This window comes from Actinocorallia populi, from assembly GCF_002995495.1.
GTDB lineage: Bacteria > Actinomycetota > Actinomycetes > Streptosporangiales > Streptosporangiaceae > Actinocorallia > Actinocorallia populi.
This window is the reverse complement of record NZ_PVZV01000006.1, coordinates 1-57,079: the sequence shown is the minus strand read 5'-3', so window position 1 is coordinate 57,079 and position 57,079 is coordinate 1. Positions and strand designations below refer to the sequence as shown.

Here is a 57,079-nt window from a genome sequence, read left to right as displayed (position 1 = left end):
GTCGCCGGCGTGGTCGTGGTCCCCCAAGGGCTCGGTCGTCGGCGAGGGCGCGGGCCTGGACCCGAAGGGCGTGTGGGACGCGGAGGCCGACCCGGTGGTCGCCGCCGTGATCGACCGGGGCGAGACGTCCAAGGTCAACGAGCTTCTGAAGACGTGGACCAAGAACGGCCAGGCGCTGCCGGCCGGGCTGCCCGCGGACCTGAAGGCCTTCATGGAGAAGGCCCGGCAGCTGCCGTCGTGGACGGACCAGGGCAAGCTCGCCGCGGCGGTGAACTTCAACGAGAAGCGCGGCCTGTACCTGGGCGTCACCTACGGGTTCGTCAGCGGGATGATGAGCACCGTCATCCCCAGGGAGGCGCGGGCGGTCTACTACTCCAAGGGCGGCGCGGACATGCGCGACCGCATCACCAAGACCGCGAAGCTGGGCTACGACGTCGGCACGAAGAACGCCTTCGCCCCCGACGGCGAGATGATCGTGACGTGCGTCAAGACGCGCCTGGCCCACGCGGGCGTGCGGCACCTGCTGCCCAAGTCGCCGCACTGGGACAAGGTCGCCGACGAGGCGATCCCGATCAGCCAGGCGGACATGATGGTCACCTGGCACAGCCTGCCCACGACGGTGATGCAGCAGCTGAACCAGTGGAAGGTCCCCATCGCCGCGGCGGAGTCCGACGGGTTCCTGCACTCCTGGCAGCTCACCGCGCACATGCTCGGCATCAAGGACGAGTACATCCCCGCCTCGTGGGACGAGGCGAACGCCCAGGCCGCGCAGGTCCTCACGCCGATCCTGGGACCCACCCCCGAGGGCGTCAAGCTCGCCGACACCCTGCTGAACCTGGCCGAGTTCGTCGACGGCGGCCACGTGAGCGCGCCGGTGCTGTCGGCGCTGACGCGCTACACCCTGGGCGACGAGGTCGCCGGCTGGCTGAAGATCCGCGAGACGCCGTTCTGGTCCGGCATCCTGGAGACCGCGTGGGAGCCGTTCATCGCCGTGCGCGAGGGGCTGCTCTCCCTGGAGAAGGCGCCGGGGCCGGTGCAGAAGTTCTACTGGCTCTTCGACGAGATCCTCCGCCTGGGCGTCCTGCTCGTGCTGTCCGGGGCGAAGTTCCCGATCAGCATCGAGATCCCCGAGATGAACAACCCGAACTACCCGAACTGACCTTCGTCCCGGCGAGCGGGACGGCGGCCGAAACCCCTCCCCGGGTTCGGCCGCCGTCCCGTCTGACGCCGGTCCGGGGCGGGAACCACCGATCCCCGTCGCATGGCACGATCCGGCAGGACCCTTTCCGTTAGATTCTCGGGCGAGTCGCCCATCCGGAAACGCCCTTACGGATCATGATGAGTGTCGTGCGGATATGGGAGCTTCGGTCTGCGTACGGGGCTGAAGGCAAGAAGGTGTTGTCCGGGCGCCGCCCCGCCGGGCGGGTGCCCGAGGCCGTCACGGCCGGCGGGGCGGCCCCGTTCGTCCTGCGCGACGGCATGCCCGGCCGGACCGGGACGGCCGCCCGGGTCCGGCCGTGACGCGGCCGCCCGGCCGGCGCGGCGCCCCGAGCGCCGAGCCGGCCCGCCGCCGGGCGGGCGGGGCCCCGCCGCGCAGGCCGGGCCCGGGCGGCTCGCCGCGAAGCTCCGGCAGGCCGCCTCGGCCGAGCGTCCCCCGCCGGCCGCCGCCCCGCCGCCGCCGTCCGCCGATGCGGTTGACGGACCCGATGAAGCGGCTCAACGTGAGCCTGCTGATCGTCGCGTTCGTCCTGTCGCTGTTCACCGGGCGTCTCGTGCAGATCCAGGGCGTCAAGTCCGAGGAGTACGCCGCGCGGGCGCTCGCCCAGCGCATGGACGAGATCGGCCTGCTCGCCGAGCGCGGGACCATCACCGACGTCAACGGCGCACCGCTGGCCATGACCCAGGACGCCTTCGGCATCTTCGCCGACCCCACCCAGATCAAGCCGTCCCGCCGCGAGGAGATCGCCGGCCGGCTCGCCGACGCCCTCGGCCTCGACCCCGGCAAGGTCCTCGCCGGCCTGTCCGCGCCGGACACGCAGTACGTCGAACTGGCCCACCGGGTGCCCGCGCAGCGGGCGGAGCTGGTCGCCTCCCTGGGCTTCCGCGGCATCGGCGCCGTCCCCCAGTCCCGCCGTGTCTATCCCGCCGACGCGGTCGCCTCCAACCTCATCGGGTTCGTCAACGCCGACGGCGTGGGCGGCGAAGGCCTGGAGTTCCAGTACGACAAGCTGCTCAGGGGCACCGACGGCTGGCAGCGGGTCGAGCGCGGCGGGGGCGGCCAGCGCATCCCGATGGGCGGCGGCCGGATCAAGAAACCTGTCGCCGGCCAGGGCCTCAGGCTCACGATCGACCAGGACGTCCAGTGGAAGGCCGAGGACCTGATCGCCGCGGCGGTCGAGGACCACGCGGCCGACTGGGGCACCGCCGTGGTCATGACCCCCGGCCAGCGGCTGCTGGCCATGGCCTCCGCCCCGACCTACGACCCCAACCACTACGCCGAGGCCGACCCGGCCGCGCTGGCCAACCCGGTCGTGCAGGCGCCGTTCGAACCCGGCTCGACCGGAAAGATCGTCACGGCGGCGGCGCTGCTGGACAAGGGCCTGGTCACGCCCGAGCAGCCGTTCACCGTGCCCTACCGGATCCGCCGCGCGGACCGGGAGTTCCACGACTCGGAGTTCCACGGGACCGAACGGCTGACCTTCGCGGGCATCATCGCCAGGTCCAGCAACGTCGGCACGATCCTCGCCGGCGAGCCGCTGTCCGACAAGGACCTCCACGGCTACCTGCGGGCGTTCGGGTTCGCCGAGCCGACCGGGGTGAACCTGCCCGGCGAGACCGCGGGCCGGCTCAAGGAACCCCAGGACTGGAACGGCACCGACCGCTACCCGATCTCCTTCGGGCAGGCCATCTCGGTCAGCTCGCTCCAGATGGCCGGCGTCTACGCGACGATCGCCAACGGCGGCGTACGGGTGACGCCCTCGGTGATCGCGGGCACCTACGACAGCCGGGGTGGGTTCGTCCCCGCCGCGGCGCCGGCGAGCCGTCGGGTGGTCGCCCCGGACACCGCCCGCCGGCTCACCACGATGATGGAGGCGGTCGTCAACCAGGGCACCGCCAAGGCCGCCCGGCTCGGCGGGTACCGGGTGGCGGGCAAGACCGGCACCGCCAACCGCTACGACCCCGAGAAGAAGAACAAGGACGGCACCCGCGGCGGCTATGCCGGCTACACCGGCATGTTCGCCGGATTCGCCCCCGCCGACGACCCGAAGGTCGTCGTCCAGATCGTGCTGCAGAACCCCCGAAAGGGCTACTACGGCGGCACCGTGGCCGCACCGGTGTTCAGGGAACTCCTGAACTTCTCCCTCAGGACCCTGAAGGTCCCCCCGACGGGAACCCCCGCTCCCATCATGAAACTGACGGCCGACTGAACCCGGAGGCCCGCGGACGATCGCGTGGCCAAGGCCGTGACCCGGGACACGGCGTGATTTTCAGGGACCTGGAAAGGGACACCCGGCTCAGGCGGCAGGGACACGGTCCGGCCGACCATGGCGAAGCCGCCCGGAACCGCGATACGGCCCGCCGGGCCGTTCGAGGCGGCTGAGAAGGAGACCGACCATGCGCTTTCGCGTCAAGGCCGCCGTGATGCTCGCGGCCGCAGCCCTCGCCCTCCCGGTCACCGTGATCGGGGCCGCCTCCCCCGCCTTCGCCCTCCCCGCCGACTGCACCGCGCAGGTGGAACGCAGCCGCACCCCCAACGGCACGCTGCGGACCGTCGTGACGAGGAACTGCGCCTCGGGGACCGGCCAGTACCGGGGCATGATGAAATGCCTGAACAGCAGCCACGGCTTCCCGGTCCTCAGCACGAAGTACAGCCAGTGGGTCGACGCGGGCCCGCACACCTCCGTGACCCTCACCTGCATCGGCGTCACCATGGGCGGCGACGTCGAGCTCCGCGAGACGCCCTGACACCCCACCCCGTGAACGCACCGCGCCACCGGCGACCGACCCGGCGGCGCGGTGCGCCCGTGACGTCACTCGGCCGCAGCCATCATGCGCCCGGGGCCGGACACCGGTACGACCGGGGAGCACCGCCTCGGCTTGCGCTCAAGCCCTGCGAAGAGGCCAGTCGACGTGAGGCAACCCGGCCAGCCGCCAGCACACCACCCCTGAGAACGCGATGTTCCAGAACGGGATCAGGAAGAAGAAGGCGTCGCGGCGCCGGTAGGCGATCGACGGGAGGACGACGGCCAGCGCCACGACGGGCAGCAGGTAGGGCAGCCCCGTGATCGAGTCGCTGATCAGGTAGCTGTCCGGGAAGAGGCGGGCAGGCTCGATCGTCCTCTTGACGACCGTGCTCAAAACGCCGGCGGGAATCCAGAGGAGCGCCCAGAACACCGTGGCCAGACCCAGCCGGGCAAGGCGGTTCCGCGGACGCGTCCCGGAAGGAGCAGTGGCGACCATACGATCCTTGACCGGCGAGCAGGGATGGCCAGTCTCGCGCCCGCCACCAGCAGAAAGCAAGGTCGCTCACCCCGAAACACACCGCCGTGAGAGCCACGGTCACCGCGAGGAGGACGACCACCGCCCTGCCGATCGCGGAGCGTCCCAGGGGCGAGAGAAGGCATGGGACGCCGACCGCCCGGAACATGAGGAGGTGAGGGCGGGACCGATGAACGTAGGACAGGGCGGCCTGCGGCCGGGTCGAGTGTTCTCCGGCCTCTTCGGTGGCGCGGGTGGGGCGGGTGGGGCGGGCGTCTGACGGTGTGAAGTCCGCTATGACTGAGACATGGAGTTCTTCTGCTATCACCGGGATCGGTCGGGGTCGCTGGAATTGCGCAGGCGATTGGGAGAGCGGCACTGGGCGTACATGGACGGGTTCGCGGAGACGATGATCGCCCGGGGGCCCACCTACACCGAGGAGGGGCCGACCGGGAGCGTGCACGTTCTCGGGCTGCCGGACGCGGTGGCGGCGCGGGCGTTCGCGTTCGACGAGCCGGGTCACCAGGCCGGTGTCTACCGGGACGTGCTGTTGCGGCGCTGGCGGAACACGCTGGGACGGACGATGTGGGAGCACCCGATGAGGCGGGACGCGGAAGGCTACCTGGAGGTCGAGGACGGCTACCTGGTCATCGGCCTGGGTTCCGGCGAGCCCGCCGACCTCGGCCTTCCCCGCGACCCGTCCCCGCTGATCGCCTACGGCCCGCTGCTGTCCGACGACGGCGCCGCCTGGCTCGGCACGGCCGTCCTCCTGCGCGCCTCCTCCCCCGATGCCGCCCGCTCGATCCTGACGGACGGCCGCTACGGCTCGATCGACGTCCACCGCTGGGCGCCCGGCGGCCGCCCGGCGCCCTGATGGACGGCACCGCTCACCACCGCGATGGGGAGGCGGTTTCGGGAGCTCGCGGTGTCCCGGAGACCGGGTCCGGTTCAGAGAGCTCGAGAGGCGGGTTGATCTTCAGATGCGTGTCGAGCGCCGCCGGCAGCGGAAGGGACAGCCCGGGAGCATGCCGGTCGGTCCACTCGCGGACGAGCCGGAGGAAGCCCCGGAGCTGGTGCTGCGCCGAGGCGAGGAGTCCGGGAAGGTCGCCGTCGCCGAACTCGATCACCGCTGAGGAGTCGGGGAGGCCTCCCGGTGGCCGGGAGGCCTCCGACGTCAGGCGCGGATCGGCGCCTCGAGGTCGACGTCGCCGACGACCCGGCCGGCGGCGAGGTTCTCCTCGACCTCCTTCTGCCAGAACTCCCGGGCCTGCGCGGTGTCGATCTCGAACTCGAACCGGTTGGTCATCTCGGGAGTGACGTCCTCGACGTCGACGTAGAACTGCTCGTACCAGCGGCGCAGCTGGTAGACCGGGCCGTCCTCCTCGCACAGCAGCGGATTGTCGATCTTGGCCTTGTTCTTCCAGATCTCCACGTCCTGCAGGAAACCCGTCTCCACACCCGAGGCGAAGGCGAGCGCGAACTGCTCGGCGTCCTGCTCGCCCATGCCGTCGATCTTCTTGACCATCACGCCCCACTGGAGCACGAAGCTGGTCGGCGACACCGGGTAGTGGCAGTTGATGAGGACCGTCTCGATCGTGAGCCCGCCCCCGATCGTCTTCATCGGGTTGATCATGTAGGACGGGCCATAGTAGGCGGCCTCGGACACGTTGCGCGTCGCCTCGCCGGTGTAGTTGGTGCCCAGGTCCACGTCGGGCCGGGACTGGCCGTTCATGTACTGCCAGGCGACATGACCCTCGAAGACGTTCCTGAAGAACGTCGGGAACGAGTAGTGGATGTAGAAGAAGTGCGCCATGTCCACGACGTTGTCGACGATCTCCCGGCAGTGCGACCCCTCGATCAGCATCCGGTTCCACGTGAACGACGTCCATTCCGGTGAGCCGTACTCCTCGATCACCGGGATCGTCACCTCCGGCGGAGGCGGGTTGCCTTGTGGATCGTGCCAGACGTAGAGCTGGCCGTTGCGCTCCAGCACCGGCCACGACTTCGTCCGCGCCCGCAGCGGCACACGCCGCGCATAAGGGATGCCGGCGCACCGGCCGTCACCGCCCCAGCGCCAGTCATGGAACGGGCACGCGACCGCGTCGCCCTTCACCCGACCCTGGGTGAGATCCCCGCCCATGTGCCGACAGTAGGCGTCGAGGATGTTCAGCCTGCCGTTGCTGTCGGCGAACACCACCAGCTTGGTGCCGAACGCCTCCACCGCATGCGGCTCGCCGTCGTTGAAATGCTCGATCAGGCCGAGGCAGTGCCACCCCCGCGCGTAACGCGCGGGAGGCGCCGCCGCCTCGATCACGCGGACCTCGGTCTCTCCTTCGGCGTGGGTTGCGCTCATCCGGGTCCCTCCGGTCGGAGTGGAAAATCGTGTCAGTCCCCTCATACACGGAAGATCGCCGGGTGACCTGTCCGAGATCGGCCACATCCCTATGTTTGTGACTCTCCGGCGGCGACCGCCTCTACGCCTACGGCCGCAACCAGTGGAACGGCACCGACCACATCACCACCAACGCGCCGGCCTCCTGACCCCCATGCACCCGCTCGGCCCGAACTGCGCGCCCGGGCCGAGCGGGGAGGGCGGCGGCGGGTGGGCGATCCGGTTCGCGTAAATTTCCTGAGCCGGAAGAAATCGCCCAGTCGGGGAAGTGCAGCTTGTCAGATTCGCGTTCCCTCTCCCCCGCCGACCTCGCCACGACGGTCGTCTTCGCCGCGTTCATCGCGGTGCTGGGCCTCTTCCCCGGCATCAACGCCGGCAGCTCCGGCGTCCCCATCGTCCTGCAGAACGTCGGGCCGATCCTGGCGGCGTGCCTGCTGGGCGCGCGCCGGGGAACCGCGGCCACCGCCCTGTTCCTGGCACTGACCGCCATCGGGCTGCCCCTGCTGTCGGGGGGACGCGGCGGGATCGCCCCGTTCTTCGGGCCCGGCGGCGGCTTCCTCCTGGGCTGGCTGCTGTCCGCGCTGGTCGCCGGGCTCGTCGTCGCGCGCCTGAAGCGCAGGACCCTGCCGGTGCTGCTGCTGGCCGGCGTGGCCGGAGCGGCCGCCGACTACCTGGTCGGCGTGCCCTTCCTCGGCCTGTACACCGAGGACCTGTGGTCGGCGGCCGTGCAGTCCCTGGTCTACGTGCCGGGCGACGCGATCAAGGTAGCGGGCGCCGCCGTCGTCGCCGCCACGGTGCACCGCGCGCTGCCGAACCGGATGGCGGGCGCCGCCACATGATCGAGTTCGAGGGCGTCGGGCACCGGTACGGGGACCGGGTCGTGCTCGACCGGGTCGACCTCCGCGTCACGGAGCGGCGCGTGGCCTTCGTGGGCTCCAACGGCTCCGGCAAGTCCACCCTGGCCCGCACGATCAACGGGCTGATCCGGCCGACGGCGGGCCGGGTGCTCGTCGACGGGCTCGACCCGGCCCGCGACGGCCGTGCCGTACGGCGGCGGGTCGGCTTCGTGTTCGCCAATCCGGACAGCCAGATCGTCATGCCGACGGCGGGTGAGGACGTCGCGTTCTCCCTCCGCCGCAGCGGCATGTCCAAGAGGGAGCGAGCGGAACGCTCCATCGAGGTCCTGGCCGAGTACGGGCTGGGCGGATACGCCGACCATCCCGCCCACCTTCTCTCCGACGGCCAGAAGCAGCTCCTCGCCCTCTGCTCGACGCTCGTCCTGGAGCCCGCCGTCCTGGTCTGCGACGAGCCGACCACGCTGCTCGACCTGCGCAACAAGCGCCGGTTCGTGGAACTTCTGCACACCCTGGACCAGCAGATCGTCATGGTCACCCACGACCTCGACCTCCTCGCCGGCTTCGACCGCGTCATCGTCCTCGACGCCGGGCGCGTCGTCGCCGACGACGCGCCCGGACCCGCGCTCCACCACTACCGGGACCTGGCCGGATGACCGGCGGCTGGTACGAGCCCGGCACCAGCCCGCTGCACCGCGCGCCCGCGGGCGTGAAGCTGCTCGTCCTGCTGGCCCTCGCCGCGACGGTCCTGGTCCTGCACTCCCCCTTCCTCCTCGGCGGGGTCTGCGCGGTGATCGCCCTCGGCTACGCGTCGGCGCGGGTCACGCCCCGCCGCTGCCTCCGCCTGGCCGTCACCCTCACGCTGCTCGTCGCCTTCGTCTTCACGATCCAGGGGCTCCTCCTCGGGCCCGCAGCCGCCCTCACCATCTGCCTTCGCCTGGTCGCCGCGTTCTCCGCCGCCGAGCTCTTCACGGTCACCACGCGGGTCGACGCCGTCGTCGACACCGTCGAGAACGCCCTGAGGCCGCTGCGGCGCTTCGGCGTCCGGCCGGACCGCGTGGGCCTCACGGTCGGCCTCACCCTCCAGGCGATCGCCGCCCTCACCACGATCGCCGCCGAAGTCCGCCAGGCGGCCATCGCCCGGAACGCGGCCTTCTCCGTGAAGGCGCTCGTGGTCCCGTTCCTGATCCGCACCCTGCGCCACTCCGACGAACTGGGCCAGGCCCTGGCCGTCAGGGGCGACGACGACCGGCCGTGACCAGATCGACCGGGCGGACAACGAGGCGTCCGTACGGGGCAGGGATGCCGCCCTGGCGGTTGGTGGACATCTTCCTTACTCGCCTGCCCATTCGGCGGATTCTGTCGGTACGGCGTGTTTTCATCCTGGTCACGGTCCCGTCGCGGAGCGTTGTGCGGATCAGGAGGTGTCCATGGGTGGCGGTCGGTTCGAGGACGGGGACGGCCGGCGTCCGTGGTGGGTGCCGTGGTGGTTCCGGCCGCCGCCCCGGCCGCGCGGCGCCGAGGGGTGGGCCGCCTGGGCGATCGGCCTGCTGGCCCTGGTCTGGCTGCTGCGCCTCTGCTGGAGGCTGTCGGTCGAGCACTGGCACGTGTCGCTGCCCGTGCTGGCGGTGGCCGCGTTCGCCGCCGACCGGTACTGGCGCGCGTTGTGGGCGGCCGAGCAGGAGCGCCGCGAGCGGATCGCCTCCTACAGCCTGACGTTCGCCGAGATGGAAGGGATGCACTGGCGGGACTTCGAACTCGCCGTCATGCACCTCCTCCGCCGCGACGGCATCGAGGCCGAGCACACCGGCCGCGCGGGCGACTTCTCCGGCGACGTCGTCGGCCGCGACCCAGCCCTGGACGAACGGTGGATGGTCCAGGTCAAACACTACGGACCGAACAAACGGGTGAACTCCCACGACGTCCAGAAGGTCGCCGGAGCGGCCTGGCCCATCTACCAGGCCCGTCTCAAACTCGTCGTCACGACCAGCGACTACACCCGCGACGCCCGCACCTTCTCCGGCAAGGCCGGTATCCACCTCATCGACAAACCCGCCCTCATCCGCTGGGCCACCGACGGCGTCCACCTGCACGACGTCCTGGACATCGAACCCGGCGCCCGCTACGAAACCGCCGGCTGACGGGGAAAACCGGTACCGCGGGCTTCCCGGGCCCTGCGACGATCCCGATATGGGAACCGATATCAGCGGCTTCGTCGAGTATCGAGAACCGGTGGTGCCGCCGACCGAAAGGCATGTCTGGCAGGCAGCCGTCGAACTCGATCAGCTCTACGACGTCCGGGACTACGACGCGTTCGGGTGCCTGTTCGGAGTACGGAACCATGCGGGCTTCCGGCCGCTGGCGGCCGGGCGAGGGCTGCCCGAGGACCTGTCCCCGACAGCGCGGGAGGCGGCCGAAGCGTGGCCGCATCACGATGCGACCTGGATCAGCTGGGCCGAAGTGGCGGCGGTGGACTGGGACGAACCCGCGGAGACCCCCGACCTGCGGCTCCATGAGTACCAGCGGCAGGCCGACGGTGCTCTGGCCTACGTGGGGAAGTGCACCTGGGCGCCGAAGCTCACCGAGGCGACCGGTATCCCGCGCGAGGACTTCCTGGACGGCCGGGTCCGCTGGGAGGCCGGTCAGGAATTCGCCATCGACGACCTCGTCTTCCGCGCGGAGGTACTGCGGCGCCGTGACGCGGTACCCGCCGACGGAAACTGGCAGCCCGTCTGGCGGAAGATGCAGTCGCTGGCCGAACGAGCCGGACCTGACGGCGTGCGCCTCGTGGTCTGGTTCGACAGCTGAACCCCGCCTTTCACCAGAGCGGCGTGACGGTCGGGTGTTACGGTCCGTGTCGTTCGTCCAGCGGATGTTCGTGCGGGTGCGGATCGCGGACGTGCGGGAGGTCGCGCATCCGTTTGGCGCCGAAGGCGGCGAAGTTGAGCCGGGCCCGGGCGAGGCTAAGGTTCCCGTTGGGGCCGCCTCGGACCACGTGGGCGTCATGGACGTCCTGCCCGTCGTCCTCCCAGGAACAGACGGGACAGATCTCGTACATGCCTCTGGCGTGCAAAGTCAGATAGCCGCAGCAGGGACACGGGTACGGCCGGTCCCGTTCCGGCGACCGCACATTGACGTTGATCGTGTGGTCGTCGTGCCGCTCGGACCGGCGGACACGCGGGGCAGGCTCCTCCGGATCATCCACGCGCCGACCATACAACCCGGACCTTCTGCAGATCCCCGACCGATCGCCACCGCGCCCGGCCGTGGTCCGGGGCTCGCGCGTTCGGTGTCTCACTCCTCCAGGCGGCTCAGTGCCCGCATGGCTTCGCGTTCCAGGCGGGAGAGGTCGCCGAGGAGCGTGCCTGCCTGGTCGAGGGGCCGGGTGTCGAGTGATTCGCCTGCTTTATTGATCAGTGTCGCCGTCTCCGTCCACAGGGTGGCGGCTTCGGCGTACAGCGTGTGGGCGGTGCGCAGGTGGACGCTGTCGACGGACTCGGTGCATTCGGCGAGGAAGTCCCGGTAGAGGTTGCGGAACAGGGCGCCGCCGGTGCCGGCCTTCTCCATCAGGAGGGCGGCCTGCGGCAGGTCGTGCTGCGGGTCGTCGGTGCGTTGGAGCCAGGTGCGCACCAGCCTGGCCGCCTTCTCGATGCCCCGGTGGCCGAGGTTGGCGATGGGCGGGTCGAGGAAGGCGGCGGCGCAGGCGGTGAGGGCGGGGATGATCCGGCTCTGCGGGGAGGGCGCGTTCTCCGGAACGGTGAGGGTGAAGGAGCGGTGCCTGGCGGTCATCGGGCCGCGTTCGGCCCTGGCCCGTGCGAGGCCGGGCAGGCCGGTGGTCACCGCTCCGCCCTGCTGGTCGGTGTCCACCAGGTAGGCGGTGTGTTCGTCGTAGCCGTACATGGCCACGACGTGGCCGCCGAAGTGCGCCTTCGAGGTGAAGTAGTCCAGGTGGTGGCTGTCGAGCTGCAGGCCGACCGGGCGGCCGGCGTCGATGGGGGCCGTCACGTTCTCCCAGGCCCTGCGGGGCGAGGAGGTCTCCCGGACCAGCAGCTCCAGGCCGAGCCGGGCGGCCAGGTTCCTGGTGAGCTCGAAAGGCTTGACCCGTCCGCCGAGGAAGGGGAAGTCCATGTTCTTGGCGTCCCAGTAGATGAAGGACAGGCCGGATCCGAGGCCGAAGAGCATGGGCTCGGACAGGTCGAGGCCTTCGTGCCGCAGAAGCACCCCCAGCGCCGTGGTCTCGCAGTGCCGCGCTCCACGGGCGTCGATGCCTTCCACCATGGTCATGCCGTGTTCTCCTCGACGGGGATGGGGGTTCGTCCTGCACCGCCATCGTGGACCCTCCCACCGTGGGAGAGTCCACCGCGGGGACGGCGAGGACGCGTCACGTACTTCTCCGGTCGATCACGCGACCCACGGCACTCCGGCGGCCAGGCCGTCATCCGGAGCGGCGCAGGGGCAGGCTCAGGATGAGGCGGGCGCCGGGTCTGTGGTCGGTGCGGTCGGCTGCGCGCAGGGTGCCGCCGTGAAGCTGGGCGATCTGGCGGGCGATGGCCAGGCCGAGGCCGGTCCCGCCGGGATCGCTGCGGCGGGCGTCGGCGCGGCGGTAGAAGCGGCGGAAGACCGCTTCCTTGTCGGCGTCGGGGATGCCGGGGCCGTCGTCGATGACTTCCAGGACCGCCTGGCCGGCGGAGGTGCTGACCTTCGTCTCCAGGCGGGAGCGGGCATGGCGCTCGGCGTTGGCCAGCAGGTTGGTCACCAACCGGGCCAGCCGCAGCGGGGAGCCCTCCACGATGACGCCCGGGTCCAGGTGGGTGGTGACGGCGGCTTTGGGGGAACGGCGGAGCAGTTCGCCCGCCACCAGGCGTGAGAGGTTGACCGACTCGGTCTCGGTGGGCGCACCGGCCTCCAGGCGGGCCAGTTCCAGCAGGTCACCGACGATGTCACCGAGCCGCTCGGCATCCTGCAGAGCGGCTTGCAGGACTTCGCGGGGGTCCGCCTCCGGATCGTCCAGGGCGTCCTGCAGACGCATCAGCAAACCGGTGAGCGGTCCGCGCAGGTCGTGGGAGGCGTCGGCGAGCGCCTCGCGCTGCTGCTGCACCGCTTTGCGCAGCGCCTCGGTGGCCTGCCGTTCCTGGATGTGAGCTTGGCGCAACTGCTGGTTGATCTCGCACAGCTGGTCGGTCTGGGCGAGCAGGTGGGCCTCGATGGCCTCCACGTACGGCAAGGACAGAGCGGCGCGGACGGGCGGAGCTTCCTGCTGCCGGTGCTGAACGAAGGCCGTCACCTCCTGGGGTTGGAGGAAGGCCCCGATGACCGCGCCCGTCTCATCCAGCAGCGGAGCGGTCGTGACGTTCCAGTACCGCTCCTCGAACTCGCCCGGCCTTCCGGGGAGTTCCACGTCGTAGCGGTGCACCGGCAGGAGGTCGCTCTCGCCTTCGGACAGCACCCGCTCCAGCGAGTACCGCAACATCTGGGCCTCCTTGCCGGTGGGACCGCCGGGGAGCACCTCGAACACACCGCGGCCGATGATCTCCCGGCGCGAACGGTCCAGCAGCTTCTCATAGGCCTGGTTGACCGCGACGAAGACCAGGTCCGGCGAGACCAGCGCCAAGGGCGCCGGTGCGGCGTCGAACAGCACCGCCGGGTCTATTTCCGTCATCTCAGCCTCCCCTGCCACATCCCTACCCGTCGATCCCCGCGGCACCACCATGACGATCTCGCGGAGCATCGGGACGTCCCGCCGGGGTTCCTCCCGGGCTCGATATGGCCGTGGAGCTCCTCACCCAGGCCGTGCTCACGGCGCCGCCGGACCTATCGACCGTTCCGTGCCCCGTCCGCTTCACCTCGCCCGGCCGGGTGGAGCCGGAAGAGCCGGGACAGGTGGCCTTCGGGGTCGGCGGCGAGGTCCTCGAAGGCGCCCTGTTCGGCGACGCGGCCGTCGTGGAGGACGACGACGTGGTCGGCGCGGCGGATGGTGGACAGGCGGTGGGCGATCACCAGGGTGGCGCGGTCGCGGGCGGCGGCCTGGAGGGTGTCGGCGAGCCGTGCCTCGTTCTCGGGGTCCAGGTTCGCGATGGCCTCGTCGAGGATGAGGACGGGGGCGTCGACGGCCAGGGCGCGGGCGATGGCGACGCGGGCGCGCTGGCCGCCGGAGAGCATGGCGCCGCGTTCCCCGGCCGCGGTGTCCGGGTCGAGGGCCAGCTGCGCGCGGGCCAGGGCGGGGGCGGGATCGGCGGACGGGGCGCCGAGGCGGACGTTGTCGCCGATCGTCCCGGCGAAGAGGTGGACGTCCTGGGGGACGACGGTGATGCGGGAGGGCAGGTCGGCGACCTGGTCGAGGGGCGTGCCGCCGAGGAGGACGCGGCCGCGGTCGGGATCCCAGAAGCGCAGCATCAGGGAGACGCAGGTGGTCTTGCCCGCGCCCGAGTGGCCGACGAGGGCGACGGTCCTGCCGTGCGGGACCGTGAACGACACGCCGCGCAGGACCTCCGGCCCGTCGGCGGAGTACCGGAAGTGCACGTCGTCGAAGACCAGGTCCGGGGCGGGCGCGGGTGCGGGGCCGTCGGAGGGCGGGGGCGTCTCGGCCGGCGCGGTGACGAGGCCGTGGACGCGGCCCGCCGCCGCGCGGAGCGTGCCGTACTCCTTGAGCAGCAGGGCGACCTGGACGGCGGGTCCCAGGGAGCCCGCGGCGAGGACCATCGCGACGGGACCGTGCGCGAGCGGGAGGTCGCCGGAGCGGACGAGCGCGGCGACGACCAGGAGCGTCCCGGCCGCGGCGGCGGCGACGAGCAGGTCCAGGAGGGCTGCTTCCAGGCCGCCGCGTCCGGCGTTGGCCGCCTGGACGCGGGCCAGGCGCCGGGTGCGTTCGGTGAGCATCTCCCGGCGCCGTCCCAGGGCGCCGAACGCGGTGAGCTCCCGCATCCCCTGCACGGTGTCGATGACGTCGGCGGTCAGTTCCGCGGTGGCCTCGCGCAGCTCCTCACCGTGCCGCCGCGAGGTCCGCCGCGACCACAGCGGGAGGGTCAGGACGCACGCGGTGACGGCCAGCGGCACGATCAGGAGCCGGGGGTCGAGGAGCGCGGCGAGCACGCTGCCGAGGGTGAGGACGGCCCCTGCGGTGAGGGACTGGGCCAGGGTGTGCGCGAAGAGCCACTCGAGGGTCTCGACGTCGGAGAGCACGGTCGCGGACAGGTCCCCGCTGCGCCTGCCGAGCCGGCGGGACGGGCTGGTGCGGGTGATGGCGTCGTAGACCTTGCCGCGGAGCCCGGCGAGCAGGAGGTAGGCGAGGTCGTGGGCGACGTACGTCTCCCACCAGGACGCCAGGGTGGCGACGAGGACGAGCCCGGCGAGGATCCCGGCGAACGCGCCCAGGGGCGTCGGCCGCCCCGCGACGGTGTGGCCGACGAGCCAGGCCGCGGTGACGGCGATGCCGAGGGCGGCGAGCTGGCCGAGCAGGTGCGAGACGAGGGTGGAGGCGAAGGCGCGGCGGTGCTCGCCGACCGTGCGGGCCAGCCACCGCATGGGGGACGCGGTCATGCGCGGGTCTCCTGAAGCGCGAGGAGCCGGTGGTAGGAGCCGCCGGCGGCGGTGAGGGCGGCATGGTCGCCGGTCTCGGTGATCCGTCCCCGTTCGAGGACGACGATGCGGTCGGCGTCCCGGACGGTCGAGAGCCGGTGGGCGATCAGCAGGCAGGTGCGGCCCTTCTTGAGGCGGGCCAGTGCCCGTTCGCCGTGGACGTCGACGTGCGAGGTCGCCTCGTCCAGGAGGAGGACCGGCGCGTCGGCGAGCAGGGCCCGGGCGACGGCGACGCGCTGGCGCTGCCCGCCCGAGAGGGTCGTGCCGCGTTCGCCGAGGACCGTGGCGTACCCGTCGGGGAGGCCGGTGATGAAGGCGTGCGCGTCGGCGTCCCGCGCGGCCCGCTCGAGGTCGGCGTCGGACGCGTCGGGGCGGGCCAGCCGCAGGTTGTCCGCGATCGTTCCGTGGAAGAGGTAGGTGTCCTGGGCGACCACGGCGATCCCGGCGCGCAGGGTGCTCAGGGTGAAGTCGGCGAGCGGGGAGCCGTCGACCGTGATGCTCCCGGAGCCGGGGTCGTGGTGCCGTTGGAGGAGCGCGGCGACGGTGCTCTTGCCGGCTCCCGAAGGTCCGATGAGCGCGACGGTCTCCCCCGCCTGGATGGTGAACGTCACTTCGTGCAGGGCTTCGGCGGACGCGCCCGGGTAGGTGAACGTGACGCGGTCGAACACGATCTCGGGACGGTCCGGGAACGCGGTCCTCGTGCCGGTGTCGGCGACGGCGGGCTCGGCCGACAGCAGGTCCTCGAGCCCGTCGACGGCGGTGATGCCGAGGTAGCCGGCGTGCCAGTACTCCGACAGCTGCCGGACCGGGCGGAAGCACTCGGTGGTGGTCATGAGGACGGCGAACACCGACCAGGCGTCGGGGGAGGTGGCCGAGACGGCGACGAGGACGGCGGCGACGGTGCCCGCCTGGACGAGGAAGGCGCTGACCCCGGTCTCGATCAGCGACACCCTGAGCTGCCGCATCGTGGTGGTGTACAGGTCGTGGGCGCGGGCGGCGAGCCGGGCCCCGAGACGGCCGGAGGCGCCGAACGCGCGCAGGGTCGCGACGCCCTGCACGGCCTCGAGGTAGTCGGAGGCCAGGTCGGCGAAGGCCGTCCAGCGGGTCCGGCCGCGGCGCAGCAGCGTCACGTCCCACAGCCGCGGGATCACGAGCACGCCGATGACGGCCGCGGCGAGGACCGTCGCGGCCGCCGCGTTCACCGTGAACAGCCAGCCGACGAGCGCCACGGGAACGCAGAACGTGACGACGACCTGGGGCAGGTAGCGGCTGAAGTAGGCGTCCAGGCCCTCGACGCCGTCCACGACGGTGGTCTGCACCGAGCCGGTGCGGGCCTCGGTGAGATGGGCGGGGCCGAGCAGCCCGAGCCGTTCGATGAGGCGGTCGCGCAGCCGCGCCCGGATGAGGGCGCCCGCCCGGACGGTGGCGGTCTCGCGCACCCACAGGAGCACGGCCCGGCCCGCGATCACGGCGAACGCCCAGGCCAGAAGCGTGACGGCGGTGTCGTGGTCGCCGCGGGCCAGCGCGGTCAGCGCGCCCGCGAGCAGGAGCGCCTGCCCGACGTGGGCGGCCGAGACCGCGAGGCCCAGTCCTGCGCACACGGCCATGGGGGCCCTGACGGCTCCGGAGAGCTGCAGCAGGCGCCTGTGGACGATCAATGTGGCTCCTCGGCCTCGGGGGCGTGGCGAACGCGGCGAAGTTGAACACTCTTCGCAACCCCGCCTTGGTACGCAGATAATGATAATGATAGTCATTATCGCGTCCATGAACCGACATGATCACTTTTCTGGAGGCCTGATGCGCTTCACGGCGCTTTATCGCGGCACGGCCGCCCGCACCGGCAAGGCGGGCCGCTGATGAGAAGGCTGCTCGCCGCGACCGCGCTCCTCGCGCTCGCCGTCAGCGGGTGCGGCGGCTCGGAGGCCAGGACGCCGGCCGCCTCCGCACCGGCGGCCCCGGCGGCCTCCGCCACTGCGGTGGCCGCGTCCCTGACCGTCACCGACCCCACCGGTGCGACCCTCACACTGAAGAAGGCGCCGGAGCGGATCGTCTGCCTGACCGGGATCTGCGACGACATACTCGTCGAACTCGGCCTGGTCCCCGTCGGCACGACCACCCCCGAACTGCTGACCCGGCCCGACTACCTCGGCTCCGCCGGGGCGGACGTGCCCGTCATCCCCGGCAGCTTCGGCGGTGAGGACGTCGCCGCCATCGCCAAGGCGAAGCCCGACCTCGTGATCGGCCTGGCCGACGTGCACGAGGGCCTGGCCCCCGCGGTGGAGAAGTTCGCACCGCTGTGGAACGTCCGGGTGAAGTCCTATGAGGACTCCATCGGCTACCTCCGCAACGTCGCCGCCCTGACCGGCCGCGGCGAGCAGCAGGCGAAGGCCGAGAACGTCTTCCGTGCCAAGCTCTCCGACGGGGCCGTCAAGTCCAAGGCCGCCGGGCTGAAGGACAGGACCGTCCTGGCCATGTACGGCGGCGGGTCCATCGGCGTCAACACCACCGAGGACGTGCTCGGGAACTTCCTGTCGCAGTACTTCGACTACCCGTGGCCCGGCAAGGGCGGCGGGTTCGAGACCGCGCAGGCCTACAGCCTCGAGGAGATCCTGGCCAAGGCGCCGCAGGTGCTCTTCGTGCAGTCGTTCTCGTTCGGCGACTCCAAGCCCGTCACCGAGACCTACCGCGACAACCCCGTCTGGAAGCGCATCCCGGCGGTCGCCGCGGGCAGGGTCTACGAGGTTCAGCCCGCGTTGTGGGCGTCCGGCCGCGGTACCCGCGCGTTCGGCATCATCCTCGAAGAAGCCCTGGCCAAGGCCGCCGGGTGACCTCCTCGCTCGTCAGGGGGCACGGCCGGGCCGTGCCCCCGCTCCGTCTCGCCCTTCCGGCCGCCGCACTGGTGCTGCTGGTCCTGTCCGGCCTGTGCCTGGGCACCCCGGTGATCGCGCCGCAGCGGATCCCGGCCGTCCTGAACGACCACGCCTCCCTGGAGTACGTGGTGCTCTGGGAGCTGCGCCTGCCCCGGCTCCTGCTCGGGCTGCTGGGCGGCGCCGCCGTCGCCGTGGCCGGGCTGCTGCTCCAGGAGGCGCTGCGCAACCCGCTCGCCGTCCCCGAACTCCTCGGCGTCTCCTCCGGCGCGGCCGTCGCCGTCGCCGCCTGCGTCGTCTGGGCGCTGCCCGTCTCCCCCGCGCTCCACCCGCTCGTCGGGCTCGCGGGCGCCGCCGCAGGCGGGGCGCTCACCCTGGCCGCCGCCCGCGCGGCCCGCACCGCGGGCGGGGTCCTGCTCATCGGATCCGCCGTCACCGCGGCCGTCCAGGCGCTCCTCTTCGCGATCATGGCGACGGCCGACCGGCTCCAGTACGACCTGCTCTTCCGCTACCTCGTCGGCAGCCTCAACGGCATCCTGTGGGACCAGGTCTCCCGGACGCTGCCGTGGTTCGCCCTGGCCGTCCCCCTCGTCCTGCTGACGCTCCCCGCGCTCGGGCTGCTCCGCCTCGGGGACGAGGCGGCGACCTCCCTCGGCGTCGGCGTCGGCGCCGCGCGCACCGGGGTCCTGGCCGTCGCGGCGCTCCTGGTCGGCGCGGTCACCGGGCCCTGCGGCCCGATCGCCTGGGTCGGGTTCGTCGCGCCGCTCCTGGCCCGCCGGGTGCGGCCGGACGGCGACGCCCGCACCTGGATGCTCTGGACCGCCGTCCTCGGCGCGGTGATCACCACGGCCGCCGACCAGGTGGCCCGGCTGGCCCTCGCCCCCGTCGAGACGCCGCTCGGCGCCTGGACCGTGCTCGTCGGCGTCCTCGCCGGAGCCGCCCTCCTGCGCGGAGGCGCCCGGTGACCAGAGTGCTCGTCCTCCTCCTCGTGGTGCTGACCGCCCTCCTGCATCTGGGCGCCGGGGGCGCCGGGCCCGGCGACCTCCTCGCGGTCGCCGACGGCCGCCCGGCGACGCTGGACGAGCGGATCCTGTGGGAGCTCGGCCTGCCCCGGCTCGTCACCGCGGCGCTCGCGGGCGCGGCGCTCGGCGTCGCCGGGCACCTCCTCCAGACCTCGCTGCGCAACCAGCTGGCCGCCCCCGAGCTCACCGCCGTCAACCCCGGAGCGGTCCTGGGCGTGCTCGCCGCCACCACCTTCGGACTGGTCTCCCCGGACTCCGCGCTCGGCGGGCTGGGCGCCGCGCTCCTCGGCGGCGTCCTGGGCGGGGCGGTGACCTGGCTGCTCTCCGCGGGCGGCGGACCGGGCCGCGCGGTCATCGCGGGCCTGCTCGGATCGGCGCTCATGGGCGGGCTCGTCACGCTGCTGCTCGCCTACCAGCCCGGCCGGTTCGGCAACGTCCTGCGCTGGCTCGTCGGATCCGTCGAGGGCCGGGTCTGGGACCACCTGGTCATCGCCGTCTGGTGGATCCCCCTGTGGCTCTGCGTCGCGTGGGCGGCGACCGCCGTCACCACCCTCCTGCAGGGCGGCGACCAGCACGCCGCCTCCCTCGGGCTGGCGCCGCGGCGCGCCCGCCTGGCGGTCCTCGGCATCGCCGTCGCCCTCATCGCGTGCGCGGCGAGCCTCGCCGGAGCCATCGCCTTCGTCGGGCTGGTCGTCCCGCACGCCGCACGGCGCCTCACCGGTGGTCCCGGCGGCCACGTTCCCGCGGCCGCGCTGCTCGGAGCCGTGGCCCTCGTCGGAGCGGACGCCGCCGCCCAGGTCCTCACCCGCCTCATCGCCGGGACCGAGCTCGGCCACCGCCTCGGCCTGCCGGCCGGCGTCATCACCGCGCTGGCCGGAGCCGCGGTCCTCGTCGCCATCGTCTACAGGGAGAAGAACCCGTGAGCCTGAGAACCCTCGGCCTGAGCTTCGGACACGGCGGCCGCCCCCTCCTCGCCGGGATCGACCTGACCGTCGAGAAAGGCGAGTCGGTCGCGCTGGTCGGGGTCAACGGCAGCGGCAAGAGCACGCTCCTCAGGCTGCTCTCCGGCGTCCTGCCCCCCGGCTCCGGCACCGTCGAGCTCGACGGGCGCCCCCTGGCCCGGATGTCCCGCAGGCAGATCGCCCGCCGTATCGCCGTCATGCACCAGGCGCTGCCCCCGGTGCCCGGCCTCACCGTCCGGCAGCTCGTCCACCAGGGCCGCTACCCCGGCCAGGGCCCCCTCGGCATGCTCCGCGCCCCCGGACACGACCCGGCCACCGAGGAGGCCCTCGCCCTCACCGGCCTCACCGGTCTCGCCGATCGCGTCCTCGACACCCTGTCCGGCGGCGAGAGGCAGCGCGCCCGCCTCGCCCTCGCGCTCGCCCAGGAGGCCGACATCCTCTTCCTCGACGAGCCCACCGCGCACCTCGACATCCGGCACCAGCTCGAGGTCCTCGAACTCGTCCGGGAACTGCGCGCCGCCCGCGGGCTGACCGTCGTCACCGTCCTCCACGAGCTCGACCACGCCGCGCGCTTCACCGACCGCATCGTCGCCCTCCACCGGGGCGCGGTCCACGCCGACGGCCCCCCGTCCGCCGTGCTCACCCCGGACCTGCTGAGCGAGGTCTTCGGAGTCGCCGGGAGGGTCGTCATCGACGAGGTGCGCCACCATCCCCGCTGCATCCCCGACGCCCCCCTCCCGACCGGAGGCCCGACCCGGAGCTCCGCGCCGTCCGGCGGATGAAAGCGGTCGGGCTCAGCCGGCGGGGGCGGGCTCCTCCCGGTCGGGGAGCGCCTGGCGGGCCGGGGTGTCGGCGAGGCCGAGGTTGAGGTGCTCGACGTGGTAGAGGGCCTGGTCGAGGAGCGCGGCGACGTGGTCGTCGTGCAGGGCGTAGACGATGTGGCGGCCCTGGCGCGTGCCGGTGACCAGGCCGAGGTTGCGCAGGAGCCGCAGCTGGTGGGAGCAGGCGGACTGCTCCATGCCGACGGCTTCGGCGAGCTCGGTCGCGGGGCAGGGGCCTTCGCGCAGGTGGGCGAGGATCAGCAGGCGGGACGGGGTGGCGAGGGCCTGCAGGGTCGTGGCGACCTTCTGCGCGGTCTGCGGGGACAGCCGTGCGCGCGGCGTTCCGCCGTCTTCGGGGGGTGCTGCTCCGTGGCCCATGCCCCCATCCTAGGGAGACATGAGAATGAATAGTTGAATGATTGTTCATGCTTTCCTGTAGCTTGGCGGACAACAACCGCCGTCACTCGCGAAGGAACACACGACCATGTCTTCGACCACGCTCGAGGCCCCGCCCGGCCGCACGTTCCCGGCGGCGTCCGGCCGCACCCGGATGCTGGCGCTGCCCGAGGTCCGGTGGGCGCTGGCCGCGCTCGGGCTGTTCCTGGCCGCCCTGCCGGCGGACCTGCTGGGCGGCCCGGTGTGGCTGTGGGGGCCGCTGTACGCCGCGGTCTACGCGGCCGGCGGGTGGGAGCCGGGCTGGGCCGGGCTGAAGGCGCTGCGGGAGCGGACGCTGGACGTGGACCTGCTCATGGTCGTGGCCGCGCTGGGCGCGGCGGCGATCGGGCAGGTGCTGGACGGGGCCCTGCTCATCGTGATCTTCGCCACCTCGGGGGCGCTGGAGGCGGTGGCGACCGCGCGGACCGCGGACTCCGTGCGCGGCCTGCTGGACCTGGCGCCCGCCACCGCGACGCGGCTGCTCGCCGACGGCGAGGAGACGGTCCCCGCCGAGGCGCTGGCGGCGGGGGAACGGGTGCTGGTGCGGCCGGGCGAACGGCTTCCGGCCGACGGCCGGGTCCTCGCGGGGGCGAGCGAGGTCGACCAGGCCATGATCACCGGTGAGCCGCTGCCGGTCACCAGACAGGCCGGGGACGAGGTGTTCGCCGGGACCGTCAACGGGACCGGCGTGCTGACGGTGCGCGTCGAACGGGACCCGGCGGACTCGGTGCTCGCCCGGATCGTCCGGATGGTCGAGGAGGCGTCGGCGACCAAGGCGCCCACGCAGCTGTTCGTCGAGAAGGTGGAGCAGCGCTATTCGGTCGTCATGGTCGCCGCGACCCTGGCGCTGTTCCTCGTGCCACTGGCCTTCGGCGTCCCGGTGGAGGAGGCGCTGCTGCGGGCGATGACGTTCATGATCGTGGCGTCGCCGTGCGCGGTGGTGCTGGCCACCATGCCCCCGCTGCTGTCGGCGATCGCCACCGCGGGACGCAACGGCATGCTGGTCAAGTCCGCGGTGGTGATGGAGCGCCTCGCCCAGATCGACGCGGTCGCCCTGGACAAGACCGGCACCCTCACCCGCGGCACTCCCCGGCTCGCGGAGATCCGGCCGCTGCCCGGCCCCGGCGCGCGGGACGGCTCGGCGAGCGAGGACGAACTGGTCGCGCTCGCGGCGGCGGCCGAGTACTCCAGCGAGCATCCGCTGGCCCGCGCGATCGTCGGCGCCGCCCGCGAGCGGTCCCTGCCCGTCGCGCAGGCGACCGGCTTCTCGGCGGTCCCGGGGGTGGGCGTCCGGGCCACCGTGGACGGGCGGACCGTCGAGGTCGGCGCGCCTGTCCGGCTGCTCGCCGACGACGGTCCGCGCACGGCCGCGGCCCGGAAGTCGGCCGAAGAACTGCAGGCCGGCGGTCGTACCGTGGTGGTGGTCCTCGCCGACGGGAAACCGGTCGGGCTCCTGGGAGTCGCCGACGCCCTGCGCCCGGACGCGGCCGACGCCGTCGCGGCCCTCACCCCGCTGACCGGGCGCGCACCGATCCTGCTGACCGGCGACGGCCCGGCCGCGGCGCGCCGCCTGGCCGCCGACGTCGGCATCACCGACGTACGCGCCGGGCTGCTGCCCGCCGACAAGGTCGCCGCCGTCCGCGAACTGTCAGGGCGGGGGCACAAGGTGCTGGTCGTCGGGGACGGCATCAACGACGCGCCCGCCTTGGCCGCCGCCCACACCGGCATCGCCATGGGGCAGGCCGGATCCGACCTCGCCCTGGAGACCGCCGACGCCGTCGCCGTACGCGACGAGCTCGCCGCGATCCCCGCCGTCATCGGCCTGGCCCGCGCCGCCCGCCGCCTCGTCGTGCAGAACCTCGTCATCGCCGGGACGTTCATCACCGTCCTGGTCGCCTGGGACCTGTTCGGTGACCTGCCGCTGCCGCTGGGCGTCGCCGGGCACGAGGGCTCGACCATCCTCGTCGCCCTCAACGGCCTGCGGCTGCTGCGCCGGTCGGCCTGGGACCGCCACACCGGAGGACATCCGGGGTAAGCCCGCCGGGCCCGGCCGTCCGCCGCCGGAGCGGGGCGGACGGCCGGGCGGAGGTCAGGGGCGGCGGGTCGCCCACATGACGATCAGGTCGGCACCCCGCCGGGCGATCGCGGCCCTGCGCCTGGCGCGGGCGCTGCCGGGCGCGACGCGGATGCCCGGGGTGCGGCGCAACGGCATTCCCCCTGCGGTGTGGCGCGCGTAGAAGGCGAGCCTTTCGGCCGCCTCGGACAGCTCACCGAGCGCACGGCGTTCGGTGAGAAGGGTGGGTGCGGTGAGCGCGAGGGCGAACAGTGCTTCGACCTCGGTCACCTGGGTCGCGAGCCAGAGCATGGACTGCTCGCCTGCCCCCGGGTCTTCCATCTGCGATCTCCTCAGGACTTCTCCCCCTCAGTCATCATCCGGTCAGAGCGCCCCCCATGACACCCCAATAAGCCAAACCGCCCTTCGCCGCCTCCGCCAGACGCCCGGATCCCGCACCGGCCCCTCCGCCGCGCGGCAATATTATTACACTTGTAGTTGCTCATCCATGCCGAGGAGAACGACTGGTCCCTACGGGTTCGTGCGCATGCGGACGGGCTCCCGCGGTGAGCGGGCATGCGTGGTCTCGCCCTCGGCGGGGCGGGCGGAGCAGGGCCAGGCGGGCACCTCGCGGATGCGGCTCGGGCTGCACGCACCGCGGTCGTTCACCGTGAAGCTCGGCACCCGGCGGGACGTGCCCGTCGCGGCTCAACACACAGAAGTCTCAGCCGAAGGACGCCTCGCAGAACGCCTTGGACGGCCTGTTCCACACGTGAAGATCCGGGTGGCGGCACCGAAGCGGCAGTTGTTCATGAGGCCCTGCGGGCCCACGGGCCGGAATACGGCGGCTGTGTGGCCAGATGAGGACGGTGCCGAAGGCACGGGCCGGACGGAGTGCACTCGACGTCGGCGCATGGCGGCCGCCGGGACGGGACCGCGGGGCCGGTGGCCCCTTCCCTCGGCCCCGCGGTCCCGCCGCCCGCGGGCCTCACCCGTCCCGTCGCCCGTACGCCTTCCGCAGGCGGCCGCTCTGCGGGTACCGCTGACGGCTCACGGTCCGCAGAGCGTGGTGGCCGGGTGAGGCCGGTGTCGTCCGGAGGTTCCGGACGAAGGCGGGATCAGCAGTCGACGAACTCGGGGCTCTGGTTCAGCAGCTGGGCGCGGGGGCTGACGAACCGCCGGTGGGATTCGGTCGCCTCGGGACGGAACAGGGCGACGCGGTGGCAGTTCTGGAAGGCGAGGCGGACGCCGAAGTGCCGTTCGACGGCGGCGCGCATGGCGTCGCTGGCCACCAGGCGCAGCAGCTGGCCGCGCGAGGACTCGTCCGGCGGCGGCACCCGGTTGTCGGCCAGGTCGGCCCCGCTCTCGGCGAGGCGGCCGGCGAGAGCGGTGACCGTCTCCCAGGCGTAGGGAAGCGAGGCGGCGATGCAGTCGAGGAAGGCGGCGTCGTCCACCTCGCCGCGTTCCGCGGCGGCGAGAAGGTCGGTGGGCACGGTCAAGGACATGGGTTCCTCCCGGTCGGTGCGCGGATCTCAGGGTCTGGGGCAGGGCCCGTTCGGACGGTCCCCATCGCCGAAGTGAAATGAAAACCGTTATCACTACTATGGCATGATCGAGCCCGGACGTCACCAGACGGAACCGCGAACCCCCGAAGTACGGGGCGCCCTCTCGTGCCCGCGCGACACGAAGTGCGTGATTCCCAGCGATCCCCGCACTCCCCCGCAAACCCAGAGCTTCCCCAGTAAATCGAAAATGATTATCATTAACGCATGTCGGAGATCTTGGTATACGCAACCGCCCCCCGCGGAGGACCGACGGAGCACGGCGTCCACCGGCGCCGGACCGCTTCGGCACCGCGCCCGTGGACGAGCGGGCCCGGACGGTGACCGCGCCGCACGCCGAAACCGGGCACGCGACGGCCCGCGCCGCGCACGGCGCCGGACTCGCCGCCCTCGGCGGCGTTCCGCTCGACCGGATCCCCGAGCAGGTCAGACGGCTCGACCTGGCGGTGCTGACGGGCATCGCCGCCCACCTGGGCGAACGGCTCCCAAGATCCTGCGACGCCGCGGAAGCCGCCCGGATCCTCCAGACGGCGCCCCGGCACGCGTGGATTCCCGGCCACTGGCTCGCCGCACTCGCCGGCGAGGGGCTCGCACCGCGCCGCCACCGCAGGGCGGAACTGGTGGAAGCGCGGAAAGCCATTGACGAAGCGCGCCGCACCTTGGGATATCCGCCGGAACTCACCCGCTACCTGCTGGACTCGCTGCGGCACTTGTCCGGGCTGCTGCGCGACGAGGTGAGCGCGCAGGCGCTGCTCTTCCCCGATGGGGATCTGGGCGTGGCCGAGGCGGCCTACCGGGACAACCTCATCAACCTCTACCTCAACGCCGCCGCCGCGCGCACCGTCCGCGACCTCGGCCGCACCCGGATCCTGGAACTCGGCGCGGGAACGGGTTCCCTGACCGCCGACCTCCTGCCGGTCCTGGACGGCCACACCTCGGAGTACCTGTTCACCGACCTGTCGCCGTTCTTCCTGGAGCACGCGCGCACCCGCTTCCCGCACCCGTTCCTGCGCTACGAGGTCGTGGACCTCGACGCCGACCTCGCCGCGCGGTGCGGCGCGGACCCGTTCGACCTGGTGGTCGCGGTGAACGCCGCGCACAACGCCTCCCACGTGGGAGACCTCCTGGGCCGGATCAGGGACCTCCTCGCCCCCGGAGGCGCGCTGCTGCTCGTCGAAACCGGGCACGAGCACCACCAGTCGCTGGCCTCCATGCCGTTCCTGCTGTCGGGGCGGACGGAGCGCCGCGACCAGCGGGCGGGGACCCACCGCACCTACCTCACCCGGGAGGAATGGCTCGCCGCCCTCACGGCGGCGGGGTTGCGGCCCGCGCTGGACCTGCCGCACCCCGGCCACCCGCTGGCGGCCTTCTCCCAGTTCCTGCTCCTGGCACACCGCTGACGAAACGGAGTATCTGATGACACAGACCGAGCTGAGCGAGATCTGGGGCGAGCTCCTCGACCTCGATCCCGCGACCATCCCCCGCGACACCAGCTTCCTGCGCCTGGGCGGCGACTCGGTGCTGGCGGTGCGGATGTCGGCCCTGGTCCGCAAGCGGCTGGCGGTGGAGCTGGCCCTCTCGGACGTGACGGTCGAGATCACCCTGGACGGGCTGGCCGACCTGGTCGCCTGGCGCGCGGAGTCCGGCGGCGCGGCGCGGGCGCTGCCGGTGGAGGTCGAACGCCGCCCGGACCCGCTCGCGCCGTTCCCGCTCATGTCCCTCCAGCAGGGCTACTTCGTCGGGCAGCACGACGGCTGGGAGCTGTCCTACGACTCCGCGCACTTCTACGGCGACGTCGGGCTCACCGGCGTCGACGGCGAGGAGGCTCCCGAGGCGCTGGCCGACGCCCTCCAGCGGCTGGCCCTGCACCAGCCCGCACTGCGCGCCCGGGTCACCCCCGAGGGAGCCCAGCACGTGCTGCCCCCCGACGCCCCGGGCGCGATTCCCGAGCCGCAGATCCACGACCTGCGCAAGGCCGAGGAGCAGGAGATCGAAGACGTCCTGGCGGGCGTCCGGCATGAGATGAGCACGACCGGCCCGAACCCGATGTCCGGACCTGGCCTGGACGTGCGGCTGAGCCTCCTGCCCGGGGGACGCGCCCGGCTGCACACCGCGATGAACCTGCTCACCCTGGACGGATGGTCGGCCACCCTGCTCAACCGCGAGCTGCTCGCCCTGGCCGCCGACTGGAACGCCGTCCTGGCCCCGCTTGAGATCGACTTCGGGGACTACGTGACCGCCCTGGGCCGGTTGCGGGACACCGAACCGTGGACCGCCGACCGCGACTGGTGGCGCGACCGCCTCCGGAACGCCCCCACTCCCCCCGCCCTGCCGCTGCGCGCCGATCCCCGGGACGTGCGCCCGACGCTGATGGGCACCCGCGAGACCCACCTGTCCCCCGAACGGTGGGAGGCGCTGCGCGGCCGGTGCGCCGCCCACGACGTCACTCCTTCCGCGGCCATGCTCACCGCCTTCGGCGTCGCCCTGGCCCGCTGGGCGGGCCACCGCCGGATGCTGCTGAACTCCCTCCAGCTCAACCGCCTGCCGCTGCATCCCGACATCCACCGGGTCATCGGCGCGTTCGCCTCGACGATGCTGCTGCCCGTCGACCTCCCCGAGGGGCGTACGTTCGCCGAGCTGGCCCGAGGCGTGCACCGCGACCTCACCGACAGCGCCTCCCACAACCTCGTCTCGGGCGTGGAGGTCTCCCGGGAGCTGGCCCGCGACCGCGGCACCACCCGCCCCGTCGGGCCCGTCGTCTTCCAGAGCACCCTGGGCATGGACGCCGCTGTCGGCGCGGCGCACACCGAGTCGGCGGGTCCGCTGGGCGACGTCGACTTCGCCGACTTCCACCACCAGCTCCGCACCCCGCAGGTGGCCTTGGAGGTGCGGTTCTACGAGCTGCGCGACCGCATGGCCGTCGTCTTCTCCCTGGTGGAGGAGCTCTTCGAGAGCGACCAGGTGGACGCCGCCTTCGCCGATCTGGTCGCCCTGGTCGAGTCCCTGGCCGACGGGCCCGGCTGGGACCTGGTCCCCGAACTCCCCATGACCTCGGACGCCCCGGAGAGCACCGCGCTCACCCTCGCCCGCCTGCCCGAAAGCGCCGACGCCCCGGCCTCCGGCCCGCCCGCCGACGAGCTCGAGCAGCAGATCTGCGACCTGTGGGAGGAGCTGCTGGGCGTGCCCGTCCTGGACCGCGCCGCCGGGTTCTTCACCCTTGGCGGGGACTCCCTCCTGGCGGTCCGCGCCCTCGCCCGCCTGGCCAGGCACACCGGAGCCGTGCCCACCGTCCGGGAGTTCCTGGACGCGCCGACCGTCGCAGGACTGGCCGCCGCCGTCCGCGCCCGCGCGGAAGCCCCCGCCCTGTGATCGGGGTGCTCGGCGGCGCGGGGACCGTGGGACGGGTCGTCGTGGACAGGCTCGCCGGCCGGTACGAGCTGCGCGTCGGGGGACGGGACCTGGAGCGTGCCGCGGCGGTCTGCCCAACGGAGACGGCCCGCCCCGTGCGGGTCGACCTGCACGACCCCGAGAGCCTCGCGGCGTTCTGTGACGGGTGCGAGGTCGTCGTCAACTGCGCGGGGCCCTCCTATCAGGTGCTCGATCTGGTGGCCCGCGCCGCGGCGGCGGCCGGAGCACACTACGTCGATGCCGCGGGCGACTTCGCGGCGCTCGAAGCATTGCGCGGGGAACCCGTGGTCGATCTCGGCGAGTCGGTCTCGGTCTTCTCCGCAGGGCTGATGCCCGGCCTGTCGGGGCTGCTGCCCAGGCTGCTGGCCACCCGGCCGCTGACGCGGCTGGACTGCTATGTCGGCGGTGCCGCCAGGATCGGGGAGTTGTCGGCGGTCGACGCCCTGCTCACCCGGGGGCCGGGCTTCGGGACCCCGCTCGTCGGGCGGCGCGGGAAGGAGACCATGCCGCTGGCCCCGCTGCAGAAGGTCGCCCTCCCCGGCTTCCGGGGGAAGGTGCACGCCTGGCCGTTCCTGTCGGCCGAGATGGACGCGCTGGCCACCGAGCTGCAGGTCGGCGAGCTGCGCAACTACACCGTCTACGTCACCGAGAGCATCCCCCGGGCCCTCGCCGAGGCCTGGGCCGACGGCGGGCCGCTGGAACGGCACGTGCCCGCCGTGGTCGCGGCCGCTGAGGACGACCTGGCGGCCACCGGCCCGTACTACACGCTGCTGTTCCAGGCCGTGCCCCGCGCCCCGGCGTCACCCGGACCCCGGCGCCTGACCCTGCGCACCCCCGACTCCTACGCGCTGAGCGGGGTCGTCGCCGCGATCGCCGCCGAGGAGATCCTGCACGGCCGCGTCAAACCCGGCGCCCATCTGGCCGCCGACGTCCTGGACCCGGCGGCCGTGCTCGACCGCCTGTCCGGCGACCCCCTCGTGACCGATGTCGAACTGCTCTGAACGGAAGGCCGACCCATGACCGACACCACGACCGCCCCCGCCTTCGAGGCCTCCCGCGCCCAGGAGGACCCGGGGTACGTGGTCAACGCCCCCTACTACGACCTGATCTTCCCGTCGGTGGTCCGCGACACCCTGGCGGGGGCGCTGCGCGCGGTCCTGCCGGGTGCCCGCGCAGTCGCGGAACTCGGTCCGGGCACCGGCCAGTTCACCGAGGTGATCGCCCGGCTGCTCGGCTCCGAGGCGGAGGTCTTCGCCGTCGAACCGGCCCGGATCATGCGCGCCGCCCTCGCCACCCGCCTGGCCGCGCTGCCCGGGGACGCCGCGCGCGTCACCGTGCTGCCCGAAGGCGCGCTGGAGGCCGAGCTGGACACCCCGTGCGACGCGGTGGTCCTGTTCAACCTCGTCATGCACTTCGGCCCTCGGGAGAGGGCGAAGCTGTGGCGCAAGTGGGGCGAGGCCCTGCGCCCCGGAGGGCTGCTGCTCCTGGAGACGCAGTACCCGCAGACCGCCGTGGCCGTGCCCGCCTCGGAGGTCCCCGGCCGCACCCTGGGGCGCCGCCGCTACGACACCGTCTCGCGCGCCGAGGTGGCCGGCGAGGACCTCATCCGCTGGATCATGACCTACCGCACCTGGGAGGGCGAGGAGCTGCTGCTGTCGGAGACCGCGGAGTTCGACTGCCACGTGGTCTCCGACGAGCGGCTGGCCGCCGAGCTGACCGGGGCCGGGTTCACCCGTCAGGAGGACCCGGCCGAGGGCGTCCAGGCCTGGCGCCGGTCCTGAGGCCGGGCCAGCGCCTCGCGCAGCGCGGCCAGGACGGCGCGGCGTTGCGGCACCAGGTAGAAGTGGTCGCCGGGGAAGACCCTCAGCCGGGTCCTCCCGGAGGTGACGCGCCGCCACCTGGCCGCCTGCGCGGCGGTCAGGTCGGGGTCCGCGTCGCCGACGAACACCGAGACGGGGCAGTCCAGCGGCGGCGCCTGGCGGGGCCGGTAGGTCTCGATGAGCCGGTAGTCCTCGCGCAGGCAGCGCAGGATCATCGTGCGCAGCGCGGGGTCGGCGAGCACCTCGGACGCGGTGCCGCCCAGCCGGGAGACCTCCTCCAGCAGGCCCGCCTCGTCGCGCAGGTGGACGGTCCCGCCCCGCTCGTCCTGCGGGGCCTCCCGGCCCGACGCCACCAGGTGCTCGGGCCGGGGGAGGACGCGGGCCAGCTCGTAGGCGATCGTCGCGCCCATGCTGTGCCCGAACAGCGCGTACGGCCGGTCGGCCAGCGGCTTCAGCGCGTCCGCCAGTTCGGCGACGAGCGTGTGCAGGTCGGCCGGGAAGGGCTCGCCGAGCCGGTCCTCCCGGCCGGGGTAGCAGACGGCCAGCACCTCGACGTCGGGGGCCAGGTCGCCCCAGCCCGCGTAGGCGGCCGCGCCGCCGCCGCCGTGCGGCAGGCACACCAGCCGCAGCCGTGCCCGCGGCCTGGGGGTGAAGCAGCGCAGCCAAGGACCGAATTCAGCGGACAAGACAGGCTCCCGTCAATCGCGGAGTGAACAGAAGGGGATGAGGATGTACGACGTGATCGTGGTCGGCGGAGGGCCCGCCGGGCTCAGCGCCGCCCTGGTGTTCGGGCGGCAGCGCCGCAGGGTGCTGGTCGTCGACGGCGGGCGGGTGCGCAACGCCCCGGCGGACGAGATGCACATGTACCTGAGCCGGGACGGGTTCCCGCCTTCGGAGCTCCTGGCGCTGGGCCGCGCCGAGCTGGCCGCCTACCCCACGGTGGAGGTCCGCGCGGGCAGCGTGGTGACCGCGCGCGGAGCCAAGGAGGACTTCGCGGTCGAACTGGCCGACGGGACGGTCGAGCGGGCGCGGCGGCTGGTGCTGGCCACCGGCCAGGTCGACGAGCCCTACCGGATCGAGGGGCTGCCCGAGCGGTTCGGCCGCGGCGTCTTCCACTGCCCGTTCTGCCACGGCTGGGAGACCACCGGCAAGACCCTCGCGGTGATCACCCGCGAGCCCGCCGAGGCCATGCTCGCCCTCTACGTCGCCGACCGGTTCAGCGACGACGTGGTGCTGTGCACCGACGGTCCCCTCGACCTGGCCGACGGGGTCGCCAAGAAGCTCGGCGAGCGCGGCGTCCGGGTCGTCTCCACGCCGATAGCCCGGCTGACCGGCGAGCCCGGCGCGCTGGAGGTGCACTTCGCCGACGGCGAGGTCCTGGCCCGCGAGGCGGTCTACCACCGCGCCCCCACCCGCCAGCACGCCTCGCTCGCCGCCGGACTGGGCTGCGAGATCCTGCCCGACGGCACCGTGCGGGTCGACGAACTGCAGCAGACCACGGTGCCGGGGGTGGCGGCCGCCGGAGACACCGCCAAGCTCCCGGCCGTCCCCGACGCGGTCACCCTGGTCTCGCTGGGAGCCGCCGACGGCGTCCGCGCCGCCGTCTGGATGGAGGGCGACCTCTTCCGATCCGACCTGGGCGAGATCTGACCTGCGCCCAGTGAGGAGGTGAAAAAGCGGGACCGGCCGGCGGCCGGTCCCGCCTTCTCGCCCACCGAAGTGAAGGAGGCCGCAGCGGACCGGTGCCGTCAGGACGGCGATGACGCTGCCGGGCCGTGGTCCGCTTCCGCTTCGGCGGGCTGCGCGCGGCGTGCGACGAAGAGGTGGAGGCCGGTCGCCGACAGCGGACGGTCCTGTCGCGGGAGGGTGAACCAGTGGTTCAGGCCCGCCCGCTCCAGTTCGTCCCGCCATTCCCGGCGGCTGAGGAAGACGCGGTCGTCGGCGGCCCTGGGGTCGGCCGGGTCCAGGCGTTCGCGGCCCTGCGGGGCGGACATGAGGAACTGCATCGAGGTCAGGATCGAGTACAGCTCCCGGCTCGTCTCGACGAAGACGAACAGCCCGTCCGGCGCCAGCAGCTCCCTCAGTCCCGACAGGGTCGCCCTGATGTCGCGGGCGTTGTGCAGCACGTTCGCCGACAGCACCACGTCCAGGGAACCGGGTGGGACGCCCTGCCCGAGCGGGTCTTCGTTGATGTCGAAGAGCCCGAACCGCACCCCCTTCCGGTGGCCGAAGCGTTCACGGCCCAGCGACAGGAAATAGCGGGACACGTCGGTGAAGTGGTAATCGATTTCTTCTCCGGCCAGCGCGTCCAAGGCGTCCATGGTGGTGCCGCCGACGCCCGCGCCCAGTTCCAGGACGCGCAGCGGCCGGGTCTGCGGGGTTTTCTCCCGGGCCCAGCGCATCACCTCGGCGACTCCGGCGTTGAGGTACCGGTTGACGGTGTTCTCCCGGTAGGCGCCGTCGGCGGTCTTCGGGTCCTCGAACAGCAGCGCCTGAAGTGTCAGCTCGTCCCGCAGCAGTTCGGGCAGCCGGGCCATCGCCGCCAGCATGAACCGGGTGGTCTCGGCCGGATAGCCGAGGCGTTCTCCTTCCTCGGCGAGGCCGGTGGTGGCGACCGGGCCCGGTTCGCCTTCCGCCGCCAGGACGGCGAGCCAGCGCCGCAGGATCCAGCGGTGCCGGTCGGCGACGCCCAGCGCCGCGGCGACCTCGCCCTCGGAGCGCGCCTCGCCCGCCGGGCGCAGGGTGAGCGCCATCGCTGCCAAGGCGGCTTCGTCCAGGCGGCGCAGGAACTCCGGCAGCTCCCTCGCCTGCTCCTGGCCGACCGCGGCTTCCGCCAGGGCGTCGGCCCGGTCCGGCAGGCCGGAGGGAAGGACGGCCACCGGGAACGAACGGCGCAGCACGGCGCGTGCGACCTCGCTCAGGCGGCGCTCCACGAACGCGGGCAGCGGGTCGTGGGCGGTGCCCGATCCCGGGCACTCCTCCACGGGGCGGGGTGCTGCTTCCGGGGGTGAGACCAGCGCGAGCCGGGCGGGATCGGCGGGGTCGGCGACCACTGCGGCACGGCCTGCGGCCAGGTCGCGCAGCCGGTGCGGGGTCACCGCGTCCGGGCCGGGCGCCAGCAGGGCGTTGGGGATGCCTCCGATGCGGACGGGGCCCTCCGCGAGTTGCTCCTTCAGCGCGTTCTCACCGCTCCAGGGCACGACGGGGACGGCCTCCGGTGATGGTGAGTCGATCCTCAGCACCGCGTCGAACCGGTAGCGGGTGAGCTCGGTGTCGGCCGTCATCGTCTTGGGATGGACGCTCATGCGGACCGTCCGGCCGCTCTCGCGGGCCAGGCGGGCCAGCAGCGGCGGGTCGAAGAGCAGCTCCGGCTCGCGGGCCCGCCGCTCCGCGGCGGCCTCGGGGTCGCCGTGCTCGGCCCACCGGGCGAAGTGGTCGAGCAGCCGGGCGTCCCGTACGTCCCCGACGAGGATCGAGCCGCCGGGCTCGACCAGTTCGATCGCGTCGTGCAGCACCGCGCGCAGGTAGGCGACCCCCGGGAAGCACTGGGTCACCGAGTTGATCACCACGCAGTCGGGCCTGCCCTCGGGGAAGCCCAGCCCGGCCATGGCCGCGCGGACCTCCGGCGAGGCGGCCTCGTGCGCGCCCGCCCGGACGAAGGCCGTGCCGGGCAGGTCCTGGGCGCTCAGCCGCTCGACCGCCGTGCCGGACACGTCCGTGCCGACGTAGCCCTCCGCCCGCCCGCGCAACCGGTGCGCCAGCAGGCCCGTGCCGCAGCCGAGTTCCAGGATCCGGCGGGGACGCAGCCCCGCCACCAGGTCGACGGTGTGCTCCACCCATGCGCGCATGTGCTCGACCGGCAGCGGCTGCCCGGTGTCGGAGGCCCGCCAGCCCGACAGGTCAAGGTCCTCGGCGTGCCTTCCGTCGCCTCGCGTGTACGTCCAGTCGTACACCTCGCCCCAGTGCTCGAGGTACTCGGCGACGAGCCCGCCCGGGACGGGCCGCGCCGCCAGGGCCGACGGGCCGGGGCGCAGGAGCAGCGTGCCGTCGGCTCCCGGGAGGGCCTCGGCGATCCAGGGGTGGCCGGACAGGCGGGCGGCGGCGTCGGTGAGTTCAGCGTGCGTGAACATCGTTCTCCGTTCGGACGAGTCGATGATCGGAAAGTCGGAGGACCCGGTCGGCGCGGGCGGCGACCGCGGTGTCATGGGTGACCAGCAGCAGCGCCAGCCCGTCGGCGCGCAGCCCGTCGAGCAGGTCCAGCAGCCCGGCGGCGGTGCCGGTGTCCAGGGCGGAGGTGATCTCGTCGGCGAGCAGCACGGCGGGCCGCGCGGCCAGCGCGCGGGCGAGCGCCGCCCGCTGGCGCTGCCCGCCGGACAGCTCCCCCGGGCGGCTTCCGGCCAGCGCCGGATCGAGGCCGACGCGCTCCAGCAGCTCGGGGACGTCCACGGGCATGCCGAAGACCCGTCCCGGGCGGGCGATCGCCGTGCCGATCCGGTGGGCGGGGTTGAGCGCGTCGGAGGGATCCTGGCCGACGAACTGGATGGCGCGGAGCGTTCCGGCGTCCCGTTCGGTCGGCGGCCAGGCGAGCGGACGCCCCTGGAAGTCCGCCCGGCCGCTCTCGGGGGGCCGCAGCCCGGCGAGTGCGCGCAGCAGTGTGCTCTTGCCGCTGCCGGACGGGCCGACGACCGCGACGAACTCCCCCTGCGCCAGGGTCAGCTCCCCGTCCTGGATCAGGGGCCGGTCGCCGTGCCCCAGGCTCAGTTCCCGTACCCGCAGTACCGGTGCTCCGGCGGGGGTGCTCTCGGGCGCCGGGCGCTTGACGGATGCCGGTGGCTCCGCGAAGCGCAGGAAACGGTCGGCGACACGGGACGCGAAGTCCTCGTCGTGGGTGATCACCAGCGCCGTGCGGCCGGGTTCCTTCAGCACGCGCACGACCAGGTCCAGCGTCTGCGGGTCCAGGCCGCTGGTGGGTTCGTCGAGCACGAGCAGCGCCGGGTCTTCGAGCAGCGCACGCGCCAGCGCGACCCGCTGGGCCTGCCCGCCCGACAGCGGACGCGGCCGCAGATCCCAGATCCGCCCGGCGTCCAGGCCGAGCGACTCCAGCAGGGCGCGGGCCTCCCCTGCCGTCCGGCCCGACCCTTCCAGCACCAGGGAGCCGACGCTCATCAGCGGGTTCAGCGTTCCCGCCGGGTCCTGGTCGAGCAGCCCGACCTCCGTCCGCCGCCAGCGCCGGGCCGCCCGTCCCGGCCGCACCTCGCTCCCGCGCCACGCCACCGTCCCTGCGACCCGCCGCAGGCCGGGTTCGAGCACATCGAGCACTCCGCGGACGGCGCTGGTCTTGCCGCAGCCCGAAGGCCCCGTCAGTGCGAGCACCTCGCCGGGTGCGAGGTCGAATCCCAGCCCGTCGACGACCCCGCGGCCGTTCGCGTCCACGACGGTCAACCCCTTCACCTGGAGCAGCGCGCTCCTCCGCTCCCCCGCAGGGACCTGTTCCCCGACCGGACGCCACCGGACGGGAGTCCGCCGCGAGGGACGGGACCGGCGGGCGGAGACCGGCAAGGCGGCGAGCACGAGGAGGGTCAGGGCGAGTGCGGGGGCCACCAGCGCCCAGCGGTTGAGCGCGACGCCGGGCAGGTTCTCGCGGACCATGCGGCCCCAATCGGGAGCGGAGGGATCGGCGCCGAAGCCGAGGATGCCGAAGGCCGCTCCGAGCTGGAGGGCCAGGACGAAGCGCAGCAGCAGGTCGGCGAAGGCGAAACCGGCCAGCGCGGGCAGGATCTCCCGGACCATGATGACGGCCGGTCGTTCGCCCCTGCACCGGGCGGCCTCCACGTACCCGGCGTGCCTGACCTGCCGTACGAGGTCGCGGGCCACCCGCAGGCCCAGAGGCGCGCCTCCGCAGACCGTCCCCGCGATCACGGCCGCCGGGGCCGGGAGCGCGACGGCCAGCAGCAGCGCCAGCAGCAGGAAGGGAACGGCGAGCAGCAGGTCCGCCGTCGCCGTCAGCCACCGGGACGTCCGGCCGTCGCGCCACCCGGCGGCCAGGCCGCCCGCGACCCCCACGGCCCCGGCGATGGCGGCGCCGGCCAGCGCGACCAGGGTCAGCTCCCGTCCTCCGGCCAGCAACCGCGACAGCACGTCCCGGCCCGCCACGTCCGTGCCGAGCACGAACCCGCCGCCGGGCGGCTGCCAGGGCGACCCCACGGACTCCTGCGGGTCGTACGGCGCCAGCAGACCCCCGCCCAAAGCCCAGACCACGATGAGCCCTGCGATCACCACCCGCGTCCTCAGCACGGCTCCTCCCGGTGGCGGGCGGCCAGGACGTCGGCGGTCGCGAGACCGGACAGGACGGTGGCCGCGGTGAGCATCGCCACGGCCTGGACGACCGGGAGGTCGCGGGTGCCGATCGCGCTGACCAGCAGTTCGCCGAGTCCGGAGTAGCCGAACATCACCTCGATGACGGCGGTGGAGGCCAGCAGGCCGCCGGTCAGCAGCGCCAGGATCCGCAGGGCGGGGGCCGCCAGGAGGGGCGCCACGTGGCGCAGCGCCACCCGGGCCGGCGGCAGGCCCCGGGCCGCGGCGTCGCGGACGTAAGAACGGCGCAGGGTGTCGGCGACCGCGCCGCCCAGCATCCCCGCGCCGAACGCCGCCGAGGGCAGGGCCAGGGCCAGCGCGGGCAGGACGAGCAGTTCCGGCTGCGCCAGAGGCGGGGTGTCGGGGGCCAGGAGCGAGACGGGGGGCAGCCAGGGCAGGGTTCCGGCGAAGAGCGCGACGAGCGCGGCGGCGAACACCGGCTGCGGCACCGCCGCGGCCACGGCCGTCAGCGCGGCGATCCGCCCGTGCGGGGCGGCGCCGACGCGCCAGGCCAGGACGAGGGCGAGCGGGACGGCCACGGCGAGCGCGCATCCGGCCAGGGTGAGGGTGGCGGGCAGGCGCTCGGCGAGCATCTCCCCCACCGGGCGGCCGGTGACCAGGGAGGTGCCCGCGTCGCCGTGTGCGAGCCCGCCGGCCCAGGACAGGTAGCGCTCCCAGGCCGGGCGGTCGAGTCCCAGCTCGGCGCGCAGCGCGGCGAGCTGCGCGCCGGTGGCCCGCCCTGCGGCCTTGGACTCGGCGGCGTCGGAGGGCAGCAGCTCGGTGGCCCAGAAGACGATCAGGGAGGTCGCGGCGAGCAGGGCCAGTGCCCTGCCCGCCGCGGCCGGGACGGACCGGATCACGGAGCCGCCACGCGGACCTGTTCGATGAACGCGCTGTCGAAGCCGGGGCCCTCGGGCAGCCCGGTCACCTTCCCGGCGGCGAGGTCCAGCCCGTCGCCGGTGCCCCAGACGACGTAGCCGCCCTCGTCGCGCAGCTCGCGCTGCAGGCCGCCGAGGATCCTGCGGCGGGCGGCCTCGTCCTCGGTGGCCAGCGCGTCACCGAAGGCCTTGTCCCACTCCGGGCGCTTCCAGGCGGTCTCGTTGGTGGGCGAATCGCCGAGCAGGGAGACGCGGGCGACGTCGGTGAACGGGATGCCGCCGAAGAAGCCGGTGTAGAAGTCGCTCTTGGCGAACACGGCCGTCCAGTAGGTGTCGGGCGCCTCCGTCTTCACCTCGACGTCGATCCCGGCCTCGCCCAGCTGTTCGGCGAAGAGCGTCGCGGCGGTGTCCATGCCCGGGTAGGAGGTGGTGGTGGCCAGTGTCAGCTTCAGCCCGTCGGCGTGCCCGGCCTCCTTGAGCAGTTCCCTGGCGCGGTCGAGGTCGCGGGAGCGCTGCGGCACGTCCTTCGGACTGGAGGGGTCGGCGGGGGTGAGGAGGTCGTTGCCGATCTGCCCGAAGCCGAGGAAGACCTTGTCGAGCAGTTCCTGCCGGTCGGCCGCGAGCTTGACCGCCTCCCGGACGCGCGGGTCGTCGAACGGCTCCCGGTCCAGGCGCATGACGAACGGGTACATGTTGACGGCGGGGCGGTGCACCACCTTGAGGTCGGCGTTCTGCGCGGCCTGCCGCGCGGTGGCGGGGCTGACGGCGCTGGCCACGTCGGCCTGGCCGGAGATGACCGCCTGGGCGCGGGCCTGCGGGTCTACGACCGCGCGGATCTCGATCCGGCGGGTCGGGGGCTTCGCGCCCCACCAGCCCTCGTTGCGTTCCAGCACGGCGTTCTCGGCGTTGCCGCCGGTCATCCGGTAAGGGCCGGAGCCGGGAGCGGGCTTGTCGAACGCGGTGGTCCCCTCCGGCACGACGAAGCTGATCGATTCCAGGGCGCGCGGCACCTCGGCGTAGGGCTGCGGCGTGACGAGCTTCAGCGTGTGGTCGTCCACGACGCTGGAGGCGGCGAAGTCGAACATCTGCAGCCGCCCGAAGTTCTCGGCGGCCTTCTCGTGGATGCGCCGCAGGGAGAACAGCACGTCGGCGGCTCGGACGGGGCGTCCGTCGGTGAACTTCGCGTCGTCGCGGAGCCTGACCGTCCAGGTGGTCAGCTTCCCGTCCGGCTCGAACGCGGTGGCCAGCCTGAACTCGGTGGCGCCTTCGGGTCCGGGCTTGGTGAGCACGTCGTAGACGAGAGCGAACCTGGTCAGGTCGGACTGGTTGCCGATCCCGCCGTGCGGGTCGTGGCTCGCGGTGGCGGGGGCGCCGACCGCGACGTACCGGAGCGTGTCGCCTGCGGTCGGGGACGCCTTGCCGCCGTCGTTTCCGCAGGCGGTCAAGGCCAGCATGAGCAATCCGATGCCCACGTGCAGGGTTTTCATGGATTCCGTTCTCTCAGGGGGGTCACAGGCGCGAGAGCGCCCGGTTGATCAGTTCGGCCAGCCCGGGAAGCGCCGGCGGGCGCAGGAGGCCGTAGTGGTCGGCGGCCACGCCGTGGACCTCCAGGGGGCCTGCCAGGTGCGCCGTCCAGCCCAGGTCGGGCAGTCCGGGCGGGGTGTCGTCCACGCCCATGCCGATGCCGGAGTTGCGGGTCGCCGGACGGTCCGCGCGGATCAGCAGCGTGGCGGTGTCCGGGTCCTCCAGCCGGCCGGGCCGGTGCGCGGCCAGACCGCGCAGGTGCCGGGCGAAGACCGCGACGCGGCCTGCCACGTCGTCGCCGCGCCCCAGCAGCCTGCGGGCGCGCAACCGGGAGGCGGTCTCGGCCCGGCGCGCCTCGCGCGGGAGGTCCCGCAGGGCGGTCCGCTCCCGCTCTGTGCCGACGCCGAGGTCGACGTCCAGGTAGGCCTCGAACGCGCCCAGCATCCGCACCGTCGCCTCCGCCTCCTCGTCTCCGGCGATCGGCGTGATGTGAGCAGGGTCGTTGGAGTCGAGCATCAGCAGGAACGCGACGTGCTCCCCCTGCTCGTGGAGCAGCCGCGCCACCTCCTGTCCGAGGCTGCCGCCCATGGACCACCCGCCGAGCAGGTACGGGCCGTGCGGCCGTCGCCGCCGGATGGCGTCGCGGTAGCGGCGGGCCAGGCCGGGCAGCCCGCCCGGGGCCCGTCCGCCGACCAGGTCGGGGTCGGTGAGCGCGACGATCTCGAACCGCTCGTCCAGGAGCCGGGACAGCTCGGCGTAGCACATGACGTCGCCGCCGGAGGGGTGCAGCAGGAAGAGCGTGCGCGCCTGCGTGCCCGCGCGCAGCGGGATGAGGGCGTCGTCGAGCGCGTCGTCCTCCTCGGGGCGTGCCTGCGGTTCCCACGCGGACGGCTCAAAGGCCAGGGCGCGCACCCGTTCGGCGTAGGCCGTGAACACCGCGTCCACCTCGTGGTCGGGCAGCAGGTCCGCGACGGCGTCCCATTGCAGCAGCAGTTCACCGCGCTGGACGAGCACCTGGTGGTCCAGCCAGGTCTGCGGCGTCTGGCTGAGCGCGTGCACCTGCTCGCCGACCCACTGCAGGTCCGGCTCGCCGCCCACGAGGTCCTCCAGTCCCAGGGCGCTGGTGAACACCACCGGCACCGAGCCCGCGCCCCGCTCGGAGAGCAGGTCGAGCGCCGAGTGCGCGCGGTGGTCCAGGTCGGCGAACAGCCTCTCCTGCACCCTGCGGACGTGCTCGGCGAACGGGCCGGGTTCCCTGCGGTCGATCTCGTGGATGAGCAGGGAGGTGAAGTCGCCGACGACCTTGTCCACGTCGGGGTGGATCGCGGGCCGGTCGAACAGGGTCAGGGTGAGGGAGAAGTGCTCGGTCTCCGCCCAGGCGGCGAGGGCCTCGGCGTAGGCGGTCAGCAGCACCGCGGTCGGGGTGACGCCCCGGCGGGCGGCCTCCCGGCGCAGCCGCTGCCAGGCGGCGGGTTCCAGGCGGGCGGTGCGGCGTACGAACCGCGGCGCCCCTTCGAAGGAGGCGTCGACCGGCAGCGGCGGCGGGCCGGGCAGGGTGCGCCGCCGCCAGTAGCGGGCGGCGCGTTCGTCCCCGTTCTCTTCCATCGCCCGCACGCAGGCGGCGAAGTCGAGGGCGGGCGCGGGAAGCGGTTCGTCGGGCCGCTCGTAGAAGTGGCGCACCTCCCGGTCGATGATCCAGTAGCTGCCCGCGTCGCAGACGAGCACGTCCACGCCGAGGAACAGGCGGACGCGGCCGCCGGGCAGCCTGGCAGCCTGGATCTGCACCAGCGGCCACCGGTCGGACGGGCCGGGGTCGCGGGAGATCCTGGCGCGCAGCCGGGTCAGCCTCTGCTCGCGGGCCGTCTCGTCCAGGCCGGTCAGGTCGTGCACGCGGATGCGGTAGGGCGGCACGTGGTCGAGGATCTGGAAGGCACCCTGGCGGGTGGTGATGGCCCGCAGCATCGGGTGCCGTTCGATTACCTGCCGCCAAGCCCGCTCGTACCGGGGCAGGTCCAGGTCCGGGCAGTCGTACTCCAGGTAGAAGTGGCAGGCGATGTCGCCGAGCGCGTAACCGCCCTGCCTGCCGATCCAGTAGGCGTGCTGGACGCGCGTCATGGGGAAGGTCCCGTCCGCGGGAGCGGTGGGGACGGCGACCGGCTCCGGCAGGGACCGCGTCTCACCGGAGCCGAGCAGGCTCGCGAGCGCGCCGAGCGTGGGCCGGCCCAGCAGGTCGCGCAGCCGCAGCTCCACCCCGAACAGGCCGCGCAGCATGACCAGCATGCGGGTGGCCAGCAGGGAGTGGCCGCCGAGCGCGAAGAAGTCCGCGTCGGCGGAGGCGACCTCTACGCCCAGCAGGCGCGACCACACCGCCGCCACCTCACGCTCGGTCTCGCTCAGCGCCGAGGCGTCGGCGCCGGCCTCGACCGGTTCGGCGTACGCCGCTTCGGCCATGCGGTCGCGCAGGTCGGTGCTGGAGACGGCCACCACGGGCAGCGGGTGGGCCAGCACCCGGTCCAGCGCCGCCATGCCGGTCGCCGCGCCGAGCGCGTAGGGCAGGCGGGTGAGCCGCTCCCCGCCTTCGGGGCCCGCCTTCCAGACGTCCCACACGATGCTGGTCCACCGGGTCGCGGTGCCGTCCGCGGCCTCTTCGGCGAAGGCGTCCAGGAAGCGGTTGGCCGCGCAGTACGGGCCCATTCCGATCCCGCCGACCAGGGTGCCCGCCGAGGACATCAGCACGACGGTCCCGGGGCGCTTCGCCTCGGGGAGCCGTCCGACGGCCTCGCGCAGGGCGAGCACCCCGCCGATCTTGGAGTGCACGTGCCCGTCGACGTGCTCGGCCCGCACGTGCCGCATCGGCTGGAGGTCGGCGCCGGCCACCACGCCGGCCGCGTGGACGATGAGGGCGAGCCGCCCGCGCTCCGCGAGTTCGGCCAGCAATCCGGCCGTCCCCTCGGCGTCGGCGGCGTCCAGCCTCCTCACCTCGACGTCCAGGCCCTCGGCGGCCAGCCGCTCGAGCGAGCGGCTCCGTTCCTCGCCGCCGGCCCCCCGGGTGGTGACCACGACCCGCAGGCCCTTGCGGGCCAGGTGCTCGGCGATCGTCAGGCCGACGTCGCCCAGGCCGCCGGTGATCAGGGCGATCGCCTGCCCGTCCGTTATGGGCGCCGGAGCGGCCTCGGCACGGATCGGAGACCACGGCGTGATCCCCCGGATCCAGCGGGTCCCGCCGCGGACGGCCACCTCTTGGCCGGAATCCCCGCCGCGCAGGTCGGCGAGTTCGGCGGGGACGGAATCGGCGGCTCCCGAGATCCCGTCCAGGTCGAGGACGCGCCAGCGCACTCCCGGCTGCTCCTGGGCGATGACCCGCGGCAGGGCGTGCAGGGCGGCCAGCGCGGGATTGGGGTGTTCCGTCCCGGTCACCCGGTGGGCTCCGCGGGTGACCTGAAGGAGGAATTCGGGCGTGTCCGTGCCGGTGAACAGGCGTTCGGCGAGCCGGGCGTGGTGCAGGACGCCTTCGGTGACCGCGTCAGGGTCGTGCCGCCGCCGCTCGTCGAGATCGGCGAGGACCACCACTCCGGTCCAGCCGCCGGACTCGACGTCCGCGTCCAGGGAGTGGGCGTCGGCTCCGGCCGCCCTCAGGGCCGTCAGGAGCTCGTCGTCCGTCCCGGCCACCAGCCAGCGGCCGTCGAGAACGGTGTCCCGGTCGAGCGGCGGGCACTGGGTCCAGACCGGGATCTGCAGGGGTTCGCCCTCGTCGGGCTCGTCTGCCCGGTGCGCGGGGGCCTCGGGCGGGTCGATCCACAGACGGCGCGGTTGGAAGGCCAGGCCGGGAGAGGCCAGGCGACGCCGACCCGGCCGGTGCATGGCGGGGAAGTCGACGTCCACCCCGCGGGCCCACAGGTGACCGGCGGTCTCGTAGAGGGCCGCCAGGTCGTCCTCGCCCGGCTCGGACGGCAGCGTGGTCAGCGCGGGCAGGCCGTGGGCGCGGGCCAGGGAGGCCAGAGCGGAGCCGGGTCCGATCTGGACGACGAGCGCGCCGGTGCCGGCGGCCGCCTGGAGGGCTCGGGAGAAACGCACCGGTTCGCGTAGCTGCCGCACCCAGTGGTCTGCTCGGCCGAACTCGGTGTCCACGGCCGTGCCGGTCAGGGTGCTGAAGGCGGGGACGCGCAGCGGTGCGGGGCTCAGGCCTTCCGCCGCGGCTCGCAGCCGGGGCAGCGCGGCCTCGACGTGCCGGGAGTGCGCGGCGCCGTCGAACCGCAGCAGGGACGGTTCGTGCCCGGCCGCGCGCAGAACCCGTTCCAGGGCCGTGATCGGCTCGCGCGGTCCGGAGACCACACAGGAGTGCGGCGCGTTGACGGCCGCGAGGTCGAGTCCGGGATGCTCGCGCAGGAGGGCGCGGATGTCATCCTCGCCGAGCGGGACGGCCAGCATCGCGCCGTCCCCGGCGGATTCGGCCATGGCCTCGGAGCGGACGGACACGAGACGGACCGCGTCCTTCAGCGGCAGTCCCCCGCTGAGCACGGCCGCTGTGTACTCGCCGAGGCTGTGGCCGAGGACGGCGTCGGGCCGCACGCCCCAGTCGTCCAGGAGGCGTGCGGTGGCCAGCTCCACCGTGAACAGGGCGGGCAGCCCGCGCACGGGACCGCGGACGCCGTCCGCCTCGCCTAGGATGACCTCGCGCAGGTCGAAGCCCAGGTGTTCGGCGAAGAGCTCGGCGCATTCGTCGACGTGGTCGGCGTACATCGGCTCGGCCTCGTACAGCCTCGCGCCCATTCCCGCCTGGGCGCTGCCGCCTCCTGGGAAGGCGAAGACCAGCCTTGGCCGCTCCTCCACCGGCTTCCCGGAGGCCGCGGCCCCGCGCAGCGCCGCGCCCAGGTCTCCGTCGGGCGCCACGACGGCGAGCCGGTGCCTGTGGTGGCGGCGGCCCTGCTGGAGGGTGTGGGCCAGGTCCGCGGTGTCGGGCCGGGTGCGGTCGGCCCAGGCGGCCAGGTCCAGGGCCGTCCGTTCCAGTGCTCGCGCGCTGTGCGCGGACAGCACCACCGGGTGGGGGCGCGGGTCGGGGGCCGGGTCCGGCCGCCGCGGCGCGGGACCCACGACGACGTGGGCGTTGGTGCCGCCGATGCCGAAGGAGCTGACGCCCGCCAGTTCCGGTCCCGTCCAGGCGCGGGTGCGGGTGACGACCTCGAAGGGGGAACCGTCCAGGCCCAGCAGTTCGTTGACCGGCTCGGCGTGCAGCGAGGCGGGCAGCGTGCGGTGGTGGACGGCCAGGACGGTCTTGATGAAGGAGGCGATCCCGGCTGCGGAGTTGGCGTGGCCGATGTTGCTCTTGACCGAGCCGAGCCCGCACCAGGCCGGACCGGTGTCGCCGAACACGCGGCGCAGCGCCGCCACCTCGATCGGGTCGCCCAGCCGGGTGCCGGTGCCGTGCGCCTCGACGTAGCCGACCTGTGCGGGTTCGGCGCTGGCGACCGCCAGCGCCTCGGCCAGGACCCGGGCCTGGCCGCGGACGGACGGAGCGGTGAACCCGGTCTTGTCGGCGCCGTCGTTGCCGGTCGCCGAACCGTGCACGACGGCGAGGATCGGGTCGCCGTCGTCCAGGGCGTCCTGGAGGCGGCGGAGCACCACGACGCCGACGCCCTGGGTGTAGACGACGCCCGTGCCGCGCGCGGAGAACGGCCTGACCCTGCCGTCCTCGGAGTAGATGCCGTCGGGGGTGGCCACGTAGCCGCGCCCCTGGGGGACGATCAGCGACACCCCTCCGGCCAGGGCGGTGTCGCACTCGCCGGTCTCCAGGGACTGGGCGGCCAGGTGGACGGCCACCAGGGAGGTCGAGCACGAGGTGTTCACCGCGACGGCGGGCCCGGTGAGGTCGAGCCGGTAGGCGGTCTGCAGCGGCAGGTAGTCGGTCTGGGTGGCGATGGCCGTCTGCAGGCTGCCGAACGGGTCGGCGCCGCCGCCGGTCGGATCCCAGCGCCCGGTGAGGCTGGTGGCCAGGTAGGCGCTCTGCGCGGCGCCGGCGAACACCCCGACCGAACCGGCTCCCCTGCCGCCTCCGTGACCGGCCTCCTCCAGGGCCCGCCAGGCGCATTCCAGGAACAGCCGCTGCTGGGGGTCGAGGAGCGCCGCCTCGGTGTCGGGGAGGCCGAACGGTTCGGGGTCGAAGAGATCCTGCCCTTCGATGAGCCCGGCGACCGGCACGTACCCCGGGGTGCGCAGCAGCCTGCGGGGCGCCCCGGCGGCCTTCAGGTCCTCTTCTCCCAGCCGGGTGAGTCCTTCGCGCTCTTCTGCCAGGAGCCTCCAGAACGCCTCGGCGTCCCCGGCTCCGGGGAAGCGGCAGGCGAGTCCGACGACGGCGATCATCCGGCCACCTCCGCCGCCCTGCGGCGGGCCGTCCGGCGCTGGTGGGCGCGTTCCTCGGCCGAGGACTCCGCGGCGGGCGGCTCCGGGACCGGAGGGGGTTCGGGCGCGGGCCGCCTCCGGCCCGCGATGCGGGTCGCCAGTTGCCGGACGGTCGGATGGCTGAACATGTCCACCACCTCCAGTTCCGGGTCGAGCAGCTCCACCAGCCGGGCGTGGGCGCGCACCAGGGTCAGCGAGGTCGCTCCCAGCCGGAAGAAGGGCGTCTCGGCGTCCACCGGGGCTCCCGCGAGCAGTTCGCTCAGCACCTTCGTGATCGTCCGTTCCGTCTCGGCGTCCGGACGTGCCGGCTCCGCGGCCGGTGCGGGGGGCCGCGGAGCGCGGACGGTGACCTCGTCCGCGGACGGCTCGGCGGCGGTGCGTGAAGCGGGAGACCAGGCGAGCGCCTCGTCCGGCAGGGGGTCAGGCGGGGCCGCGGCTCCCGGACCGGTGGTGAGCTCGATCAGCGTGCCGGGTGCCAGCCGCTCGTCCAGGGAGAGGCCGCTGCGGGCGGCTGCGGCGCGCAGTGCCGACGCGCAGGCTCCCGCGGTGGTCAGTGCCCGGGAGGGAGGCAGTGCCCCTGCCGTGATCCGCAGGGTGACCTCGAGTCCCTGCTCCACGGCCGTCCGGATCAGGAGGGCCAGCTCGGCCTCGGTGGAGGGCCCGGCGACCGGCACGGCCTCGGTCTCCGGTGCGGGGACCGCCGGGGCGGGGATGTCCGGCCGGGCGGGTGTCGAGGGCGCCCGCCTGCGGTAGGGGTTCGGGAGCGCCTTGTAGTCGATCTTCCCGTTGGCCGTGACGGGGAAGTCGGCCAGGCGGACGAAGCGGCTGGGGACCATGGAGTCGGGGACCCGTTCGCGCAGCCGGGTCACGAGGTCCTCGTCCGTGGGCGGCGCGGCGGGGTCGCCGACGAGGAAGGCGACCAGGCGGGGGCGGTCGTCGGGGCCGGGCATCGACAGCGCCACCGAGTGGCGCACGCCGGGTGTGCGGTCGAGCGCGGACTCCACCTCGCCGAGTTCGATGCGGTGGCCGCGGATCTTCACCTGGCGGTCGAGGCGGCCCAGGAACTCGATGGTGCCGTCGGCGCGCCAGCGGCCCAGGTCGCCGGTCCGGTAGAGCCTGCGGTCCAGGACGGAATCGGTGACGAACCGTTCGCGGGTCTGCTGGTCGTCGCCGATGTAGCAGCGGGCCAGCCCGTCACCGCCGATGTGCAGCTCGCCGGACTCCCCGACGGGGCACGGACGCCCCCGCGGGTCGAGGATGTGGAAGCACTGGCCGCGCAGCGCCCGCCCGTAGGGGATGCTCGGCCACGACGGCGGGACGTGGCCGATCGGGAAGCAGATCGACCAGATCGAGGCCTCGGTGGCCCCGCCGAGGCTGATGATCTGCGCGTCGGGCGCCAGGGCGCGCACCCGGTCGGGCAGCGTCACCGGGATCCAGTCCGCCGACAGGAACACCACGCGCAGCGGGGCCAGCGCCCTGCGGGTGCGTTCGGGTTCGAGTTCGGCGTACTCGACGAGCATCTCCATCAGGGCGGGCGCGGTGTTCCAGACAGTGACCCGGTGGCGTTCCATCAGTTCGAGCCAGTGCCCGGGATCGCGCTGGCGGGCGGCGTCGGGCAGCACGAGCGCCGCGCCGGTGCCCATGACTCCGAAGACGTCGTGCACCGACAGGTCGAAGCTGAAGGCGGACAGGCCGAGGACGCGGTCCTGCGGGCCGACGGGGAACCGGTCGATCAGGTCGTCGATGGTGGTGCGGGCGGCCCGGTGCTCGATGGCCACGCCCTTGGGCCGTCCGGTGGAGCCGGAGGTGAAGATGACGTAGGCCAGGTCGTCCGCCTCGGCGCGGCGCGGTCGCGCCTCGCCGCCCCGCAGGCACTGCGAGAGGCGGTGGACGGTGACCCCGGCGGGCCAGGCGGTCGTGTCGCCGTCGGGGACGACCGCGTGGGCGATCGCGGCCTGCTCGCACACCGAGGCGATCCGGTCGGCGGGCCACGACGGCTCGACCGGCACGTATCCCGCGCCGCTCGCGCAGACGCCGAGCAGGGCGGTCACCTGCTCGGCTCCCTTGTCGAAGGCGACCGCGACGAGGTCGCCGGGGCCCAGGCCGCACGCCGCCAGGGCCGAGCCGATCCGGGCGGTCCGCTCGGCCAGTTCCCCGTGGGTGATGCCGCTTCGCGCGTCGAGCAGCGCGGGCCCGTCCACGCACGTGCGCGCGGCGCGGCGCAGCGGGTCGTCCAGCAGCGGCCCGGCGTCGCCGAAGGGCCGCTGCTCCAGCGGCTCCTCCGCCAGGAACGACGGGTCCCAGCCCAGCGCCGGATCGCTCCAGGCCTCCTCGCCCTCGGCCAGGCGGCGCAGCAGCCGCAGGTGGGCGTCGCGCATGCCTTCGGCGAACCCGTCCGGCAGGAGCCCTTCGACCGCGTCCCAGGCGATGCGCAGCCGTCCGCCTTCGTCGTGGACGATGTGGTCGAGCGCCACCTGGGGGGTCTGGGAGATCCCGTAGACCTCCTCGCCCAGCCAGTCCGCCGGGGCGCGGCCCGGCTCGCTCAGTCCCAGGCCGCTGGTGAAGACCACCGGGTGGGCCGGGGTGAGGTCGCCGCCGCCGCGCACCTCCACGCCGGAGACCGCGCGATGCTCCATGTCGGTCCAGAAGCGGCGGTTGACCCGGGCGGCGAAGTCCCCGAAGCCGCCCCATTCCCTGAGGTCGGGCCGCGGGATCTCGACGAGCACCGTGGAGGTGAAGTCACCGACCAGATGGGCGAGCTCCGGCTCGTCGGGCCGGTCGAACAGCGTCGTGTTGAGGCAGAACGGCCCGCCCGCCCCCCACCGGGACAGCACCAGTCCGCACGCGGCCAGCAGCACGCCCGTGGGGCTCAGCCCGCGACGCGCCGCGCGCTCGCGCAGCGCCTCCCACTCCGCGGCCTCCAGTTCGGCGGAGGCGCGGGTGAAACGGTGCGAGCGGACCTCGGCCAGGTCGCGGGTCCAGGGAAGCTCCGGGCCCGGGGGCAGGTTCCGTGCCCGCCAGTACTCCTCGTCCCGGATCCTGCGGAGGCTCTCGTCGGGGTCCTCTCGGCGCCGTGCGACCAGTTCGGGGAAGGAGACCGGCGAGCCGGGCAGTTCCAGGCCCGGGTCGGCCACCACGGCGCCCCATTCGGCGAGGATCTGCATCCAGCCCGCCAGGTCGAGCGCCAGGACGTCGACGCCGAGGAAGATCCTGGTGCGGCCGCCGGGCAGGAAGGCCGCGGTGATGTCGAACAGCGGCCACCGGTCGGCGGGCCTGATCTGGTGGGAGCGCTCGTACCGCAGCTCGGCGAGCCGCCGCTCGGCCCGGTCCGCGTCCGGGCCGCGCAGGTCCTCGACCCGGATGCGGTAGTCCTCGACGGACGGCAGGACGTGCTGCCCGCCCGCGCGGTCGACGACCATGCGCAGCATGGGGTGGTGGGCGACCAGCCGGTTCCAGCCGGCCTCCAACGCCGCGAGGTCGGCCTCGGGGTCGGCCGCGGACCGGTCGTACTCCCGGTAGTAGAAGGTCGCCACCCCGCCGAGCGGGAACGCGCGGTCGCGGCCGATCCAGTAGGCCGTCTGCAGCGGGGTCAGCGGGTGGCCCTCCCCCGTGCCGGCCTCCCCGCCGGGATCGGCGACGCCGGCCGCGACCGTGCGCGCCGTCGCGCTCCCCAGGAAGGCGGTCATGGGCAGGTCCATGCCGAGGTCGCGCAGCCGCCTGCGCAACCGGACGGCGGTGAAGGACTCCAGCCCGAGGACGGTCAGCGCGGTGTCGGGGTCCACCTGCTCCCGCGGGAGCCCGAGGACCCCCGCGACCAGGTCCACGACGTCGTCGACGGACACGACAGAAGACGAGAGAGTCATCGATCCCCTTAGGCAGAGCATGGCGGAACATGACGGAATATCTCAGGAACGATAACCGTTTTCATTCCCACCTTCAACGGCCTTCTCCGCAAAAGCCCCCTGATTGGAGGTATCCGGACGTACCGCACGGCCTCCTCCGCTCCCCGCTCAGAGCGTCCGACATGGGTCGCCCCGCCCCTTCGGCACTCGGAAGGGGCGGGGCGACGCGTTCTCAGAAGACGCGTTCTCAGAAGGAGAGGAGCCCGCGCTGGTAGGCGCGGACCAGGCGGCGGGGGACCTGCACGGTCCGCCCGTCGACCACGGTCTCGACGAGGCCGGGACGGGACGCCTTCCACCGGGCGCGGCGGGTACGCGTGTTGGAACGCGACTTCTTGCGTTTGGGGACTGCCATGGCGGGCTCCTTACCAGCTCGACTTGGTGACGCCGGGGAGTTCGCCGCGGTGGGCCATCTCCCGGAAGCGGACGCGGGAGAGGCCGAAGCGGCGCAGGTACCCGCGGGGGCGGCCGTCGACGGCGTCGCGGTTGCGCACCCGGGTGGCGCTGGCGTCCCGCGGCTGCCCGCTCAGCGCGCGGACGGCGGCGGCCTTGGCCTCCAGGGAGGTGTGCGGGCTGGAGACGATGCGTTTCAGCTCGGCGCGCTGGGCGGAGTGCCGGGCGACCACGCGCCTGCGGCGCTCGTCGGCGGCGATCTTGCTCTTCTTGGCCATCAGACCTTCCCCCCTCGGGCGCGGATGCGCCGCACGGCCGCCTCGACGCCGATCTTGTCGACGGTCTTGATGCCGCGGGCCGACAACTTCAGCCTGACCGTGCGGTTCTCACCGGGCAGGAAGTACCGCTTGGTCTGGATGTTGGGGTCGAACCGGCGGGAGGTCCGCCGGTGGGAGTGGGAGACCTTCTTGCCGAAGGCCGGCTGGACGCCGGTCAGCTGGCAGCGCGCGCTCACGAGCGGGCCCCGTAGCGCTGCTGGAAGCGTTCGACGCGTCCGGCGGTGTCCAGGTTGCGGGTGCGGCCGGTGTAGAAGGGGTGGCTCGCCGACGACACGTCCACGTCGATGACGGGATAGGTGTTGCCGTCCTCCCATTCGACCGTCTTGCCGCTGGTGGCGGTCGAGCGCGTCAGGAAGGCGAAGCCGGCGGAGGCGTCGCGGAACACCACCGGCCGGTACTCGGGGTGGATGCCGGGTTTCACTAGCGGTCCTCTCGGTAGAGCACGTGCCTGCGCACGACCGGGTCGTACTTGCGCAGGGTCAGGCGTTCGGGATCGTTCCGCCGGTTCTTGCGGGTCACGTAGGCGTGTCCGGTACCGGCGGTCGACCGCAGTCTGATCAGCGGACGCAGCTCGTTGCGGGCCATGGTCCGTCCTCTCTGCTGGGCGGATGTGCCATGATAATGAAAACGATTATCATTGCAAGTGAGGTGCTGTCATGTCCGTACCCGTCGTGCTGGTGGCCGGGCTGCACGGTCCCGCCCGCGCCGCGCTCGTCGACCGCCTGCTGCGCGAGAACCCCGGCGCCGAGGCGATCCACCACGACCTGCGCGGGATCTCCGACGGCCGGGTCACGCGGACCGTCCGCGACGCGTACGGCGTCCTGGAGCGGGCCGAACTGCGGCTCGCGCACGGCTGCGTCTCCTGCACCGTGCGCGAGGACCTGCTGCCCGAGCTGCTGCGGCGCTCGGCGTCCGCGCCGCTGCTGGTGGCGGAGCTGTGGGACTGCGTGGAGCCGCGCACGGTCGCCGAGGCGCTGGACCACGCGGAGACCGCGGACCGGCTGCGCCTGACCGCCGTCCTGACCGCGCTGGACGCCGAGCACCTGCCGACCGACCTGTGCCGCGGCGACCTGCTGCGCGAGACGGGCAAGGCGGGCGCGGCCGATGACGGGCGCTACCTGGCCGAGGTCCTGGCCCGCCAGATCGAGTACGCCACCGCCCTCGTCCTGCCCGAGCTCATGCCCGCCCCGCTGCCCGGAGTCCCCGCCGAGGACCTGGACCTGTGCCGGGAGATCCTCGGCCATCTCACGCCGACCACGCCGCTGAGCGTCACCGCCGACCCCCTGCCCGCGGTGGCGGGCCCCGCCCTGCGCCCCGCGGACCTGGCCGCCCGCGTCGACCCGGCCACCGCCGTCCTGCCGTGCGAGACGCGCACCGGCGGCGTCGACACCGTCGTGTGGCGCGAGCGCCGGCCGCTGCACCCCGGCCGGTTCTTCGACGCGGCCGACGCCCTGGCCGCCGAGACCGTGCGCAGCCGCGGCCGGTTCTGGCTGGCCAACCGCCCCGACCGCATGATCGCCTGGGACGCCGCCGCCGGGGTCGTCGGCGTCGAGGACGCCGGCGCCTGGCTGGCCGCCCTGCCCGCGGCCGAGCGGGACCGGCTGCCCGCCGCCCGGGTCCTGGCCGCCGACCTGGACTGGTGCCCCGAGCACGGCGACCGCGTCCAGCACCTGGTCTTCACCGGCCCCGACCTGGACCGCGACCGCGTCCACGCGCTGCTGGACGCCTGCCTGCTCGTCCCCGGCGAGCCCCTGGACCCCGCCGAGGACCCCTTCGCCCCCTTCCTCGACCTCGGGAGGCCCGCGTGGTCCGCGGAACCACCCCGCTGACCAGGGCGGTGACGGCCGTGCGCGGAACGGGCCCGTTCACCGGGACTTCCGTTCCCGGTACGTCGGTCTCGTAATTCGCGTTCACCGGGGCCCGGTTGCCTGGGGGGCAGCAGAACCGCAAGATCTCCCCCGAAAGGTCGTCCCATGTTCCCGCGTCTCCGTGCCTTCCGCGGCGCCCGCGCCACCGGCACCGCGGCCCTGGCCGCCGTGTCCGCCCTGCTCCTGTCCGCCTGCGGGGGCGGCGCCGCCGAGGGCGGCGAGGACGACGTCATCCGGTTCGCCACCCTGCCGCTGAGCGACGACCCGGGCACCGCCACCACCCCCGTCGACGGCATCGTCCGCCTCCTGGAGGAGAAGACCGGCATGAAGGTGGAGATCACCGACGTGCCCGACTACACGGCGGTCATCGAGTCGGTGCGCAACGGGCACACCGACATCGGCATCATGAGCGGCTTCCCCTCCGCCCTGGCCGTGAACACCGGCAAGGTGGACTCGCTGGTGGCCTGGCCGGGCGCCGCGGACGAGCCGGTCTCCCTGTGCTTCACGCTCAAGGGCAGCCCCATCACGAGCATGAAGGACATCAAGCCCGAGACGGTCATCGCGTTCGCCGACCCGGCGTCCTCGTCCGGCTACTTCATGCCGACCCACATGCTGCACGAAGCAGGGCTCGACCCGAAGACCGACTACAAGCCGATGTTCTCCGGCGGCCACGAGATGAGCTTCACCGCGATCGAGAAGGGCCAGGTGGACGTCGCCTGCACCGCGACGATGATGCCTCAGACCGAGATGTTCCCCTTCGAGGAGGGCGAGTACCAGGTCATCGGCGAGTCGGTGTCGATGCCCGTCTCGATCTCCGTGCTCGGCAACCAGGCGATGAGCCAGGAGAAGCGGGCGGCGCTGCTCAAGGGCATCCCGCAGGTGTTCAGCCCGGAGAACGCCGCCGAACTGGGCCCGTACGGCGAGGCGTTCCCCCAGGGAGTCGAGCCGATCGTCGAGCCCGCGAAGGAGATCTTCCAGCCGTTCGTGGAGATCGCCGCCGTGGCCGACGTCGACATCTCCGACCTGGGATGAGCACGGTGAAGACGAACACCGCTCCCCCCGTCGACCTCGTGTCCGGCGGCACGGGCCCTGCCCTCGTGACCGTGCGGGGCCTGAAGGTCGCCTACGACGACGGCCCCCTGGTCCTGGACGGCGTGGACCTGGACCTGCGTCCCGGCGAGACCGTGGCGCTGCTGGGCTCCTCCGGTTCCGGCAAGTCCACCCTCATGAAGTCCCTGACGGGATTCGCGCCCATCACCTCCGGGTCCGTGCGCGTCGCCGGTCACGACGTCGCCGGCCTGCGGCGCGGTGAGCTGAGGCGCCTGCGCGCCGACGTCGGGCAGGTGTTCCAGCGGTTCAACCTCGTGGACCGCCTCTCCGTCCTGACGAACGTCCTGACGGGTGCCCTGCACGAGGCCGGGCCGATCAACCTGGTCGGCGGTTTCTCCGCCGCGCACCGCCGCCGGGCGATGGAACTGCTGGACCGGGTCGGCATCGCGCACAAGGCCAAGGAGCAGGCCCGAGCGTTGAGCGGCGGGCAGCAGCAGCGCGTGGCCATCGCCCGAGCCCTCATGCAGGGTCCGAAGGTGATCCTGGCCGACGAACCCGTCGCCTCACTCGACCCGAAGCTGTCGCACACCGTCCTGGAACTGCTGCAGCGGATCGCCCGTGAGGACGGCATCCCCGTCCTGGTCAGCCTGCACGTGCTGCCCCTCGCGCTGCGGCACTCCGACCGCGTCATCGGCCTGCGGCACGGCGAGGTCCTCGTCTCCGCGCCCACCGCGCGGCTCTCCGCGGAGCAGCTCGCCCCGCTGTACGACGTCGACGACGAGAAGGACGAGGACTGATGGCGGTCCTCAGCCCGAAGAGACCCGTCCTCGATCCCCGGGAACGCGCCCGCCTCGAGCAGACGTTCCGGGTGCCGCGGGCCCGCAACACGCTCGGCGCGGCCCTGGCCGCCGTCATCGTCGCCTGGTCGATGGTGGGCGCGGAGTTCGACTTCGCCAAGCTCGGCGAAGGCGCCTCCAACATGGGCGAGTTCCTCTCGCGCCTGTTCCCGCCCACCTGGGACAAACTGCCGACGATCCTGGAACTGCTCGTCGAGACGCTGCAGATGGCGATCGTCGGCACCGTCCTGGGGGCCGCGCTCTCCCTGTTCTGCGCGTTCGGCGCCGCCTCGAACATCGCGCCGCGGTGGCTGTACTACCCGACGCGCTGGGTCATGAACGTCATCCGTTCGCTGCCCGACCTGGTGTTCGCGCTCATGTTCGTCTCCGCGGTGGGCCTCGGCCCGTTCGCCGGCATCCTCGCCATGACGGTCGGCGCGGCCGGCTCGATGGGCAAGATCTTCGCGGAGGCCATGGAGTCCGTGGACCGCGGACCGGTCACCGCGATGCAGGCCGTGGGCGCCTCCAAGCGCCAGATCATCCGGTACGGCGTGCTGCCGCAGGCCGCGCCGCTGCTGACCAGCTACACGCTGCTCATGTTCGAGGGCAACGTCCGCGGCGCCACCATCCTCGGCATGGTCGGCGCGGGCGGCATCGGCCTGGAGCTGACGACCGCCATGCGCATGTACGACTACGGTCATCTGAGCGCCATGGTCATCTGCATCATCGTCCTGGTCACCGTCATCGACCAGGTCTCCGCGATCGTCCGCCGCAGGATCTCCTGACGGCGCCCCGTCCCCGACCCGGAAGAGAGACGAGAGTGTCCATCCCCTCCTTCGCACTGTCCCCCCTGGCCAACCTGCGCGACCTCGGCGGCATCCCCGTCGCGGGCGGCGCCGTCCGCCCCGGCCTCGTGCTGCGCTCCGACGACGTCTGCACCGTCGACGAGGCGTCCGCCCGGGCGCTGGTCGACGACGGGCTGCGGCTGGTCGTCGACCTGCGCACCCCCGAGGAGCTCGCCCGCACGGGCCGCGGGCCCCTGGAGGCCTACGCCGGTGTGCGCCACCTGCACCTGCCCCTCATGGCGCAGATGACCGGCGGCACCGCCCACCTCATGGAGCGCATGACCAGCGTCGACGACCCGGTCGTCGAGTTCGGCCGCTGGTACGCCCAGAGCATGCGCGGCACCGGCCACCTGGCCGTCCGGGGCCTGTCCGCGATCGCGGAGACCGACGGCGCCGCCCTGTTCCACTGCGCCGCCGGCAAGGACCGCACCGGCCAGTTCGCCGCAGCGCTGCTGTCCGTGCTGGGCGCCGGCGAGGACGCGATCGTCGCCGACTACGTGCGCACCGACGACGTCCACGACGCCCTCATGGCCCGCCTGTCCGGCATCATGCAGCCCTTCCTCGGCGACATGGAGGAGTACCGCGAGAAGATGCCGCCCGGGCTGGGCGGCGCCAAGGCCGAGACCATGCAGACCATGCTCGCCGAACTCGGCGGGGCGTCCGGGCTGCTCGGCCTGCTGCGCGACGCGGGTCTGACACCGGAGACGGAGGCCCGCCTCCGCGAGCGGCTGGTCGAACCGGGCGTCCCCGCGGAGGTTCCGTGAGCCGCACCGAGGCCGCGCCCCGCCCGGCCGCGTCCGGGCGGCGGCCCGGCCGCCCCCGCCGCCCCGACATCGACGACCGCGTGCTCACGGCGGTCCGGGAACTCGTCGACGGCGGCGAACAGGTGACCGTGAACGCCGTCGTGGCCCGGTCCGGGATCAGCCGCTCGGCCGTGTACCGCAGGTGGGGCTCCCTCACCGACCTGGTCGCCGCGGCCCTGGACCAGGGACGCGACCCGGCGCATCCCCTCCCGGACGCCCCCGTCCGGGAGGCCGTGCTGGGCGCCTACCTCGACGCGCTGGAGGCGCCCGGCCGCTACCCCGAGGACCGGCTGCGGCTGCGCATCCGCCTCGGCCTGGCCGACCGCGCCCTGCAACGCGTCATCTGGCGGTCGCACGTGGCCCGGCGCCGCGAGCCGCTGGCCCAGGCCCTGCGCCGCGGCATCGCGCGCGGCGAGGTACGGGCCGACATCGACGTCGAGGCCGCCATCGACACCATGAACGGCGTCTTCTACTACCAGGTCGTCGTCCGGGGCGCCCCCCTGACCGACCCGGCCGCGCGGGCACGCTGCGCGGCCGCCCTCGACCTGGTCTGGCGGGGGATCGCGACCTGACCGTCCCGCCCCTCGGCCGGCGCCCGTGCTCAGGGCACTCGGGTCACGCGGTCATTCTCGCGACCAGGTCCCTGGCCTCCTCGTCGGTGAAGAGGCCGGGATCGACCTCCATACCGCCACTGGTCAACGGACCATTGATGATCGGCGCGACCGCCACGACCTCGGAGCCCCCGTACACGACCGCGATCTTCGCCCCGGGCGCGTACGGATCGGCGATATAGATCTTGTTCGCCTTCTCGGTCATCTCCGCGAGCAACGCGGCTTCCGGGCTCTCGAAATCCACCTGCACGGCGGCCCAGGTACGCCCCTTTTCCGGGTCGGGCATCAGGGCTTCGACGCCCTTCACCCGGCGTGTGCTGAAGCCGTCACTCACCCGGTAGCACATGTTTCGGTGCTCCAGCTCCTTCTTCTGGCACGGCACGGCACGCTCTTGGGTCACGTGGGAGACGGTGAGCTCGTCGTTCAACTCCACCGGAGGCTTCGGCGACGCCGCCTCCGCCCGTGCCCGGCCTTCACCGCCGTCTCCCCCGCAGCCGCCGACCAGCAGCCCCGGCACTGCCAGTGCCGCGAACAGCGCCCGCACCCATGGCGTCCCGCCCTGCCGAGACCACATGTCGCTCCCGCCCGGCTTCCCCGTCGCTCACGGAAACGGCCTCGGTACCGCCGCGACACACCGGCCCTCTCGGGCGAGGCTAGGAAGCGGCATGTCCCGCGGGACAGAGCAGAACATCCCGGAGCACACGGGACATCGCCTCTATCCCCCCGAAGCGGACGCCTGCCGGTGCGGTGCCGAAGGCGCCCCTCCGGCGTGGTCGTCGGAGGGACGCCTTGGTGTCGCACCGGGGTCAGGCGCTGACCGCCTTCTTGTAGAGGCGGGTCGCCAGCGGGACGAACACGATCAGCATGACGGCGATCCAGAGCAGGGACGCGGGGATGGAGTTACGGATGGGCCAGGCGTCGGAGACCGGCATCGCGGTGCTGGTGTTGCCGAAGAGCTCGCGGGCCGCCTGGGTGAAGGTGGAGACGGGGTTCCACTCCGCGACGACGCGCAGGGGCGTGGGCAGTTTCGAGCT

Annotated in this window: 49 protein-coding genes and 1 pseudogene (1 of these 50 cut by a window edge); 26 read left to right on the top strand and 24 right to left on the bottom strand. The window is 73.4% G+C overall.

Annotation, left to right across the window (positions count from 1 at the left end; all coding sequences use genetic code 11):
• The 4 genes from C2865_RS23705 to C2865_RS23695 form a co-directional block, all read left to right on the top strand.
• Positions 1–1,159: the 3' portion of an oxygenase MpaB family protein gene (locus C2865_RS23705; RefSeq protein ID WP_106400766.1), read on the top strand. 74 nt of this gene lie to the left of the window's left edge; 1,159 of the gene's 1,233 nt are visible here — the last part of the coding sequence; the start codon falls outside the window, past its left edge; the stop codon is at positions 1,157–1,159.
• A 236-nt stretch (positions 1,160–1,395) separates the two neighbouring features.
• The gene (locus C2865_RS41520; protein WP_269802739.1) at positions 1,396–1,521 is read left to right on the top strand and encodes a hypothetical protein; all 126 of its coding nucleotides are present in this window, start codon (positions 1,396–1,398) and stop codon (positions 1,519–1,521) included.
• A gap of 167 nt (positions 1,522–1,688) precedes the next feature.
• On the top strand, positions 1,689–3,428 hold the full coding sequence (locus C2865_RS23700; protein ID WP_106400765.1) for a peptidoglycan D,D-transpeptidase FtsI family protein: 1,740 nt from the start codon (positions 1,689–1,691) through the stop codon (positions 3,426–3,428).
• Positions 3,429–3,615: 187 nt separating this feature from the next.
• Positions 3,616–3,966, top strand: a complete 351-nt coding sequence (locus C2865_RS23695) for a hypothetical protein (RefSeq protein ID WP_106400764.1) — start codon at positions 3,616–3,618, stop codon at positions 3,964–3,966.
• 138 nt (positions 3,967–4,104) lie between these two features.
• Here C2865_RS23695 and C2865_RS23690 read toward each other — a convergent pair whose 3' ends face one another.
• Complete coding sequence (locus C2865_RS23690) at positions 4,105–4,461, bottom strand: hypothetical protein (protein ID WP_106400763.1); 357 nt, start codon at positions 4,459–4,461, stop codon at positions 4,105–4,107.
• A gap of 325 nt (positions 4,462–4,786) precedes the next feature.
• Between C2865_RS23690 and C2865_RS23685 the strand changes: the two genes are divergently transcribed.
• Positions 4,787–5,353 carry a YciI family protein gene (locus C2865_RS23685; RefSeq protein ID WP_106400762.1) on the top strand — a complete coding sequence of 189 codons (567 nt, stop codon included), beginning with the start codon at positions 4,787–4,789 and terminating at the stop codon, positions 5,351–5,353.
• Between the two features lie 300 nt (positions 5,354–5,653).
• On the opposite strand, the gene C2865_RS23675 is transcribed toward C2865_RS23685, so the two are convergent.
• Positions 5,654–6,832, bottom strand: coding sequence for a 3-ketosteroid-9-alpha-monooxygenase, oxygenase component (locus tag C2865_RS23675; RefSeq protein ID WP_106400760.1), 1,179 nt, complete (start codon positions 6,830–6,832; stop codon positions 5,654–5,656).
• Between the two features lie 314 nt (positions 6,833–7,146).
• Here C2865_RS23675 and C2865_RS23670 point away from each other — a divergent pair, with 314 nt between their 5' ends.
• From C2865_RS23670 to C2865_RS23650, 5 genes are all read left to right on the top strand, one after another.
• Entirely contained in the window at positions 7,147–7,710 is a 564-nt protein-coding gene (locus tag C2865_RS23670) for a biotin transporter BioY (protein ID WP_106400759.1), read from the top strand.
• Positions 7,707–8,381: an energy-coupling factor ABC transporter ATP-binding protein gene (locus C2865_RS23665; RefSeq protein WP_106400758.1), complete on the top strand. Its 675-nt coding sequence runs from the start codon at positions 7,707–7,709 to the stop codon at positions 8,379–8,381. Before C2865_RS23670 ends, C2865_RS23665 begins: the two co-directional genes overlap by 4 nt.
• Positions 8,378–8,983, top strand: coding sequence for an energy-coupling factor transporter transmembrane component T family protein (locus C2865_RS23660; RefSeq protein ID WP_106400757.1), 606 nt, complete (start codon positions 8,378–8,380; stop codon positions 8,981–8,983). The genes C2865_RS23665 and C2865_RS23660 overlap by 4 nt, the downstream gene beginning before the upstream one ends.
• Before the next feature lie 172 nt (positions 8,984–9,155).
• Complete coding sequence (locus C2865_RS23655; protein ID WP_106400756.1) at positions 9,156–9,866, top strand: restriction endonuclease; 711 nt, start codon at positions 9,156–9,158, stop codon at positions 9,864–9,866.
• A 49-nt stretch (positions 9,867–9,915) separates the two neighbouring features.
• Positions 9,916–10,533, top strand: coding sequence for a hypothetical protein (locus tag C2865_RS23650; protein WP_106400755.1), 618 nt, complete (start codon positions 9,916–9,918; stop codon positions 10,531–10,533).
• A gap of 37 nt (positions 10,534–10,570) precedes the next feature.
• Here the strand turns inward: C2865_RS23650 and C2865_RS40940 are convergent, their stop codons facing one another.
• From C2865_RS40940 to C2865_RS23625, 5 genes are all read right to left on the bottom strand, one after another.
• The gene (locus C2865_RS40940) at positions 10,571–10,855 is read right to left on the bottom strand and encodes a CPCC family cysteine-rich protein (protein WP_269802748.1); all 285 of its coding nucleotides are present in this window, start codon (positions 10,853–10,855) and stop codon (positions 10,571–10,573) included.
• A 164-nt stretch (positions 10,856–11,019) separates the two neighbouring features.
• Complete coding sequence (locus C2865_RS23640; protein WP_106400754.1) at positions 11,020–12,009, bottom strand: BtrH N-terminal domain-containing protein; 990 nt, start codon at positions 12,007–12,009, stop codon at positions 11,020–11,022.
• 151 nt (positions 12,010–12,160) lie between these two features.
• Positions 12,161–13,384, bottom strand: a complete 1,224-nt coding sequence (locus tag C2865_RS23635) for a sensor histidine kinase (protein ID WP_198653558.1) — start codon at positions 13,382–13,384, stop codon at positions 12,161–12,163.
• 152 nt (positions 13,385–13,536) lie between these two features.
• Entirely contained in the window at positions 13,537–15,261 is a 1,725-nt protein-coding gene (locus C2865_RS23630; RefSeq protein ID WP_106400752.1) for an ABC transporter ATP-binding protein, read from the bottom strand.
• Entirely contained in the window at positions 15,258–16,958 is a 1,701-nt protein-coding gene (locus tag C2865_RS23625) for an ABC transporter ATP-binding protein/permease (protein ID WP_106400751.1), read from the bottom strand. Before C2865_RS23625 ends, C2865_RS23630 begins: the two co-directional genes overlap by 4 nt.
• 198 nt (positions 16,959–17,156) lie before the next feature.
• Between C2865_RS23625 and C2865_RS23620 the strand changes: the two genes are divergently transcribed.
• From C2865_RS23620 to C2865_RS23605, 4 genes are read left to right on the top strand one after another with little or no spacing between them, the layout of a single operon-like run.
• A complete protein-coding gene (locus tag C2865_RS23620) occupies positions 17,157–18,128 on the top strand; it encodes an ABC transporter substrate-binding protein (protein ID WP_106400750.1) in 972 nt (323 codons plus the stop codon).
• Positions 18,125–19,132: an iron chelate uptake ABC transporter family permease subunit gene (locus C2865_RS23615; RefSeq protein WP_198653557.1), complete on the top strand. Its 1,008-nt coding sequence runs from the start codon at positions 18,125–18,127 to the stop codon at positions 19,130–19,132. The genes C2865_RS23620 and C2865_RS23615 overlap by 4 nt, the downstream gene beginning before the upstream one ends.
• On the top strand, positions 19,129–20,112 hold the full coding sequence (locus tag C2865_RS23610) for a FecCD family ABC transporter permease (RefSeq protein ID WP_157963896.1): 984 nt from the start codon (positions 19,129–19,131) through the stop codon (positions 20,110–20,112). Before C2865_RS23615 ends, C2865_RS23610 begins: the two co-directional genes overlap by 4 nt.
• Entirely contained in the window at positions 20,109–20,933 is an 825-nt protein-coding gene (locus C2865_RS23605; protein WP_106400748.1) for an ABC transporter ATP-binding protein, read from the top strand. Before C2865_RS23610 ends, C2865_RS23605 begins: the two co-directional genes overlap by 4 nt.
• Positions 20,934–20,945: 12 nt before the next feature.
• Here the strand turns inward: C2865_RS23605 and C2865_RS23600 are convergent, their stop codons facing one another.
• Positions 20,946–21,350 carry an ArsR/SmtB family transcription factor gene (locus C2865_RS23600; protein ID WP_106400747.1) on the bottom strand — a complete coding sequence of 135 codons (405 nt, stop codon included), beginning with the start codon at positions 21,348–21,350 and terminating at the stop codon, positions 20,946–20,948.
• Between the two features lie 106 nt (positions 21,351–21,456).
• Between C2865_RS23600 and C2865_RS23595 the strand changes: the two genes are divergently transcribed.
• A complete protein-coding gene (locus C2865_RS23595; RefSeq protein ID WP_106400746.1) occupies positions 21,457–23,442 on the top strand; it encodes a heavy metal translocating P-type ATPase in 1,986 nt (661 codons plus the stop codon).
• A gap of 54 nt (positions 23,443–23,496) precedes the next feature.
• Here C2865_RS23595 and C2865_RS23590 read toward each other — a convergent pair whose 3' ends face one another.
• Positions 23,497–23,802 (bottom strand): hypothetical protein, encoded by a 306-nt coding sequence (locus tag C2865_RS23590; RefSeq protein WP_106400745.1) that lies wholly within the window; start codon positions 23,800–23,802, stop codon positions 23,497–23,499.
• A gap of 776 nt (positions 23,803–24,578) precedes the next feature.
• Positions 24,579–24,965, bottom strand: a complete 387-nt coding sequence (locus C2865_RS23585) for an SCO5389 family protein (protein WP_106400744.1) — start codon at positions 24,963–24,965, stop codon at positions 24,579–24,581.
• A 356-nt stretch (positions 24,966–25,321) separates the two neighbouring features.
• Here C2865_RS23585 and C2865_RS23580 point away from each other — a divergent pair, with 356 nt between their 5' ends.
• Genes C2865_RS23580 through C2865_RS23565 form a run of 4 tightly spaced genes read left to right on the top strand, consistent with a single transcriptional unit; the run spans position 25,322 to position 30,211 of the window.
• Positions 25,322–26,422 carry a class I SAM-dependent methyltransferase gene (locus C2865_RS23580; RefSeq protein WP_157963895.1) on the top strand — a complete coding sequence of 367 codons (1,101 nt, stop codon included), beginning with the start codon at positions 25,322–25,324 and terminating at the stop codon, positions 26,420–26,422.
• A gap of 16 nt (positions 26,423–26,438) precedes the next feature.
• Complete coding sequence (locus C2865_RS23575) at positions 26,439–28,391, top strand: condensation domain-containing protein (protein WP_106400742.1); 1,953 nt, start codon at positions 26,439–26,441, stop codon at positions 28,389–28,391.
• On the top strand, positions 28,388–29,431 hold the full coding sequence (locus tag C2865_RS23570; RefSeq protein ID WP_106400741.1) for a saccharopine dehydrogenase NADP-binding domain-containing protein: 1,044 nt from the start codon (positions 28,388–28,390) through the stop codon (positions 29,429–29,431). Before C2865_RS23575 ends, C2865_RS23570 begins: the two co-directional genes overlap by 4 nt.
• Before the next feature lie 15 nt (positions 29,432–29,446).
• Entirely contained in the window at positions 29,447–30,211 is a 765-nt protein-coding gene (locus C2865_RS23565) for a class I SAM-dependent methyltransferase (protein ID WP_106400740.1), read from the top strand.
• Here C2865_RS23565 and C2865_RS23560 read toward each other — a convergent pair.
• Entirely contained in the window at positions 30,166–30,936 is a 771-nt protein-coding gene (locus tag C2865_RS23560; RefSeq protein WP_106400739.1) for a thioesterase II family protein, read from the bottom strand. The two genes, C2865_RS23565 and C2865_RS23560, sit on opposite strands and share 46 nt — an antisense overlap.
• Positions 30,937–30,979: 43 nt before the next feature.
• Between C2865_RS23560 and C2865_RS23555 the strand changes: the two genes are divergently transcribed.
• Positions 30,980–31,900, top strand: a complete 921-nt coding sequence (locus C2865_RS23555; protein WP_106400738.1) for an NAD(P)/FAD-dependent oxidoreductase — start codon at positions 30,980–30,982, stop codon at positions 31,898–31,900.
• Positions 31,901–31,998: 98 nt separating this feature from the next.
• Here the strand turns inward: C2865_RS23555 and C2865_RS40185 are convergent, their stop codons facing one another.
• The 11 genes from C2865_RS40185 to rpmG all read right to left on the bottom strand — a co-directional run bounded on the left by C2865_RS40185 (position 31,999) and on the right by rpmG (position 50,617).
• Positions 31,999–34,380, bottom strand: coding sequence for a methyltransferase (locus tag C2865_RS40185; protein WP_198653556.1), 2,382 nt, complete (start codon positions 34,378–34,380; stop codon positions 31,999–32,001).
• Positions 34,364–36,544 (bottom strand): ATP-binding cassette domain-containing protein, encoded by a 2,181-nt coding sequence (locus tag C2865_RS40935; protein WP_106400736.1) that lies wholly within the window; start codon positions 36,542–36,544, stop codon positions 34,364–34,366. The genes C2865_RS40185 and C2865_RS40935 overlap by 17 nt, the downstream gene beginning before the upstream one ends.
• A complete protein-coding gene (locus C2865_RS23535; RefSeq protein WP_198653555.1) occupies positions 36,538–37,464 on the bottom strand; it encodes an ABC transporter permease in 927 nt (308 codons plus the stop codon). Before C2865_RS23535 ends, C2865_RS40935 begins: the two co-directional genes overlap by 7 nt.
• The gene (locus C2865_RS23530; protein WP_106400735.1) at positions 37,461–38,969 is read right to left on the bottom strand and encodes an ABC transporter substrate-binding protein; all 1,509 of its coding nucleotides are present in this window, start codon (positions 38,967–38,969) and stop codon (positions 37,461–37,463) included. The genes C2865_RS23535 and C2865_RS23530 overlap by 4 nt, the downstream gene beginning before the upstream one ends.
• A 22-nt stretch (positions 38,970–38,991) precedes the next feature.
• Entirely contained in the window at positions 38,992–45,363 is a 6,372-nt protein-coding gene (locus C2865_RS23525) for a type I polyketide synthase (RefSeq protein WP_106400734.1), read from the bottom strand.
• Complete coding sequence (locus C2865_RS23520; RefSeq protein ID WP_198653554.1) at positions 45,360–49,244, bottom strand: non-ribosomal peptide synthetase; 3,885 nt, start codon at positions 49,242–49,244, stop codon at positions 45,360–45,362. Before C2865_RS23520 ends, C2865_RS23525 begins: the two co-directional genes overlap by 4 nt.
• A gap of 247 nt (positions 49,245–49,491) precedes the next feature.
• Positions 49,492–49,656, bottom strand: a complete 165-nt coding sequence (gene rpmF, locus C2865_RS23515; RefSeq protein ID WP_106400732.1) for a 50S ribosomal protein L32 — start codon at positions 49,654–49,656, stop codon at positions 49,492–49,494.
• A gap of 10 nt (positions 49,657–49,666) precedes the next feature.
• Positions 49,667–49,972 (bottom strand): 30S ribosomal protein S14, encoded by a 306-nt coding sequence (gene rpsN / locus C2865_RS23510; protein ID WP_106400731.1) that lies wholly within the window; start codon positions 49,970–49,972, stop codon positions 49,667–49,669.
• Positions 49,972–50,208, bottom strand: coding sequence for a 50S ribosomal protein L28 (rpmB, locus tag C2865_RS23505; protein WP_106400730.1), 237 nt, complete (start codon positions 50,206–50,208; stop codon positions 49,972–49,974). The genes rpsN and rpmB overlap by 1 nt, the downstream gene beginning before the upstream one ends.
• Positions 50,205–50,453, bottom strand: a complete 249-nt coding sequence (locus C2865_RS23500) for a type B 50S ribosomal protein L31 (RefSeq protein WP_106400729.1) — start codon at positions 50,451–50,453, stop codon at positions 50,205–50,207. Before C2865_RS23500 ends, rpmB begins: the two co-directional genes overlap by 4 nt.
• Positions 50,453–50,617 (bottom strand): 50S ribosomal protein L33, encoded by a 165-nt coding sequence (rpmG, locus tag C2865_RS23495; RefSeq protein WP_106400728.1) that lies wholly within the window; start codon positions 50,615–50,617, stop codon positions 50,453–50,455. Before rpmG ends, C2865_RS23500 begins: the two co-directional genes overlap by 1 nt.
• A 71-nt stretch (positions 50,618–50,688) precedes the next feature.
• Between rpmG and C2865_RS23490 the strand changes: the two genes are divergently transcribed.
• The 6 genes from C2865_RS23490 (at position 50,689) to C2865_RS23465 (ending at position 56,006) form a co-directional block, all read left to right on the top strand.
• Positions 50,689–51,861: a CobW family GTP-binding protein gene (locus tag C2865_RS23490; RefSeq protein WP_106400727.1), complete on the top strand. Its 1,173-nt coding sequence runs from the start codon at positions 50,689–50,691 to the stop codon at positions 51,859–51,861.
• Positions 51,862–52,005: 144 nt separating this feature from the next.
• Positions 52,006–52,932, top strand: a complete 927-nt coding sequence (gene phnD / locus C2865_RS23485) for a phosphate/phosphite/phosphonate ABC transporter substrate-binding protein (protein WP_106400726.1) — start codon at positions 52,006–52,008, stop codon at positions 52,930–52,932.
• Between the two features lie 5 nt (positions 52,933–52,937).
• Positions 52,938–53,747 carry a phosphonate ABC transporter ATP-binding protein gene (gene phnC / locus C2865_RS23480; protein WP_198653553.1) on the top strand — a complete coding sequence of 270 codons (810 nt, stop codon included), beginning with the start codon at positions 52,938–52,940 and terminating at the stop codon, positions 53,745–53,747.
• Positions 53,747–54,571 carry a phosphonate ABC transporter, permease protein PhnE gene (phnE, locus tag C2865_RS23475; protein WP_106400724.1) on the top strand — a complete coding sequence of 275 codons (825 nt, stop codon included), beginning with the start codon at positions 53,747–53,749 and terminating at the stop codon, positions 54,569–54,571. The genes phnC and phnE overlap by 1 nt, the downstream gene beginning before the upstream one ends.
• A gap of 35 nt (positions 54,572–54,606) precedes the next feature.
• Positions 54,607–55,395, top strand: coding sequence for a tyrosine-protein phosphatase (locus C2865_RS23470; RefSeq protein WP_157963894.1), 789 nt, complete (start codon positions 54,607–54,609; stop codon positions 55,393–55,395).
• On the top strand, positions 55,392–56,006 hold the full coding sequence (locus C2865_RS23465; RefSeq protein ID WP_106400723.1) for a TetR/AcrR family transcriptional regulator: 615 nt from the start codon (positions 55,392–55,394) through the stop codon (positions 56,004–56,006). Before C2865_RS23470 ends, C2865_RS23465 begins: the two co-directional genes overlap by 4 nt.
• A 43-nt stretch (positions 56,007–56,049) precedes the next feature.
• Here C2865_RS23465 and C2865_RS23460 read toward each other — a convergent pair whose 3' ends face one another.
• Positions 56,050–56,589 (bottom strand): hypothetical protein, encoded by a 540-nt coding sequence (locus C2865_RS23460; RefSeq protein WP_157963893.1) that lies wholly within the window; start codon positions 56,587–56,589, stop codon positions 56,050–56,052.
• A 262-nt stretch (positions 56,590–56,851) separates the two neighbouring features.
• Positions 56,852–57,079, bottom strand: a pseudogene (locus C2865_RS23455) (ABC transporter permease); the annotation flags it as partial.

What these genes read in the sequence shown, in the direction of transcription:
- C2865_RS23675 (WP_106400760.1), bottom strand. Translation starts at nt 6,832, where the DNA reads ATGAGCGCAACCCACGCCGAAGGAGAGACCGAGGTCCGCGTGATCGAG.
- C2865_RS23650 (WP_106400755.1), top strand. Translation starts at nt 9,916, where the DNA reads ATGGGAACCGATATCAGCGGCTTCGTCGAGTATCGAGAACCGGTGGTG.
- C2865_RS23490 (WP_106400727.1), top strand. Translation starts at nt 50,689, where the DNA reads ATGTCCGTACCCGTCGTGCTGGTGGCCGGGCTGCACGGTCCCGCCCGC.
- C2865_RS23565 (WP_106400740.1), top strand. Translation starts at nt 29,447, where the DNA reads ATGACCGACACCACGACCGCCCCCGCCTTCGAGGCCTCCCGCGCCCAG.
- C2865_RS23530 (WP_106400735.1), bottom strand. Translation starts at nt 38,969, where the DNA reads ATGAAAACCCTGCACGTGGGCATCGGATTGCTCATGCTGGCCTTGACC.
- C2865_RS23665 (WP_106400758.1), top strand. Translation starts at nt 7,707, where the DNA reads ATGATCGAGTTCGAGGGCGTCGGGCACCGGTACGGGGACCGGGTCGTG.
- C2865_RS23635 (WP_198653558.1), bottom strand. Translation starts at nt 13,384, where the DNA reads ATGACGGAAATAGACCCGGCGGTGCTGTTCGACGCCGCACCGGCGCCC.
- C2865_RS23590 (WP_106400745.1), bottom strand. Translation starts at nt 23,802, where the DNA reads ATGGAAGACCCGGGGGCAGGCGAGCAGTCCATGCTCTGGCTCGCGACC.
- C2865_RS23630 (WP_106400752.1), bottom strand. Translation starts at nt 15,261, where the DNA reads ATGACCGCGTCCCCCATGCGGTGGCTGGCCCGCACGGTCGGCGAGCAC.
- C2865_RS23585 (WP_106400744.1), bottom strand. Translation starts at nt 24,965, where the DNA reads ATGTCCTTGACCGTGCCCACCGACCTTCTCGCCGCCGCGGAACGCGGC.
- C2865_RS23700 (WP_106400765.1), top strand. Translation starts at nt 1,689, where the DNA reads ATGCGGTTGACGGACCCGATGAAGCGGCTCAACGTGAGCCTGCTGATC.
- C2865_RS23525 (WP_106400734.1), bottom strand. Translation starts at nt 45,363, where the DNA reads ATGATCGCCGTCGTCGGACTCGCCTGCCGCTTCCCCGGAGCCGGGGAC.
- phnD (WP_106400726.1), top strand. Translation starts at nt 52,006, where the DNA reads ATGTTCCCGCGTCTCCGTGCCTTCCGCGGCGCCCGCGCCACCGGCACC.
- C2865_RS23620 (WP_106400750.1), top strand. Translation starts at nt 17,157, where the DNA reads ATGAGAAGGCTGCTCGCCGCGACCGCGCTCCTCGCGCTCGCCGTCAGC.
- rpmF (WP_106400732.1), bottom strand. Translation starts at nt 49,656, where the DNA reads ATGGCAGTCCCCAAACGCAAGAAGTCGCGTTCCAACACGCGTACCCGC.
- C2865_RS23685 (WP_106400762.1), top strand. Translation starts at nt 4,787, where the DNA reads ATGGAGTTCTTCTGCTATCACCGGGATCGGTCGGGGTCGCTGGAATTG.
- rpsN (WP_106400731.1), bottom strand. Translation starts at nt 49,972, where the DNA reads ATGGCCAAGAAGAGCAAGATCGCCGCCGACGAGCGCCGCAGGCGCGTG.
- C2865_RS23600 (WP_106400747.1), bottom strand. Translation starts at nt 21,350, where the DNA reads ATGGGCCACGGAGCAGCACCCCCCGAAGACGGCGGAACGCCGCGCGCA.
- C2865_RS23660 (WP_106400757.1), top strand. Translation starts at nt 8,378, where the DNA reads ATGACCGGCGGCTGGTACGAGCCCGGCACCAGCCCGCTGCACCGCGCG.
- C2865_RS40185 (WP_198653556.1), bottom strand. Translation starts at nt 34,380, where the DNA reads ATGTTCACGCACGCTGAACTCACCGACGCCGCCGCCCGCCTGTCCGGC.
- rpmG (WP_106400728.1), bottom strand. Translation starts at nt 50,617, where the DNA reads ATGGCCCGCAACGAGCTGCGTCCGCTGATCAGACTGCGGTCGACCGCC.
- C2865_RS23555 (WP_106400738.1), top strand. Translation starts at nt 30,980, where the DNA reads ATGTACGACGTGATCGTGGTCGGCGGAGGGCCCGCCGGGCTCAGCGCC.
- C2865_RS23640 (WP_106400754.1), bottom strand. Translation starts at nt 12,009, where the DNA reads ATGACCATGGTGGAAGGCATCGACGCCCGTGGAGCGCGGCACTGCGAG.
- C2865_RS23695 (WP_106400764.1), top strand. Translation starts at nt 3,616, where the DNA reads ATGCGCTTTCGCGTCAAGGCCGCCGTGATGCTCGCGGCCGCAGCCCTC.
- phnE (WP_106400724.1), top strand. Translation starts at nt 53,747, where the DNA reads ATGGCGGTCCTCAGCCCGAAGAGACCCGTCCTCGATCCCCGGGAACGC.
- C2865_RS23595 (WP_106400746.1), top strand. Translation starts at nt 21,457, where the DNA reads ATGTCTTCGACCACGCTCGAGGCCCCGCCCGGCCGCACGTTCCCGGCG.
- C2865_RS23655 (WP_106400756.1), top strand. Translation starts at nt 9,156, where the DNA reads ATGGGTGGCGGTCGGTTCGAGGACGGGGACGGCCGGCGTCCGTGGTGG.
- C2865_RS23575 (WP_106400742.1), top strand. Translation starts at nt 26,439, where the DNA reads ATGACACAGACCGAGCTGAGCGAGATCTGGGGCGAGCTCCTCGACCTC.
- C2865_RS23690 (WP_106400763.1), bottom strand. Translation starts at nt 4,461, where the DNA reads ATGGTCGCCACTGCTCCTTCCGGGACGCGTCCGCGGAACCGCCTTGCC.